At 72.0% G+C, this 56,699-nt stretch carries 50 protein-coding genes and 4 pseudogenes (1 of these 54 running past the window's edge); 34 read left to right on the plus strand and 20 right to left on the minus strand.

The genetic code is table 11. From position 1 onward, the window contains the following. Positions 1-78: 78 nt before the first annotated feature. The gene (locus tag HG542_RS25310) at positions 79-297 is read left to right on the plus strand and encodes a hypothetical protein (protein ID WP_171085274.1); all 219 of its coding nucleotides are present in this window, start codon (positions 79-81) and stop codon (positions 295-297) included. A 50-nt stretch (positions 298-347) separates the two neighbouring features. Here the strand turns inward: HG542_RS25310 and HG542_RS25315 are convergent, their stop codons facing one another. Continuing rightward, a complete protein-coding gene (locus tag HG542_RS25315; RefSeq protein ID WP_171085275.1) occupies positions 348-515 on the minus strand; it encodes a hypothetical protein in 168 nt (55 codons plus the stop codon). Between the two features lie 205 nt (positions 516-720). Between HG542_RS25315 and HG542_RS25320 the strand changes: the two are divergent. Then, positions 721-1,934: pseudogene (locus tag HG542_RS25320) on the plus strand (globin domain-containing protein). Positions 1,935-1,948: 14 nt separating this feature from the next. Here HG542_RS25320 and HG542_RS25325 read toward each other — a convergent pair. Then, entirely contained in the window at positions 1,949-2,656 is a 708-nt protein-coding gene (locus HG542_RS25325) for a B3/B4 domain-containing protein (RefSeq protein ID WP_171085277.1), read from the minus strand. 323 nt (positions 2,657-2,979) lie between these two features. On the opposite strand from HG542_RS25325, the gene HG542_RS25330 reads away from it, so the two are divergent. After that, positions 2,980-3,552: a helix-turn-helix domain-containing protein gene (locus tag HG542_RS25330; RefSeq protein ID WP_171085279.1), complete on the plus strand. Its 573-nt coding sequence runs from the start codon at positions 2,980-2,982 to the stop codon at positions 3,550-3,552. Positions 3,553-3,559: 7 nt separating this feature from the next. On the opposite strand, the gene HG542_RS25335 is transcribed toward HG542_RS25330, so the two are convergent. After that, the gene (locus HG542_RS25335; RefSeq protein ID WP_171085281.1) at positions 3,560-5,611 is read right to left on the minus strand and encodes an alpha/beta hydrolase; all 2,052 of its coding nucleotides are present in this window, start codon (positions 5,609-5,611) and stop codon (positions 3,560-3,562) included. Positions 5,612-5,873: 262 nt separating this feature from the next. On the opposite strand from HG542_RS25335, the pseudogene HG542_RS25340 reads away from it, so the two are divergent. After that, a pseudogene (locus HG542_RS25340) lies at positions 5,874-6,128 on the plus strand (mycothiol transferase); the annotation flags it as partial. A 48-nt stretch (positions 6,129-6,176) separates the two neighbouring features. Here the strand turns inward: HG542_RS25340 and HG542_RS25345 are convergent. The 3 genes from HG542_RS25345 to HG542_RS25355 all read right to left on the minus strand — a co-directional run bounded on the left by HG542_RS25345 (position 6,177) and on the right by HG542_RS25355 (position 9,914). Further along, a complete protein-coding gene (locus tag HG542_RS25345; protein ID WP_171085283.1) occupies positions 6,177-8,102 on the minus strand; it encodes a PTS fructose transporter subunit IIABC in 1,926 nt (641 codons plus the stop codon). A gap of 61 nt (positions 8,103-8,163) precedes the next feature. Next, positions 8,164-9,153 carry a 1-phosphofructokinase gene (gene pfkB, locus HG542_RS25350; RefSeq protein WP_171085285.1) on the minus strand — a complete coding sequence of 330 codons (990 nt, stop codon included), beginning with the start codon at positions 9,151-9,153 and terminating at the stop codon, positions 8,164-8,166. Continuing rightward, positions 9,150-9,914: a DeoR/GlpR family DNA-binding transcription regulator gene (locus HG542_RS25355; RefSeq protein ID WP_171085377.1), complete on the minus strand. Its 765-nt coding sequence runs from the start codon at positions 9,912-9,914 to the stop codon at positions 9,150-9,152. The genes pfkB and HG542_RS25355 overlap by 4 nt, the downstream gene beginning before the upstream one ends. Positions 9,915-10,067: 153 nt before the next feature. On the opposite strand from HG542_RS25355, the gene HG542_RS25360 reads away from it, so the two are divergent. From HG542_RS25360 to HG542_RS25375, 4 genes are all read left to right on the plus strand, one after another. Then, a complete protein-coding gene (locus tag HG542_RS25360) occupies positions 10,068-10,598 on the plus strand; it encodes a GNAT family N-acetyltransferase (RefSeq protein ID WP_171085287.1) in 531 nt (176 codons plus the stop codon). Between the two features lie 97 nt (positions 10,599-10,695). Further along, positions 10,696-11,265 carry a DJ-1/PfpI family protein gene (locus HG542_RS25365; RefSeq protein WP_171085289.1) on the plus strand — a complete coding sequence of 190 codons (570 nt, stop codon included), beginning with the start codon at positions 10,696-10,698 and terminating at the stop codon, positions 11,263-11,265. Positions 11,266-11,633: 368 nt separating this feature from the next. After that, positions 11,634-12,281 (plus strand): class I SAM-dependent DNA methyltransferase, encoded by a 648-nt coding sequence (locus tag HG542_RS25370; RefSeq protein ID WP_171085291.1) that lies wholly within the window; start codon positions 11,634-11,636, stop codon positions 12,279-12,281. A gap of 100 nt (positions 12,282-12,381) precedes the next feature. Then, entirely contained in the window at positions 12,382-12,627 is a 246-nt protein-coding gene (locus HG542_RS25375) for a hypothetical protein (RefSeq protein WP_171085293.1), read from the plus strand. Positions 12,628-12,686: 59 nt separating this feature from the next. On the opposite strand, the gene HG542_RS25380 is transcribed toward HG542_RS25375, so the two are convergent. Beyond that, entirely contained in the window at positions 12,687-13,589 is a 903-nt protein-coding gene (locus tag HG542_RS25380; RefSeq protein ID WP_171085295.1) for an SGNH/GDSL hydrolase family protein, read from the minus strand. A 272-nt stretch (positions 13,590-13,861) separates the two neighbouring features. Between HG542_RS25380 and HG542_RS25385 the strand changes: the two genes are divergently transcribed. Then, positions 13,862-15,319 carry an NAD(P)/FAD-dependent oxidoreductase gene (locus HG542_RS25385; RefSeq protein WP_171085297.1) on the plus strand — a complete coding sequence of 486 codons (1,458 nt, stop codon included), beginning with the start codon at positions 13,862-13,864 and terminating at the stop codon, positions 15,317-15,319. Between the two features lie 33 nt (positions 15,320-15,352). Here HG542_RS25385 and HG542_RS25390 read toward each other — a convergent pair whose 3' ends face one another. Continuing rightward, positions 15,353-16,720: an MFS transporter gene (locus tag HG542_RS25390; protein WP_171085299.1), complete on the minus strand. Its 1,368-nt coding sequence runs from the start codon at positions 16,718-16,720 to the stop codon at positions 15,353-15,355. Then, a complete protein-coding gene (locus tag HG542_RS25395; protein WP_171085301.1) occupies positions 16,717-17,742 on the minus strand; it encodes a zinc-dependent alcohol dehydrogenase family protein in 1,026 nt (341 codons plus the stop codon). The genes HG542_RS25390 and HG542_RS25395 overlap by 4 nt, the downstream gene beginning before the upstream one ends. Before the next feature lie 227 nt (positions 17,743-17,969). Here HG542_RS25395 and HG542_RS25400 point away from each other — a divergent pair, with 227 nt between their 5' ends. From HG542_RS25400 to HG542_RS25410, 3 genes are all read left to right on the plus strand, one after another. Then, positions 17,970-18,968 (plus strand): LacI family DNA-binding transcriptional regulator, encoded by a 999-nt coding sequence (locus HG542_RS25400; RefSeq protein ID WP_171085304.1) that lies wholly within the window; start codon positions 17,970-17,972, stop codon positions 18,966-18,968. Positions 18,969-19,038: 70 nt separating this feature from the next. Continuing rightward, entirely contained in the window at positions 19,039-20,001 is a 963-nt protein-coding gene (locus HG542_RS25405; protein WP_171085306.1) for a carbohydrate kinase family protein, read from the plus strand. Between the two features lie 18 nt (positions 20,002-20,019). Further along, a complete protein-coding gene (locus HG542_RS25410; protein WP_171085308.1) occupies positions 20,020-20,334 on the plus strand; it encodes a hypothetical protein in 315 nt (104 codons plus the stop codon). Positions 20,335-20,371: 37 nt separating this feature from the next. Here the strand turns inward: HG542_RS25410 and HG542_RS25415 are convergent, their stop codons facing one another. Together HG542_RS25415 and HG542_RS25420 are read right to left on the minus strand one after the other, a co-directional pair. Further along, positions 20,372-20,959 carry a hypothetical protein gene (locus HG542_RS25415; RefSeq protein WP_255316186.1) on the minus strand — a complete coding sequence of 196 codons (588 nt, stop codon included), beginning with the start codon at positions 20,957-20,959 and terminating at the stop codon, positions 20,372-20,374. A gap of 101 nt (positions 20,960-21,060) precedes the next feature. Next, the gene (locus HG542_RS25420; RefSeq protein WP_171085312.1) at positions 21,061-21,537 is read right to left on the minus strand and encodes a nuclear transport factor 2 family protein; all 477 of its coding nucleotides are present in this window, start codon (positions 21,535-21,537) and stop codon (positions 21,061-21,063) included. 479 nt (positions 21,538-22,016) lie between these two features. Between HG542_RS25420 and HG542_RS35825 the strand changes: the two are divergent. The 7 genes and pseudogenes from HG542_RS35825 to HG542_RS25450 form a co-directional block, all read left to right on the plus strand. Continuing rightward, positions 22,017-22,157, plus strand: a pseudogene (locus tag HG542_RS35825) (cupin domain-containing protein); the annotation flags it as partial. Between the two features lie 9 nt (positions 22,158-22,166). Further along, positions 22,167-22,528 (plus strand): annotated as a pseudogene (locus HG542_RS35400) (hypothetical protein). Between the two features lie 397 nt (positions 22,529-22,925). After that, positions 22,926-26,435: a S8 family serine peptidase gene (locus HG542_RS25430; RefSeq protein ID WP_171085315.1), complete on the plus strand. Its 3,510-nt coding sequence runs from the start codon at positions 22,926-22,928 to the stop codon at positions 26,433-26,435. Positions 26,436-26,651: 216 nt separating this feature from the next. Beyond that, positions 26,652-27,317: a hypothetical protein gene (locus HG542_RS25435; RefSeq protein WP_171085317.1), complete on the plus strand. Its 666-nt coding sequence runs from the start codon at positions 26,652-26,654 to the stop codon at positions 27,315-27,317. A gap of 313 nt (positions 27,318-27,630) precedes the next feature. Next, positions 27,631-27,867: a hypothetical protein gene (locus HG542_RS25440; RefSeq protein ID WP_171085319.1), complete on the plus strand. Its 237-nt coding sequence runs from the start codon at positions 27,631-27,633 to the stop codon at positions 27,865-27,867. A gap of 108 nt (positions 27,868-27,975) precedes the next feature. After that, positions 27,976-29,076 carry a calcium:cation antiporter gene (locus HG542_RS25445; protein WP_171085321.1) on the plus strand — a complete coding sequence of 367 codons (1,101 nt, stop codon included), beginning with the start codon at positions 27,976-27,978 and terminating at the stop codon, positions 29,074-29,076. Between the two features lie 105 nt (positions 29,077-29,181). Then, a complete protein-coding gene (locus HG542_RS25450; protein WP_171085324.1) occupies positions 29,182-29,805 on the plus strand; it encodes a LysE family translocator in 624 nt (207 codons plus the stop codon). Positions 29,806-29,830: 25 nt separating this feature from the next. On the opposite strand, the gene HG542_RS25455 is transcribed toward HG542_RS25450, so the two are convergent. From HG542_RS25455 to HG542_RS25470, 4 genes are all read right to left on the minus strand, one after another. Beyond that, on the minus strand, positions 29,831-31,774 hold the full coding sequence (locus HG542_RS25455) for a glycoside hydrolase family 9 protein (RefSeq protein ID WP_171085326.1): 1,944 nt from the start codon (positions 31,772-31,774) through the stop codon (positions 29,831-29,833). Between the two features lie 57 nt (positions 31,775-31,831). Beyond that, positions 31,832-33,115: a sensor histidine kinase gene (locus HG542_RS25460; RefSeq protein ID WP_171085328.1), complete on the minus strand. Its 1,284-nt coding sequence runs from the start codon at positions 33,113-33,115 to the stop codon at positions 31,832-31,834. A 62-nt stretch (positions 33,116-33,177) separates the two neighbouring features. Further along, complete coding sequence (locus HG542_RS25465; protein ID WP_171085330.1) at positions 33,178-33,852, minus strand: winged helix-turn-helix domain-containing protein; 675 nt, start codon at positions 33,850-33,852, stop codon at positions 33,178-33,180. A 67-nt stretch (positions 33,853-33,919) separates the two neighbouring features. After that, positions 33,920-34,357, minus strand: coding sequence for a MarR family winged helix-turn-helix transcriptional regulator (locus HG542_RS25470; RefSeq protein WP_218039076.1), 438 nt, complete (start codon positions 34,355-34,357; stop codon positions 33,920-33,922). 114 nt (positions 34,358-34,471) lie between these two features. Between HG542_RS25470 and HG542_RS25475 the strand changes: the two genes are divergently transcribed. The 5 genes from HG542_RS25475 to HG542_RS25495 all read left to right on the plus strand — a co-directional run bounded on the left by HG542_RS25475 (position 34,472) and on the right by HG542_RS25495 (position 39,102). Further along, the gene (locus HG542_RS25475) at positions 34,472-35,470 is read left to right on the plus strand and encodes an esterase/lipase family protein (protein ID WP_171085331.1); all 999 of its coding nucleotides are present in this window, start codon (positions 34,472-34,474) and stop codon (positions 35,468-35,470) included. 143 nt (positions 35,471-35,613) lie between these two features. Then, a complete protein-coding gene (locus HG542_RS25480) occupies positions 35,614-37,182 on the plus strand; it encodes a right-handed parallel beta-helix repeat-containing protein (RefSeq protein ID WP_171085332.1) in 1,569 nt (522 codons plus the stop codon). Positions 37,183-37,396: 214 nt separating this feature from the next. Continuing rightward, on the plus strand, positions 37,397-37,831 hold the full coding sequence (locus HG542_RS25485) for a VOC family protein (RefSeq protein WP_171085333.1): 435 nt from the start codon (positions 37,397-37,399) through the stop codon (positions 37,829-37,831). Positions 37,832-37,965: 134 nt separating this feature from the next. Continuing rightward, positions 37,966-38,286, plus strand: a complete 321-nt coding sequence (locus HG542_RS25490; protein ID WP_229922815.1) for a GatB/YqeY domain-containing protein — start codon at positions 37,966-37,968, stop codon at positions 38,284-38,286. 51 nt (positions 38,287-38,337) lie between these two features. Then, positions 38,338-39,102, plus strand: a complete 765-nt coding sequence (locus HG542_RS25495) for a DUF4344 domain-containing metallopeptidase (protein ID WP_171085338.1) — start codon at positions 38,338-38,340, stop codon at positions 39,100-39,102. A gap of 5 nt (positions 39,103-39,107) precedes the next feature. Here HG542_RS25495 and HG542_RS25500 read toward each other — a convergent pair whose 3' ends face one another. Further along, complete coding sequence (locus tag HG542_RS25500; protein WP_227727623.1) at positions 39,108-40,091, minus strand: NAD-dependent epimerase/dehydratase family protein; 984 nt, start codon at positions 40,089-40,091, stop codon at positions 39,108-39,110. A 72-nt stretch (positions 40,092-40,163) separates the two neighbouring features. Then, positions 40,164-41,150, minus strand: a complete 987-nt coding sequence (locus HG542_RS25505; RefSeq protein WP_171085341.1) for an SDR family NAD(P)-dependent oxidoreductase — start codon at positions 41,148-41,150, stop codon at positions 40,164-40,166. Positions 41,151-41,205: 55 nt separating this feature from the next. On the opposite strand from HG542_RS25505, the gene HG542_RS25510 reads away from it, so the two are divergent. The 4 genes from HG542_RS25510 (at position 41,206) to HG542_RS25525 (ending at position 44,495) form a co-directional block, all read left to right on the plus strand. Then, on the plus strand, positions 41,206-41,652 hold the full coding sequence (locus HG542_RS25510) for a MerR family transcriptional regulator (RefSeq protein ID WP_171085343.1): 447 nt from the start codon (positions 41,206-41,208) through the stop codon (positions 41,650-41,652). A gap of 198 nt (positions 41,653-41,850) precedes the next feature. Further along, positions 41,851-42,741, plus strand: coding sequence for an RNA polymerase sigma factor SigJ (sigJ, locus tag HG542_RS25515; RefSeq protein ID WP_171085345.1), 891 nt, complete (start codon positions 41,851-41,853; stop codon positions 42,739-42,741). 70 nt (positions 42,742-42,811) lie between these two features. After that, entirely contained in the window at positions 42,812-43,270 is a 459-nt protein-coding gene (locus HG542_RS25520; RefSeq protein ID WP_171085347.1) for a carboxymuconolactone decarboxylase family protein, read from the plus strand. 145 nt (positions 43,271-43,415) lie between these two features. Further along, positions 43,416-44,495, plus strand: coding sequence for a questin oxidase family protein (locus HG542_RS25525; RefSeq protein ID WP_171085349.1), 1,080 nt, complete (start codon positions 43,416-43,418; stop codon positions 44,493-44,495). Between the two features lie 22 nt (positions 44,496-44,517). Here the strand turns inward: HG542_RS25525 and HG542_RS25530 are convergent, their stop codons facing one another. The 3 genes from HG542_RS25530 to HG542_RS25540 form a co-directional block, all read right to left on the minus strand. Continuing rightward, entirely contained in the window at positions 44,518-45,018 is a 501-nt protein-coding gene (locus HG542_RS25530) for an FBP domain-containing protein (protein WP_171085351.1), read from the minus strand. Between the two features lie 79 nt (positions 45,019-45,097). Next, positions 45,098-45,376: a DUF1540 domain-containing protein gene (locus tag HG542_RS25535; RefSeq protein WP_171085379.1), complete on the minus strand. Its 279-nt coding sequence runs from the start codon at positions 45,374-45,376 to the stop codon at positions 45,098-45,100. Positions 45,377-45,507: 131 nt separating this feature from the next. Further along, a complete protein-coding gene (locus HG542_RS25540; protein ID WP_171085353.1) occupies positions 45,508-46,047 on the minus strand; it encodes a GNAT family N-acetyltransferase in 540 nt (179 codons plus the stop codon). Positions 46,048-46,395: 348 nt separating this feature from the next. Here HG542_RS25540 and HG542_RS25545 point away from each other — a divergent pair, with 348 nt between their 5' ends. The 6 genes from HG542_RS25545 to HG542_RS25570 all read left to right on the plus strand — a co-directional run. Then, a complete protein-coding gene (locus tag HG542_RS25545) occupies positions 46,396-47,676 on the plus strand; it encodes an MFS transporter (protein WP_171085355.1) in 1,281 nt (426 codons plus the stop codon). Between the two features lie 57 nt (positions 47,677-47,733). Continuing rightward, positions 47,734-49,053, plus strand: a complete 1,320-nt coding sequence (locus HG542_RS25550) for a non-ribosomal peptide synthetase family protein (RefSeq protein WP_171085357.1) — start codon at positions 47,734-47,736, stop codon at positions 49,051-49,053. 123 nt (positions 49,054-49,176) lie between these two features. Continuing rightward, complete coding sequence (locus tag HG542_RS25555; RefSeq protein ID WP_171085359.1) at positions 49,177-52,320, plus strand: non-ribosomal peptide synthetase; 3,144 nt, start codon at positions 49,177-49,179, stop codon at positions 52,318-52,320. Further along, the gene (locus tag HG542_RS25560; RefSeq protein ID WP_171085361.1) at positions 52,320-54,173 is read left to right on the plus strand and encodes a non-ribosomal peptide synthetase; all 1,854 of its coding nucleotides are present in this window, start codon (positions 52,320-52,322) and stop codon (positions 54,171-54,173) included. The genes HG542_RS25555 and HG542_RS25560 overlap by 1 nt, the downstream gene beginning before the upstream one ends. Before the next feature lie 50 nt (positions 54,174-54,223). Next, positions 54,224-56,014 carry a non-ribosomal peptide synthetase gene (locus HG542_RS25565; protein ID WP_229922793.1) on the plus strand — a complete coding sequence of 597 codons (1,791 nt, stop codon included), beginning with the start codon at positions 54,224-54,226 and terminating at the stop codon, positions 56,012-56,014. Further along, positions 56,004-56,699 carry the 5' end (the start) of a condensation domain-containing protein gene (locus HG542_RS25570; RefSeq protein ID WP_171085365.1) on the plus strand. Its footprint extends 2,238 nt past the window's final position, so the window shows 696 of its 2,934 coding nt (coding positions 1-696); the start codon lies at positions 56,004-56,006; the stop codon falls past the right edge of the window. Before HG542_RS25565 ends, HG542_RS25570 begins: the two co-directional genes overlap by 11 nt.

Raw genomic sequence — 56,699 nt, forward strand, 5'->3', positions numbered from 1 at the left:
ATGACCCATGGATTCATGTTACCGGCCGGAGTGAACATATGAATCGATGTTCATGCGTTCCTGTGTGGTGAGGGCCTTATGACCTCCACCCTCACCCCCACCGGGCCGCCGGCCACGGCGCCCGGCACCGCCCGCGCCCCGGTGGCGCCCCGCCGCCGTGGTGCTGTTCCTGTGATCGTCGTCTTCGCCACCTCCGGCGCCCTGGAAACAGCCGACGCCGTCGTTGGCGGCCTCAACGGCCTGCGCCTGCTCGCCGATTCGGCCTGGCGGCGGGGTGATACGCGCAACGGCCGGTGACCCGCCGGCCGGCCGAATCACCGCCGGGCACGGCGACTTGCCGGTCTTCTCTACTTCTTCCCGCGCCGCTGCTTGCGGGGCGACTCCTCGTCGCGTTCCAGCGCCTCGGGATCACGCCACTCCGTCGACCGCGTCATGCGGCCCGTGCGGGCCTGGTGCTGTGTCGCCCGCTTCAGCTCGTCGTCCTTCTTGGGGCCGTGCTTGCTGCTGCGTTCCATGACTGCACCACTCCTTTCCTCCCTCCAGCGTAGGCGGCACTCGTCCGGAACGCGGCGGGAGACAGCGCGAGGCCGATTCCGGGACTGCCGGGCCCGGTGACAAGGACGTTCGGCCCTCCTTCCGGCACCCCCGCCGCTGAAGGATGGCTGCGTCACGCGCCGGCGTGGCACCTCATCGAGCACGACATCTCCCAGGAGTTCACGCATGCTTTCGGATGAATCGGCAGCGGTGATCGAAGCCACCCTGCCCGCGGTGGGCGAGGCCCTGGACGAGATCACCACCGCTTCTACGCCACGATGTTCGCCGAACGGCCAGAACTGCTCGACGGAATGTTCAACCGCGGCAACCAGGCCAGCGGCGCGCAGCGCCGGGCGCTGGCCGGGTCCATCGCAGCCTTCGCCGGGGCGCTGCTCGCCGACCGCGACGCACGGCCGGAGAACCTGCTGGGACGCATCGCGCACAAGCACGCCGCGGTCGGGGTGACCGACGACCAGTACACGATCGTCCACAAATACCTCTTCGGCGCCATCGCCGAGGTGCTGGGCGGGGCCGTGACACCCGAAGTGGCGGCGGCCTGGGACGAGGTGTACTGGCTGATGGCCGCGGCACTCATCGCCCGGGAAGCGCGGCTGTACCTCGAAGCGCAGGCGGAGCCCGGCCGCCCGTGGCGGCAGTGGACGGTGGTCGAGCGCCGCGAGGAGACGCCCGACGTCGTCTCCTTCCTGCTGCGCCCGGCCGACGGGCGCCCGGCACCCGCCGCCCGCGCCGGGCAGTACGTGAGCGTGCGGGTACGGATGCCCGACGGGGTGCGCCAACTGCGCCAGTACAGCCTCTCGTCGGCGCCCGGCACGGACGTGCGCCGCATCACCGTGAAGCGGGTGCACGGCGGCGACGCCCCGGAGGGCGAGGTGTCCAACCTGCTCCACCGCACCGTGCGCGAAGGCGACGAGCTGACGCTCTCGGCCCCGTTCGGCGACGTGGTGCTGGACGACGGCGACGCCCCTCTGATGCTGGTCTCCGCCGGGATCGGCTGCACGCCCATGGTCGGCATGCTGGCGCGCCTGGCCGCAACGGGCTCCACGCGCCCGGTGCACGTCCTGCACGCGGACCGCTCCCCCGCCGACCATGCGCTGCGGGCCGAGACGCACGACCTGGTGGAACGGCTGCCGGACGCACGGCTCGTGGAATGGTACGAATCCTCCGCCGACGGCGGCGGGCCCGGGGCACGCAGCGGGCAGATGCTCCTCGAAGGCATCGACGGACCCGCCTTCCCCGCCGACGCCACCGTGTACTTGTGCGGGCCGCTGCCCTTCATGCGGGAAATCCGCGGGCAGTTGCTCCGGCTGGGCGTGCCGGCCCGGCACATCAGGTACGAGGTCTTCGGTCCCGATCTGTGGCTGGCCGACGCACAGAGCTGAACTCCCCGCGGATTTCAGACAGTTGTCTCGGGGTGTGCCGGGCCGAGGTAGTGGACAGCGCACTGCTGGGCGTGCGGGGCGAGGAGGCCGTGCAGTTCCTCCGCTGCGGTCTTGAGGATGTCCCCGTCGCGGGTGGCGTGGAGGGTCTCCAGGAGGAAGGCGACGTGGGTGGAGTCCTCGGTGACGCGGGTGCGGTGGGCGTCGCGGTGATTCCAGTGCCGGGTCAACACGTCCGTGGTGTCGGTGTAGATGATCTCGCCGGGGCCGGGGTTCTCGGTGGTGCCGGGTTCGCCGAGCGGGGTGAAGGTCTCGTCGCCGTGCGCGTACCGGATCTCCACGTCGCCGGAGACGCGGTCGAGGTCGAAGGCGCCGGCGGGCAGGCCGTGACGGACGGAGACGGCGTTGTACGAGTCGACGGCCGGGTTGATCCGCGGCAGGGCGCCCTTCTTCGCGAGACGGCGGCCGAGGGCGTCGACACTGGGCCGGATGCGGCGGGGGTTGGTGCCGAAGGAACGGTAGGCGGTGTGCCAGGCCTCGATGCGCGGGTCGTGCTCGTCGGCGGGCTGCCAGGCGCCGGCGGCGAGCTGCTGCTCCAGATCCTCCAGGGCATCGGCGGTGGCGGGCCAGGGCTCACGGCCGCGCAGACCGGTGGCGGTGACGACGGCGATGAGGGCATCGGGGAAGGCGTCGGCGACGGCGGGGGTGAGGCGGAAGGTGGTCATCGAGGGGTCCGTTCCGGGTTTGTGGTCGTTGGTGGGGCCTGGTCGCCGTCGGGCTGGCAACGGGCCGCCCGGGCGGCGCAACAGCTCGGCCTCGGCCTCGGGTTCGTCCGTGATGACGACTGCGTAGTGGCTGGTCGGAACGCCGTCCGCATGTCGGCGCATCCGTAGGCCGGGGAACTGCCCAGGGCCGGCAGCAGAGCGATCACGGAAACACCCCTTACCATCAGTAGAACGACTACACCGTACAACGCATCGACCGACAGCCGTCAACCGAACGACCGCACGGTGCAGTGCATTGGCCCACGCCATGAAGGGACGAACCGATGGCCGCAACCGAGGCGGCGCTGCGGACGCTCGCGCACAACGTCAGGGCGGCCCGCACCCGCGCCGGGCTGTCCCTGGACGAGCTCGGCCGGCGCGCCAAGGTCAGCAAGGGCGCCCTGGTCGGCCTGGAGAAGGCCCAGGGGAATCCGAACTTCGCCACCCTGGTCCGCCTCGCCGACACGCTCGGCGTCTCCGTCTCCGCCCTGCTGGAAGGCCGCTCCGAAGAACGCGTCCGGGTGGTGAGCGCCGATACCGTGATGCCGCTCTGGAAGGGGGAGAGCGGCAGTGAGGCCCGGCTCATGCTGACCACCGGCGGCCCTGCGGCCACCGAGGTCTGGCGCTGGACGCTGGAGCCCGGCGAGGAGTACCCGAGCCATCCCCACCAGGCCGGCGTGACCGAAACCGTCAGCGTGACCGCCGGGCAGATGGTGCTCGTGGTCGACGGCGCCGAATACCCGGTCGCGGCCGGGGAGACGGCCGCCTTCGACGGCGACACCGCCCACGCCTACCGCGGCGCGGGGACCGGGACCTGTCACCTGATCATGACCGTCCACCTGCCGCCCGGCACCTGACGCCCCATCAGGCGGGCGCAGGGAGAGTTCCCCGCAACGGGACACCCTCCGCCGTTCCGGTCACCGAGGCCGGCACGTCCGGGGCGAGCGTGTTCCAGGTGGTGTCGACGCTGCTGTCCCGGCCCGTATCAGGGGTGACGAGGAGATGCGCGGTGACCACGCCCCGGACCCGGTCCCACGTGGCGGTGCCGCTGACGGCGGCGTCGTCCGCCCAGCGCACCCCCGTGAAGCCGAAGCACGCCTGCGTATCACCGGTGACGGTCCAACTGCCGCCGCGCAGGCCCGTGTCATGACCCTCGCTCAGGTAGCCGCTGCGGACGATCGCGTCGCCCACCACCGCGACCCCGGAGGCCGCCGCCCGTAACGCATCGGCATCTGCCTGGTTGCCGGGCGCAGGCGTGGCCGGAACGGTGTCGGCGAGACGGGCGGGGTAAGCCGCGAGGACGGGGATGGCGGGGGTGTGCCGGGTGCAGGAGGTGTTCAGGCGTGACAAGGCGGTGGGGGCGCTGAGGAACTGGCGGTACAGGGACTGGCCGCACGCCTCCGGGCCCGGCCGGGTGCGGTCGGCCATGGCGGTGATGTGGGTGAGGTTGGGCACGGTCACGAACCGTGCGGAGGGCCCCAGTTGGGCCGCGACGTGCCGGCCGCCTGCGGCGGGGGTGAGCGAGTCGAGGTCGCCGCCGAGGACGAGGACGGGCAGCGTCGGCGGCACCCGGGGCGGCCGGGCGGTGACGGGGGTACGGGCGCGCTGCGGCACGGGCCAGTCGAGGCAGGCGTCATAGGTGTTGGTGTAGGCGTCTGCGGTCGTCCACTCGGCGGCCGTGAAGGGAGCGAAGGCGGCATCGGGCTCGGCGGCGATACGGCTCCGGAGCCGGCGGGCGCGTTCGCCGACCGGACCGGCCATGGAGAACAGCTGGGGGTAGTCGGTGCAGGCCGTCGCGAAGTACAGGGTGTCGGAGAAGGCGGGTGGCGGCGCGTTGGTGCCGTCGTACGCGATGGTCTGTTCGGCCAGACGGAGCAGCGGGACGGTGTCCCCGCGGCCGAGGAAGGCCTCGGCCGCGGCCTGCAGGCCGTGGTAGACGGCCGGGTCGGACCCGGCAGCGGTGACCAGGTCCACCAGGGTGGTCACGGTGACGGTGACGGTGACGGGCTGTCCGTCCAGGCCGGTGGTGGTGCCGGTGAGCGGCGTCGCCCGCAGACGGGCCGCGAGAGCGGACACCGTGCGCCAGGCGTCGGCGGATCCGTGTGCGGCGCAGGCCGGGGAACGGCGGCAGGCGAGGCCGAAGGCCTTGCGGGCGGTGGTGATGCTGCTGGTGTACCAGGGATCGAGGCCGAAGACTTCGTAGGTGGCGTCCAGGGTGAGCGAACGGAGCAGGGACGGGTGTCGGGTCGCGAAGACCTGGGCGAACCAGCTGCCGTAGGAGTCTCCGTACAAGTCGACGCTGTTCAGGCCCAGTTGGGGCAGCAGGTCGGCGAGATCCTGCGCGGCGTCGGCGGTTCCGAACGACTCCGAGGCATGGATCCAGCCGCCGTCGGGGCGCTGCCAGGTGTGGTCGAGACGGTCGCCGCAGGCGCCCACGGTGCGGGCGAAATCGGGGCCGGAGGGCCGGCCCTTGTAGTTCTCCAGCTCGGCACAGCGCAGGACTTCGGAGTGGCCGGTACCCCGCAGGTCGACCATGAGCAGGTTGCGGTGTGCCCGGAGCGGGCCCAGCAGCTCCAGATACGCGGTACGCGAGTACGTGGTCGCCCAGCCGGGGCCGCCGTCGACCACGACCGTGGTGCCCTCGGGCCGCCCGGTGGCCGGTACCCACTCGAAGCCGATCCCCAGAGCCGGGCTGCCGGGCGTACCGCGGTCCAGCGGGACCCGGGCCGAGCCGCACCAGCTCTCCGGCTGCCGGCCGCACGGGCCGAGCCGGAGGGTACCGAGCCGGAGCACGGGGCCCGGCGTGCACGCCCCGGCGGGCGCCGCGCCCACCGCGACGAGCATCACCAGCACCAGGACGGCGAGAGCACTGCGGCGGGCCGAAGGACCGGCGAACCGGCGGGACGTGACGGTCATGCCGCCCTCCTGGATGAGGCACCGACGCGGTGCGGCTCCGGCCCGGGCCGCCAACTCCTGCGGTGCGGTGGGCACTCAGCAGTTTTGTGCATGAACGCCGCCGTCGCCAGTGGAGCACCCCGGAACGCCGGACCCGGCTCCGCCCTGCCGGGTGCCGCCGACGCGGGCGCGTACGGGGTCCACCGCCTCCCACTGCTCCGGTCCCGGACTCGCCGGGGCCGCGGGGAAGAGCCCGTCCTGTTCCTTGATGATGTGCTCGCCAGCGCTGGACACGGTCGGCAAGGTGCCGTGGTGGCCCGATGGCAGGGACGAAGTGACGTTGCATCATGCCGTGGTGCGCGTGATCGCCGATACGCACCGGCACGCGGGGCATGCCGACATCGTCCGGGAGCTCATCGACGGTGCCGTCGGGATGGCCAAGGGCAACGGCAGCATGCCGTCGGGCGACCCGGTGTGGTGGGAGGACCACCGGAGCCGGCTGGAGCGTGCGGCCCGGGAAGCCGACCGGGACGCGTGACGCCGGCGCGGGCCCACCTGACCGGCGGGCCCCTCGCCCCGGGCGGCATCAGGCCGCAACGGTCGCCTTCGATGCCGCGGGCTGCCGGGCGGCAGGGCTCTTCTCGCGGAGGCTCTTGAGGAGGATCACCAGCGCTGCCGCGACAGCCGTACCGGCCGCGACAGCAAGCAGATAGAGCAGCGGCCGGCCGATCAGCGGGACCACGAAGATGCCGCCGTGCGGGGCACGCAGGCTGCAGCCGAAGGCCATCGACAGCGCGCCGGTGACCGCACCGCCCGCCATCGCGGAGGGGATGACCCGCAAGGGGTCGGCGGCTGCGAAGGGGATCGCGCCTTCGGTGATGAAGGAGGCACCGAGCACCCAGGCGGCCTTGCCGTTCTCCCGCTCGGTCGTGGTGAACAGCCGGCCGCGCACGGTGGTGGCCAGCGCCATCGCCAGCGGCGGGACCATGCCGGCCGCCATCACCGCGGCCATCACCTTCAGGCTGCCCTCGTTGGGGTGGGCGAGGCCGCCGACGGCGAATGCGTAGGCGACCTTGTTCAACGGGCCGCCGAGGTCGAAGCACATCATCAGGCCGAGGACGACGCCCAGGACGACCGCGTTGGCGCCGGAGAGGCCGGACAGCCAGTCGGTCAAGGCCTCTTGGAGCGTGGCGACCGGCTTGCCGACCACGAGGAACATCAGAAAGCCGACGACCGCCGAGGAGAGCAGCGGAATCACGACGACCGGCATGATGCCGCGCAGCACCGCGGGTATGCGGACCCGCTGGACCGCCCTCACCACCGCGCCCGCCAGCAGACCGGCGATCAGGCCGCCGAGAAAGCCCGCGTCGACGGTGAGCGCGATCGCGCCACCGACGAAGCCCGGGACCAGGCCGGGCCGGTCGGCCATGCCGTAGGCGATGAACCCGGCCAGGACCGGGACGAGGAAGCCGAACGCGACGCCGCCGACCTGGAAGAACAGGGCCGCCCAGCTCGTGGCTCCCGTCCAGGCGAAGTGCTCCGCGACGGACGGTGCCTTGTCGATCGTGTACCCGCCGATCGCAAAGGCGAGGGCGATGAGCAGGCCACCGGCGGCGACGAACGGCACCATGTAACTGACGCCGGTCATCAGCCACTTGCGCAGCCGGGTGCCGAAGCCGTCGGCCGCGTCGCTGCCCTTGTCCATCGGCGCGGTGACGGTGCGCGCCGGGGCGCTCACGTCGCCGCGCTCCGCCTTCTCCCGTACCTCGGCGATGAGTTCGGCGGGCCGGTTGATGCCCGCCTTCACACCGACGTCGACGGTCGGCTTGCCGGCGAACCGCTCCTTGTCCCGTATCTCGACGTCGTGCGCGAGGATCACGCCGTCCGCTTCCGCGACGAGTTGCGGGTCCAGCCGCTTGAATCCGGCCGAGCCCTGTGTCTCGACGTTCACCACGACGCCGGCGGCCCGGCCCGCCTTCTCCAGCGACTCGGCGGCCATGTAGGTGTGCGCGATGCCGGTGGGGCACGAGGTGACGGCGACGATCCGGAAGGGCGGCTCGGCAGAGGCCGGTTCGTCGCCGCGGATCAGGGCGGCGGCCTGCTCCGGCTCGGTCGCCGAGCGCAGTGCGCCGGTGAACGTCTCGTCCATCAGGTGACGGGCGAGCGACGAGAGGATCGTCAGGTGGTCCGCGTCGCCGCCCGTGGGGGCCGCGATGAGGAAGATCAGGTCGGCCGGGCCGTCCGGCGCCCCGAAGTCGACACCGGAGGTACTGCGCCCGAACGCCAGCGTCGGCTCGGTGACATGCGCACTGCGGCAGTGCGGGATGCCGATGCCGCCGTCCAGACCGGTCGGCATCTGTGCCTCGCGCGCGGCAACGTCCGCGAGGAAGCCCTCCAGGTCGGTGACGCGGCCGACCGCGGCCATGCGTTCGGCCAGCGACCGTGCGGCGGCTTCCTTCGTTTCTGCGGACAGGCCGAGGTCGACCAGTTCCGCGGTGATCAGCTCACTCATCGCGGGCTCCCTTGCGCGCGGTACCGCCGTGGGGCGGTGAGGGTGGGAAAGACGGATCCGGCTACGGGCGGCGCATGTCCTCCCGACTCCCGCTCGACAGCGCCCGGTTGACCGGCTCCGTCAGCGGACGGGCCAGGGGGACGTCGTCCGTCGTGGTGACCGCCGCCGGCACGAGGTCGGCCGGTGCCGGCATCAGGCTGCCCGGCAGCTGCACGGCGGCCGCACCATAGGCGACCGCAGCGGCCAGTGCCCGTACACCCGTGCCTCCGGCCACGAGGAAACCGGCGAGCGAGGCGTCGCCCGCACCGACGTTGCTGCGGACGGTGGCGACGGGGGCGCCGGCGAAGTGGGCGCCGGCTCCGTCGACCAGCAGCTGTCCGTCGGCACCCAGCGAGGCCAGTACGGCGCGGGCGCCCGCCGCGCGCAGCTCCTCGGCGGCCTTGACCGCGTCGCCCACGGTCGCGAGCGGGCGGCCGACGGCCTGCGCCAGTTCCTCGGCGTTCGGCTTGACGACATCCGGGCGTTCGCGCAGCGCGGCGGTCAGCGACGGGCCGGAGGTGTCCAGGGCGATACGGGCGCCCGCGCGGTGCGCCCGTGCGACGAGTTCGGCGTACCACTCGGGCGGCAGGCCGCGCGGCAGGCTGCCGCAGCAGGCGACCCAGTCGGCGCCCCCGGAGCGCGCGCCGACCGCCGCCAGCAACGCCTCCGCCTCGGCGGCGGTCAGCTCCGGCCCGGTCGCGTTGATCTTCGTGAGGGTGCCGTCGGGTTCGACGGCCGAGATGTTGGACCGTGTGTGGCCGGTCACCGGCACGCCCGCCACCTCGATGCCCTCGGCACCCAGCAGCCCGGCCAGCGCGGCACCCGCGGGGCCGCCCAGCGGCATCACCGCGAGGGTGCGGTGCCCGGCCGCGGCAACGGCCCGCGAGACGTTGACGCCCTTGCCGCCCGGATCGATCCGGTCCGCGGTGGCCCGGAGCACGGCCCCGCGGTCCAGCGCCGGGATCTCGTACGTCCGGTCCAGGCTCGGGTTCGGGGTGACGGTGAGGATCATGCGCGCACTACTTCCGTGCCCGCGCGCTCGATGGCGAGGGCGTCGTCGGGGCTCAGCCCGGTGTCGGTGATGAGCAGGTCCACGTCCGACAGTTCACCGAAGCGGGCGAAGTGCTGCTGCCCGGACTTGGCGGAGTCGGCGAGGAGGACGACCCGGCGGGCGGCGGCGATCAGCGCCCGCTTGACCGCGGCCTCCGCAAGGTCCGGGGTGGTCAGGCCGCCTTCCGGGGAGAAGCCGTTGGTGGCGAGGAACAGCACGTCGGCGTGGATCTCCCGGTAGGCGCGCAACGCCCAGTCGTCGACGGCGGCACGCGTACGGTGCCGGATCCGCCCGCCGACGAGGTGCAGGGTGAGCCCGGGGCGGTCGGCCAGGCAAGCGGCGACCGGCAGGCCGTGCGTGACGACGGTCAGCTCGGCCTCCAGCGGAATCCCGGCGGCGAGCCTGGCGCATGTCGTACCGGCGTCCAGGATCACGCTGCCGCCGTCGCCGGGCAGTTCGGCCAGCGCGACGCGGGCGATGCGCTGTTTCTCCTCGGCGGCGACGGCGTCCCGCTCGGCGAGGTCGGGTTCGAAGTCCAGCCGGCCGGCGGGGATGGCGCCGCCGTGCACCCTGCGCACGAGACCGGCACGGTCCAGGGCCTTCAGATCGCGCCGCACCGTTTCGGCGGTGACCTGGAACGTCTCCGCGAGGGACAGCACGTCCACGCGCCCGCTCCCACGGGCGAGCCGCAGGATCTCCTGCTGGCGCTCCGGTGCGTACATCAGCGTTTGCGTCCCATCCATGCCCGAGTCTGTGGTTTCACGGCCAAGGTACGCTCCGAACTCGGGGAAGTAAACAGAAACGGGCGTCGGACGGACCCAATCGGACAGGGGTCCGCCCCACGACCCCCTAAACCCATATGTCAGGATTCATCCATGAATCATGTCGACATCGTCCCCATGCAGCTGTCCCATCTGGAAGGCGTGCTGAACCTCGGCCACCGCGCGTACGACGTGAACGCGATGCCGTACACCTCGTGGTCGCTGTCCACGGTCGCCGCGCACTGGGACGCGCAACCGGAGGCGTGCTGGGTCGCCGTGGACGACGAGGGGCTGCTCGGTTTCGTCCTCGGATCCCTCTCCTACGACGAGCGCGAGGACTGGGGCTACCTCGAATGGATCGCCCTCGACGAACGGGCCCGCGGCAAGGGCATCGCGAGCACACTCGTCGAACGGTGCTGCACCGCACTCTTCACCGCCGGAGCCTCCCGCATCATCACCGACGTGGAAGCCGGCAACCAGGCGTCGGCATCCATGATGCGCCGCAACGGGTTCACCGAAGGCGTCACGGTGACCCTGTTCACCCGCCCCAACCCCAGCCACCCCGCTCCCCCGGCCGCCCACCCCCCGCGCGACCCCGCCCGCACCCGCCTCCGCCGCGCTGCCCGCACCACCAACACGCCCTGATCCGCCTGCAGTTCGTGGAGGCGTACTTGCGCCACCGCGCACCGGCCCAGTACACCTGCCGGGCAGCAGGCGCATCGCCGCAGCAAAGGAGCAGCACATGCCCAAGGTTCTGATCCTCACCGGCGATGCCGCCGAGGACCTGGAGGTCTTCTACCCTTACCAGCGCCTGCGGGAGGAAGGGTACGACGTCGACATCGCCGCCCCCGCCGTGAAGACACTGCAGTTCGTGGTCCACGACTTCACACCGGGCTTCGACACCTACACCGAGAAACCGGGCCGTACCTGGCCCGCCGATGTCGCGTTCGCCGACGTCGACCCCGCCGACTACGCGGCACTGGTCGTCCCCGGCGGCCGGGCCCCCGAATATCTGCGCCTGGACGCCGACGTGCTGCGCATCGTCCGGCACTTCTTCGACACCGGCAAACCCGTCGCCCACATCTGCCACGGCGCCCTCGTCCTCACCGCAGCAGGCGTGCTCCGGGGCCGCCGCACCACGGCCTACCCCGCCTGTGCCCCGGACGTACAACAGGCGGGCGGCACGTTCACGGACGCGGAAACCGTCGTCGACGGCAACCTCGTCTCCGCCCGCGCCTGGCCCGACCATCCCGCCTGGATGCGGGCCTTCGTGGAGCTGCTGCGAGCGAACGCGCCTGTCAAGCAGGCGTAGAGCTCTCTGGGGGCGGAAGTCCCATGCGGTTCGCCGGCGCCCCGAAGGGGCGCGGGGAACTGCGCGACCAGCCACGACGTCACCCGCAGGCGACGTACCGGACTTCCCGGCGGAGCACTCGGTGGCGGCCGAACTACTGGCGGCGAACTGCTCCTGCGTCGTAGCCCCCTCACATCGGCTTGCCGATCCGCTCGGCCCGGCGGACCAGTTCGCTGCCGAGCCTGGTGCGTTCGCAGCGGACCTCGTGGCCGTACCGGACCCCGGCGAGCACCTGAAGGAACTTCGCCACCGCAGTCCGACGGGCATCCTCCGGCTGCCCTGGGGTGGCTGGTTGAACGCAGGCACTCCCCTCCCGTTACGGTCTCCGGGTGACCGAACTCGACACCTTGCACGCCACCCGCGACGCCTACGACGCCATCGCCCCCGTCTACGCGCAGCAGTTCCGCGACACGCTGGGCGACCGTCCTTTGGAACGCGCCCTCCTGAGCGCCTTCGCGGAACTGGTACGGACGAACGGCAACGGCGGGGTCGCGGACCTCGGCTGCGGACCGGGGCACGTCACGGCTCACCTCCACGGGCTGGGCCTGAACGCCTTCGGCATCGACGCGTCCCCGGTGATGGTCGGCCTCGCCCGCGAGGCCAACCCGGGGCTGCGGTTCGAGGTCGGCTCGATGGCCGCGCTGGACATCGAGGACGGCACGCTCGGCGGGGTGCTCTCGCGGTGGTCCGTCATCCACACCCCGCCGCAGGACCTGCCCGCCGTCCTGGCCGAGATATCCCGGGTCCTGGCCCCCGGCGGGCACCTGCTGATCGAGTTCCCCGCCACCGACGGCCCCGACCACGAGACGCAGGCCTACGACCACACGGTGCTGACGGCCTACCGCTGGTCCCCCGACCGCCTCGCCGGGCTCCTGCGCGATCACGGACTGACGGAGTCGGCCCGCATCGTGATCGAGCCCGGGCCCACTGACCGGCGGCAGTTCCAGGAGGTCCAGCTTCTCGCGTACAAGGCGTAGGCCGGGGAGCCATTCGCCCGATCCGTCACGTTCGGCCGGGACCCGGCGCCGCCGTGCGTGCGCCCGGTCGCCTGAAGAGCCGTCACCTATAGTCGATCTCATGACCAAGGAGACCAACACCGAGGAGCCGAAGCGGAATCCGGCGATCACTGCGCTCTCGCTGCTGGGCCTGCTGGCGATGTGCGGACTGCTGACGTACATGGCCTGGTTCACGGAATGGGGGCGGTCGCCGGAACTCCTCGGAAAGTGGCTCACCGCGAAGTACGCCCTGAAGGCCGCCGTCTTCGCGCCCGTCGGGATCGTCGGCCTGGTCGCCTGGTTCCGCTCGCGGCGGAACCGGCCCTGAGCCGATGCCGCCGGTTTCGCGGTACGTGCCGTGACCGGCTCGGCTCAGGTCAGGTCGGCTCAGGTCAGCAGCGCCTTGGTGAGCGCAGCGACATAGGCCTGCCCGGTGGCGTTGGGGTGCAACGGGGCCGAGGGCGAGGTGGGGAGGAGACCCTCGGTCCATTTGGCTCCCGGCGGCCGGCACGCGTCGTGTCCCAGGACATTGCCCGGGTTGCTGAACAGCGCGTTGTGGCTGCCGGCGACGGCGCCCAGCATCGTGTGCATCCGCTGCCAGAGGCCGTGGACGTACGGGACGTCGCCCCGGGCGATCGGCACGAGCGGCCAGCACCCGGTGGTGGGCGGCAGCAGCGGAAGGTACCCGACGAGCACGACGGTCGCGTGCGGGGACCGCTGGTGGATGCCGTCGAGGACACCCGCCACCTTCGGGGCCACCGCATTGATCATCGCCGCCGCCCGGTCGGTTCCGCCGGCGGTGTAGTGCTGCCGACAGGGGTGGCCCATCGGGTTGGTGAAGCTGCCCTGGAGGCACGTGGCGAGGATCTCGGCGAGGGTGTCGTTGCCGGAGATGGTGACCGTGACCAGATCGGCGTCCGGGGTCAGCGCATCGAACTGCGGCGGGTTCTCCCCGAGCGGCTGCAGGCGCTGCGGGCTTGCCATGTCCGCAGTCTTCGCACCGGCACAGGAGGCGTCGACGAAGTGGGCCACTCCCAGCGATCTGGCGAGGTCGTTCGGGTAGTTGTCCGTGGCCCGGCCGCACCCGGCCGGTTCGCCGTGGATCTTCGTGGCGGTGCCGAACGACGCGAAGGAGTCGCCCAACGCGACGTAGCTGCCGTAGCCGCGTGCCCGGGCATCGGCAGAGGCGGGGGCGGGGGCAGCTGCGACGAGCCCGCCCACCACCACGATCGCCGAGGTCAGGGCGGCCAGCAGCCGACGCGTTCTGTGCCACAGGATGTGACGGGGCATGACTGTTCCCTCCCCGGAGCGGATTGGCGCATGGTCCGACGAATTCACTCCCCTCGATTCCGCGCACGCATACGCGGGACGACCGCGTACAGCGGGTGAATGTTTGACCTAAGGGGTCGTTGAATCGGGTGATGCCGCGGGGCGAACTCCAAGGCACCGCAAGGGGTTTCGAGCGAGTGCGCCCACCCCTCTGCGCAGCCGTGTCTCATTCGCAGCCCCGCAACCTTCCGCTCCACATGCCCGTCCTGTTGTCTTCCCGAATGGTCAAGACCGTGACAGCCGATGTGGTGATCGTGGGGAACGGCGTGCTGGGCCTGTCGGTCGCCGTCGAGACGGCACTGCGGGATCCTGCCCTGCGGATCGCCGTGGTCGGTCCGCAGGCACGCCCCGGTTCCGCCTCCGTGGCGGCGGGCGCCATGCTCAACTGCTTCGCCGAGGTCACACGGCGTACCGGTGAACATCCCGCATCCCGGGCGAAGTTCGCGCTGGCGCGCGAGGCGGCGCGGCTGTGGCCGGGCTGGCTGGACCGGCTCGCGGAGGCGGCGGGGGCCGGGGCGGTTCCGGTCCGGCATGCGCGGGGGACGCTGGTCGTGCTGGGCGCGCGCACCACGGCCGACGGGGCGGGCAGCATGCGCGCGATCCGCGCAGCGGCCGAGGAGCACGGCGAGCCGTTCGAGGACGTGGATCCCTACGACATCGGCTTCTTGGAGGCGGAGGCGGGCGAACAGCCGGTGGACGCCCTGTACTTGGCGGACGAAGGGGCGGTCGACGCCCGGCAGCTGCTCGCCGCTCTGGACGCCGCCGCGGCCGGGCGGGGCGTCATACGCATCGCGGACGAGGTGGCGTCGCTGGTGACGGACGAGGACGCGGTCACCGGAGTGCGCCTGTCCTCGGGGACGGCACTCCCCGCTGGAGCCGTCGTCCTCGCGGCCGGCGCGGCGACCGGTCGTCTGATCGGGCAACTGCCCCCGGGCTCGGTGCAACCGATGCTCAGCGGTGCGGGCGTGGCGCTGGAGACCGAACGCGTACGGGGCGAGGCCGTGCCGTACGTCGTGCGCACGCCCACCCTCGTCGGCGGCTGCGGACTGCACGCGGTGCCGCTCGGGGACGGAACCGAGTACGTGGGCGCGACCAACCACGTCTCCTTCGACGCGCCTGCCGGACCGCGGCTGGGCATCGTCCAGGCGCTGCTGTCCGGCTGCGTCGCGCAGCTCGACCGGAACATCGCCTTCTCGGCCGTGCGGCACTGGCATCACGGCATGCGGCCCGTCACGTGGGACACCTTCCCGCTCCTGGGCCACGGGCCGCTGCGGGGCCTGTACTTCGCGACGGGCACCTACCGGGACGGCTTCCACGGCTCCCCGGCGATCGCCCGCCACCTGGCCGGACTCCTGACCGGCGGCGCCGCTCCGGAGGACGAAAAGAACGATCTGTACGCGGTGTTCGCGCCCGGGCGGAAGCCCGTGGAGACGATGACGGCGGACGACGCGGTGGAGCGCTTCGCGGAGATGGCGGTCCACGTCGCCGTGGAACGCGGCATGCGGCTCCCGCACTTTCTCGACGCGGAACCGATCGCCGCGGCGTGCCGGCAGCTGGCGCACACGTGCATGGAGCTGCTGGGCGTCCCGGTCGCGCCGGCACCGGAGATCCTCCATGCCGTGTCCGAGGCCGGCGCGGAACGGATCCGTCAAGTGGCCGACTCCCTGCGTGCGTTGCGCCGCCGCGACTGACATCGGGAGTCGGCGCGCGACTGGCCTCGGAGGTCAGCCCGATGTCGGGACCCCGGTGCTGTTCCGTTCCGTCTCCGGCCCGTTGCCCGTCCCGTTCCCCGTCCCGGACTCCGCCGGCAGACCGTCCCCGGGCGACGTGACGCACAGGCACAGCACCGCGTTGAGCAGGAGCAGGGCCGCGTAGATCCACACCAGGCCCCGGAATCCGAACGAGCCGTAGGAGAGCGTCCCGATCAGCGGGCCGACCGCGACGCTCAGGCCCGCGCCCAGCGTGTACACGCCCATGACCTGGCCCCGGCGCCCGGGCGCCTGGGCGACCATCATGGCGGGCAGCGGGACGTACCCGGCAAGTCCGGCCCCGTAGACGGCGACCGCGACCGCTGCGACGGGGAAGTTGTGACCCGCGGCGGCGGGCAGGTAGGAGCAGAGCAGGCAGCCGACGGCGCCGAGGACGCCGCCGAAGAGGGCGCAGGTCTTGCGTCCGCTCCAGTTGTCGCCGAGGACGCCGAAGACGAGGAGGGCGCCCAGGTTGGCGGTCATCATGACGACCAGCAGGGTGTTCCACTCCCCGTCGCCGAAGCCGAGGTCCCGGACGAAGAACGGCATGAAGACCCACATGCCGAAAGACGGCGTGGTGTTGATGAGCCGGATGACCAGACTGATGCCGATCTTCGGCTTCTCCACCAAGAGGCGGAAGGTGCCCGCCAGTTCGGCGCGTGCGCCGCGTCCGGGTGCGAGCCCGCTGAATCCGGTGCGCTCCTTGAGCAGCAGCAGGACGACGAGGGAACCTGCCACGGTCACGGCGAGGGAGAACCACAGCGTCCGGTAGAAGCCGAGCGTGGGCGTGACGGCGGCGAAGAGGAAGGAGCCGATGATCGGGTAGCCGGCGCTGTAGCAGAACCAGAACCAGCCGACCGCCTTGCTCCGGTGGTGCGGGGAGGCGACCGCCATGATCCAGGACAGGAAGCCGTAGGCGAAGAGCGGATAGCCGAAGCCCCGCAGCCCGTACGTGACCATGACGAGCCAGTAGCTGCCGGACGGCACGGCGACGGCCAGCATGAGGACGTGGAAGACGGCCCAGACCGCGGCACCCGCCGCCATCACGCGCCGTGGGCCCCACCGGTCGGACAGCAGGCCCGCGCCGAGGAACGAGGCGATCGCGGCGGTGACGCCGTAGACGGTGATGATGGCGCCTGCGCCGGTCGCCGAGAAGCCGAGGTCGGTGCCGAAGTACTTGGAGAGGTAACTGGTTTCGACGCCGTCGCCGATCATGAAGAGCAGCACTCCGGCGTAGCCCCAGGCGAGGGGCCGGGGTATGCCGAGCCGGTTGCCCGGGGTCGCGGGGTTCACCGGGTGCACCGGGTTCACCGGGTGCGTTCCCCCGCTCGCGCCGACGCTCATGCCCCCGTCCCTCCCGCCGCCCTCGTACCGGCCGCCGGCGAGATGTGGATCTTGCGGCCGGTGCCCGCGCGGAAGACGCCCACGGCTTCCTCGAAGCCGTCGAGACCGTGGACATGGCTGACCAGCGGGTCGAGGTCGAGCCCGGCGACGAGCAGGTCGATGGCGGGCCGGAAGCTGTTGTGCACCGCCATCGAACCGATGATGTCGATCTCGCGGTTGTAGACGGCGAACGGCGAGAAGGAGGCGGTGCGTGCCGGGTCGGCGACGCCGAACTGGAGGAACGTGCCGCCTTTGCGGACGTGTCCGAGGCCGTCTTCGATCGCGGCGATCACGCCGGTCGCGTCGATCACGACCTCGAAGCCCTGCGGGCGGCCGAGTTCGCCGGCGGTGCCGGCCACGGCGTCGGCGGCGAAGGACCGGGCGAAGGGGAGGCGGTCGGCGTTGGGGTCCACCATCGAGACGGAGGCGGCACCGGCGCCGCGGACGACGGCGGCCATCATCAGGCCCATGGTGCCCGCGCCGTAGACCAGGTAGTGCTCGCCGGGGCGGCGGGGCAGCCGGTTGAGGCCGTGGACCGCGCAGGAGAGCGGCTCGACCAGACCGGCTGCCGCGTCGGACAGGTTCTCGGGCAGGACATAGGCGGAGTGGGCGGGGACCGCGACGAGTTCCGCGAAGCCGCCGTCGCGGGTGACCCCGACGGCGCTGTAGTTGTCGCAGAGGTTGCCGCGGCCGATGCGGCAGTAATGGCAGGCGCCGCAGGGCAGGTTGGGGTCGACGGCGACGCGCGTGCCGGGGCGGGGCCCGGTGACACCGGGGCCGAGGGCCGCGACGCGGCCGGTGAGCTCGTGACCGGGGACCAACGGGTATGCGGCGGAGGGGAGTTCGCCGCCGAGGATGTGCATGTCCGTCCCGCACAGCCCGCACGAGGACACTTCGACGATCAGTTCGCCGGGGCCCGGGGCGGGGTCGGGGACTTCGGTCACCTCGTACCGGCCGGGGGCGGTGACGAGTACGGCTCGCATGGGCAGGCTCCTCACTTCGTCGTGCGGTGGCGGGACCGTATCCGCGACGTAAGCGTTTGCGCAAGCGTTTACGTCGCTGGGTGGGTGAGGTAACGTCAAGCAGTCCGGACGACACGGACGATGGATGGACGACGGACGACCGACGGACGGACTTCCGGCGGACGGACTTCCGGCGGGCACCGGACGCCGGGCGCCGGGCGGACGACTCACGGGGAGGCGCGGGGAACATGGCGACGATGGCGGATGTGGCCCGGCGCGCGGGCGTCTCCGTGGCCACGGTCTCCCACGTCCTCAACGACACCCGCCCCGTGCGCCCCGCCACGCGCGACGCCGTCCGCGCCGCCATCGACGAACTCGGCTACACGCACAACACCTTGGCCCGCGCGCTGGTGACCTCCCGCACCCGGTCGATCGGCCTCGCGGTCTCCGCGATCAGCAACCCCTACTTCACCGAGATCTTCCAGGGCGTCGAGGCGAGCACCCTGCAGGCCGGGTACAGCCTGCTGATCGCCGACCCCCACGACGACCCCGGGCACGAGCTCAAGGCGGTCCGGCTGCTGCACGAACGCCGCGTCGACGGCCTGATCGTCGCCCCCTCCCCCGCGCCGGGACCGATGCTCGGCTACCTGACGCAGGCGAAGGTGCCGGCCGTCTTCCTCGACCGCCTCGTCGGCGACGCGCACGACCAGGTGTGCGCGGAGAACGAGGAGCCCATGGCCCGCCTCGTCACCCACCTCGCGGACCAGGGCCACACCCGCATCGCCCTGGTGGCGGGCACGCCCGGACTCAGCACCACCACCGAGCGCATCGCCGGCTACCGCACGGGCCTGGGCCGGGCCGGACTGCCGTACGTGCCCGAGCTGGTCGTGGAGGGCAACTCCCAGGCGCAGGGCGCCGAGCAGGCCACCCGGCGCCTGCTCGGGCTCGGCGCCCCGCCCACCGCCCTGGTGACCGCGAACAACGCCATGACGATCGGCGCGCTCCAGGCCCTGCGGGCCGCACGCCTGTCCGTCCCCGGCGACATGGCGCTCGCCTGCTTCGACGACTTCTCCTGGGCCGACCTCTTCGAACCGCGGCTCACCGCCGTCGCCCAGCCCAGCCGCGACATCGGTGCCGCCGCCGTACGGCTCCTGCTGGACCGGCTCGACGCGCCCGGCCGCGCGCCCCGCACCGTCCGCCTGCCCTGCACCTTCATGCACCGCAGCTCCTGCGGATGCGCGGACTGACCGCGCCCCGACCTCCGGCTCGCCGCACCGCCGCCCCGCCGCCCACCGTCCCGAAAGGCCCCACGTCAGCATGATCATCGTCGCCGGGGAAGCCCTCATCGACCTCGTTCCCGCGTCGCCCGCATCCCCGGAACAGGACGGTCCCGTCGACGACCTCCCCGCCCTGCTGCCCAAGCGCGGCGGCGGCCCCTACAACACCGCCGTCGCCCTGGCCCGTCTCGGCACCCCCACCGCGTTCTGCTCCCGGCTGTCCACCGACCACTTCGGCCAGGCCCTGCTGAACGGCCTGACGGCGGACGGCGTGGACGTCTCCCTGCTGCAGCGCGGCCCCGAACCCACCACCCTGGCCGTGGCACACATCGGTGACGGCGGCTCGGCCGCGTACTCCTTCCACGTCGAGGGCACCGCGGACCGTCTGTTCACCGCCCCGGACACCCTGCCCGACGCGGCCCGCGCCGTCTCGTTCGGCACCTGCTCCCTGGTCCTGGAACCGGGGGCGAGCGCGTACGAGGCCCTGATGCGCCGGGCTTCCGCCCGCGGCCTGTTCACGGCCCTCGACCCGAACATCCGTCCCGGCCTCATCGCCGACGCGGACGCCTACCGGGCCCGCTTCCGCTCATGGCTCCCGCACATCACCCTCCTCAAACTCTCGGAGGAGGACGCGGCCTGGCTCGCGGGCCCGGGAGCCGACCCGATGCGCGCGGCCCGGGAGTGGCTGGCGGCAGGGCCCTACGCCGTCGTCCTCACGCGCGGGGGCGCGGGGTTGGCGGTCCTCACGCGCGACGGCGGCGAACTGTCCGTGGCCGGCGAGCGGGTGGCGGTCGTGGACACGATCGGTGCGGGAGACACGGTCAACGCTGCGCTGCTGCACCGGCTCGACAGTCATGGCGCCCTCACGGCGCGCCCCGACGTCGACGCCGGCCAGTGGCGCGACGTCCTGACCTTCGCGGCCCGCGCGGCGGCGCTCACATGCTCCCGGGCCGGGGCGCAGCCGCCGTACGCGGGCGAGCTCGCGGTGTCTTCTGCGGGTTGAGGGGCGGAAGGGACGAGCATGGCATTGCCCGGGAAGGGTTCACGGCGCATCGTCGTCGACGGCGTCACGTACCGGTGGGCGGTCCGTGGGCGGCCGACCTACGACCAGGGGTTGTGCTGGTCACCGCTGACATTTGCGGTCGAACACGCTGATTCCCCGGGCACCACGCTCGTCGTCCGGACCGGCCGGCCCCACCCCGGCAACTGGATGGGGCAGCCGACCGAGCCCGTTCTTCCCTCCGCCGTCGCCGACGCGATTCGCACCGCCCGGAGGGAAGGCTGGACACCCGAAGCCCCCGGGAGCCCGTTTCTGCTCGACCGGGCACGGGCGTGAGGAACCCATTCGCCGGCGCGGCTCCTGCCTCGGCAAGTTATTCGCTGAGCCCCACAACGCCCCACCCTCGTCGGGCGGCTTCGGTGAGGACTTCTCCCCACTGCGTCAGCAGACCCGTGAACTCGTCGAAGTCGCCGACCCACCCGTCGGATACCGCGGCGTGCTCGGCAAAAGGCCCTCGCATCCGGTCGAGGCGAGGCCGTATCCGGCCCCAGGCTGCGGCCAGTTCCCGCACGTTCTCCGATGGGCGCGCGAGCAGCACACCGTAGTCGTCCTCGCCGAAGAATCCCGTGTCGGTGTGCTCCGCTTCGCCGTCCAGCCCGCACCAGATCAACTCGCGCAGAAATGTATCCATTTCAGTCCGCATGCCCGGATCGACGTGGTCGCGGACGGCTTCCCATCGCTGCCCGGCCCAGAAGTGCGCTTTGAACGATCCGCAGGTGTGCAGGAACTCGTACACGGCGAAGAATGCGCCGTGGGGACCCTGCGGCCACACCCAACCGCTCTCGACGACCGGCGTATCGTGATCCCACAGCCCTGTCTCGTCGGCGTACCAGGCGTCCCTCAGCCGCGGCACCCGCTCGCGCGGCGGGACCTCGCCCAGCCACGAGCAGTCGGCGACCATCACGGTTATGTCCAGCCCCATGGCAGTGAGGCTACCGACACCACATCTGCATCTGCATCCGCCTCTGCGGCAGAGCCGGTTGGTTGTTCACACCGCTCCGCTCAAGGCCGGCCGGAGCCGGCCAGGCGTTCCGTCGGCCCGCCGAACGGCAGGACGAGAGTCCGCGTCGCCAGGAGCCAGGAGCCGTCGATCCGGCGAAACGTGTCCTCGTAGTGACCGATGTTCGCGGGCAACCGGGGCGGAATCAGCGCTCCGTCGGTATGGCCGTCGACCCGGTAGGTCGCGAAGTAGGTGGTCGCCTCCGCAGTGTCCGGTGAGTCGACGGTGACCAGGATGTTCGTGCACATCCGGCGGGACAGGCGATCCGCCGGCCGCGAGCCGAAATATGCGCGCAAGGCTTCCCGGCCTTCGACCCGGCGGCCGTCATACGGCCATTCCCAGACTCCGTCGGGAGTGAAGAGCTCGCACACCGTGCCCGGCTCACCGAGGTCGAGCCGACGCACGAACTCCAGGATCAAACGCTCGCAGGCACGTTCCGCGAGAAGACGCTCCATGGGGTCGAGACCGTGAGTAGTCATCCCCACTGCCTATCATCCGCGCCTGCACACCCACGACTTCTTTTCAACCCGGTCACGACAGTGCACGCATGACAGACCTTCGGCCCGATGCGGGCGTGGCAGCCCCGTCGAATACCGGTCATGTTCGCCCCGTCCGGCCCGCCGTCGATATGCCCTTGCAGGAGCGCACAGGCGCCACCTTGGGCGCGCACGACACTGCGGACACCGTTCGCATGGTCGGGTCGACGGAGCCCCCCTCCCGGGCCGCGGCGGCGAGGTTTTACCGAACGGTCGACCACCGGCATGCCGCCGTGTCATAACGTCACTGCATTCCTTGATCACAACTGCGGGCGTCCCCGGCGACTCATTCGGCCAGGCAGCCCGCCAGGAGGCATGCCGTGAACGCCGTCGGCATACCGAGCACAGCCGCCGAACTGCCCTGCGCCTGGAGCTCGCTCCTGCTCGGGCAGGTCGGTCGCACCGGAGTGAAGGTGCTGCGGATGGACGGACGCTCCTTGGAATCGGAATCCCATGACACAGCGGAAGCGTTGCTGGTCGTGGACGGGCAACTGCAGCTGCTGGCCGACGGCATCGAGATCGAAGTGCGCGCGGGAGAAATACACATAGTCGAGGCGGGGGTTGAGCATGCCCTGTGCCCCGGCAGCAGAGGTAGTGAAGATGATCAACATTGGGTGTTGAAGCTGTCAGCCCGTGATTTGGTGCATGCGGACCTGGCGTCGTGCGGGTGGGCAGGGTCCGACCACCACCTGGCCGGCGTCGCCCAGCAGTTGGAGCGTGTCCGGACCGGCGAGGTCGACTACCTTGCGGTCTGCCCTGCAACGGACATCCCTGTGGCGAAAGGCGGTGTCGACTACGGGCACGTGCGCTGTACGAAAGGCTGGGCTATGTCGCGTACGGCCGTCAGGCGGACTCGTGGGACGAGCAAGCCCCTGATGGGTCGTTGCGCCGCCACGAGACGATGTGCACGTTGATGCGGAAGGAACTCACGTAGGCCCAGCCACCTTCGTGGGTTCTCTCAGCGGACGCGGCATCCCAGGTCATGGTGTCGTCGGATCCGGATCATCGGCCCCGACGGCCGCGGCGAACTGCGCGCCATACCCCTCCCGTCCAGCCGGACAAGGCCGCCCGCCGCCGGTGGGACGTCTCCGAGGAGCTCACCGGCATCCGGTGAACCCGGCATCGTGCGGCGCGAGTTCGTATCGCAGTTGCTCGTGTGAACGGCCGGTCGGGGCACGTTCGCGCGGCGACCCCCTTGTCGGGACATCGGCGATGCGCTGAAATGCGTGAGCTTGTCGGGACGAGTGTTCCAGAAGCATGCACGCGTCCGACACCCGGACGCGTGGGCTCTGGCATGCCTCCTGATGTCTCATCCAGATGAAAGGATGTCGATGTTCAGCTGGCGGAAACCGCAGCTGGCAGGCGTCACCCTGGCCGCCGCGTCCATGGTCCTGACCTTCGGGACCACCGCGAACGGCGCCCAGTTGACGTCTGCCCCGAACGCCAAGGCGCTCTCGGGCGACGAAGCGCCTCAACCTGTGATCGTCGTCCTCAAGGACCAGCTCTCCAAGGCCCCGGCCGATGCGGGGCACTTGACCGCACGCAAGCAGGAGGCCGCCTCGGCACAGGCCCCGCTGCTGGCGAAGGTCAAGGCCGGCGGCGGCACGCACGTCAAGAGCTTCGTGGTCGGCAACGCCTTCTCCGCGACGGTCGGTCCGGCACTGCGCGCGGCGCTGGCGGCCGACCCCGCAGTCGCCTCGGTCGTCCCGGACGGGATGGTGAAGGTGACCCCGCCGAGCGCCACCGCACCGGGTGCCCCGGGCGCACCAGCCGCACCGGGCGGTGCCAAGGGGCCGAAGGCCGTTTCCCCCAAGGCCAAAGGCAACGCCAAAAGCGACGGCAACGCCAACGGTACGAATCCGTACGCGATATGCCCCAGCGACCCGGCCAAGCCGCTGCTGGAGCCCGAGGCGCTGTACTCGACGCACGTCGAGAGCACCCCCGGCAACCCCGGCGCCCACGAGATCGCCACCGGCAAGGGCGTCAAGGTCGCCTACATCGCGGACGGCCTGGACCCGGACAACCCGGACTTCATACGCCCCGACGGCTCGCACGCGATCGTTGATCACCAGGACTTCACGGGCGACGGCTGGGACGCACCGAGCGGTGGGGCGGAAGCCTTCGGCGACGCCTCCGCGATGGTCGCGCAGGGCCGGGAGAGCTACGACCTGTCGAAGTTCGTCAACCCCACCCACCCGCTGCCCGCGGGGTGCACCATCCGCATCAAGGGCTTCGCGCCCGACGCCTCACTGGTGGCGCTCAAGGCCGGCGGCCTCACCACGCTCCCCAACTCGGCGATTCTGCAGTCCATCGACTACGCCGTCTCGGTCGCCCACGTCGATGTGCTCAACGAGTCGTTCGGCAGCAACGTCACCCCGGACAGCGGTGCGCACGACACCATCACGCTGTTCAACGACCAGGCGGTCGCGGCCGGTGTGACGGTGACCGTCTCCAGCGGTGACGCCGGCATCAACGGCACGATCGGGACTCCGGCCACCGACCCGCAGGTGATCGCCACGGGCGCGTCGACGGACAACCAGAGCTATCTGCAAACCGGTTACGCGGCCTCGCAGTTCTCGAACGGCACCTGGGCGAACAACCGGATCTCCGCGCTGTCCTCCGGAGGCTTCACCCAGGCCGGCCGCACCGTGGACCTGGTCGCGCCCGGTGAGGCGGACTGGGCGCTGTGCTCGCCCAAGCTCAGTGTGTTCACCGAGTGCACCAACTACAACGGCACCGGCAGCTCCGTCCAGCCGTTCGGCGGCACCAGCCAGTCGGCCCCGCTGACCGCCGGGGCGGCGGCCCTGGTGATCCAGGCGTACCGGGACGGCCACCACGGCGAATCACCCGCTCCCGCGCTGGTCAAGAAGTTCCTCACCGGTACCGCCCAGGACCTCGGCCTGCCGGCCCAGGAGCAGGGTGCCGGTCTGCTGAACGTCCGCGCCGCGGTGGAGGCCGCCCGCGGCTACCACAGCTCCTCGGGTGCCGGGCAGAGCAACACCCTCGCCGTCACCACCGGCCAGCTGGACATCACCGGCACGCCGGGCTCCGGCCACACCGCCGAGGTCACCGTGGTCAACACCGGCCGCACCACCCAGACGGTGACCGGTGCCACCCGTACGTTCGCGCCGCTGGCGAACTCCCGGCAGACCGTGCCGCTGAACTCCTCCACCGACCCGAAGTTCGCCTATGCGACCAACGGTTCGCCCTGGGTGCACCACGAGGTGAAGTTCACCGTTCCGCAGGGCGCCGACCGGCTCGCCGCGTCGATCGCCTGGCAGGGCAAGCCGCAGAAGTCCGGGGCCGGCACCGTGACCCCGGTGGTCCGGATGACGCTGCTGGACCCGTCGGGCAGGCTGGAGACCAACACCCGCCCGCAAGGCGGCCCGGTCTCGGCCAACTTCGGCATCGTGGACGTACCGCACCCGGTCGCGGGCGAGTGGACGGCGGTCCTCTACACCCCCGAGGGCACCAACGGCTTCACCGGCCCGGTGCTGCTGGACACCGCCACCGAGCGCGCGGTACCGGACGGTCCCGTCAGCCCGAAGGTGACCAAGGTGGCGCCCGGGCACAGCGCCACGCTGCGCGTGCACCTCACCACCCCCGAGACCGGTGGCGACAGCGCCGAGTCGGTCACCGTGGCCGGGTCGAACGGCCGCACCACCAGCGTGCCGGTGATCCTGCGCAGCCTGGTCCCGCTCTCCGGCACGGGCGGCAGCTTCACCGGCACGATCACCGGCGGCAACGCCCGTGACGTCTCGCCCGCGCAGTCCTTCACCTACGCCTTCGACGTGACCGGCGGCCACCGGGACATCCGCGCCGGTGTGACGCTCAGCGACCCGAACGTGCTGGTGCAGGGCGCGCTGATCAGCCCCGACGGCACGCCGATCGACATCGAGAGCAATGCGCTGTTCAACGCCTCCGGTGCCCCCACGGGCACCACGAAGGGCGTGTCGGCCACCGCGATCCATCCGGTGCCCGGGCGCTGGCGGTTCGTGCTGAACGTCCTCAACCCGGTCAGCGGCGCCGAGCAGGCCCAGCCGTTCCACGGCACCGTCGGGCTCGACCAGGACCGGGCGACCGTCACCGGCCTGCCCCACAGCGCCGCCACCAGGCTGGCGGCCGACAAGCCCGTCACGCTCCAGGTGACGTACGCCAACAACACCGCGGCCACCCAGATGATCCACGCCGACGGCCGTCTCACCGACAAGATGGTGGACGTCCCGCTGGTGCCGCAGGGCACGTCGGCCACCGTCGCGCTGCCGCTGCACCCGAGCTCGGTCACCCCGGGCTTCCTGGTGCCGCCGGGCACCGACCGGCTGACCGCGGTCGCGGCCTCTTCGACGCCCGCGCAGCTGGAATTGAGCGGCACCGCCGGTTCGCCGGACGTCTTCGGTGATCTGAAGGAGGCGCAGGACGGTTCCGCCGTCTCGGTCGCCAAGGACTTCGGCAGCGCACGGCAGCCGGTGGTCCCGGGCTTCTGGAGCACCTACGTGCAGCAGATCGGCCCGTTCCCGGCCGCAGGCGCTCCCGCCGGCACGTCGACCATCACCGCCGACGCCCACACCCTGGCGTTCGACCCGTCGCTGACCTCCAGCACCAACGACCCGTTCGCGGCCGCGGTGACCACCTCGGCCCCGGCCCTCGCCCCGGTCACCGTCCAGCCGGGCGCCACCGGCTCGCTCCAGGTCACCATCACCCCGCACGGCGACAAGGGCAGCACCGTGCACGGCGTGCTGTACCTGGTGACCGCGCCGGGGGCGGTGACCACCGCCAACAACCAGATCGGCACGACCGGTTCGGTGCTGGCGGCGATCCCGTACAGCTACACGATCGGCTGACGCCCGCCGTTCCGAACCGGCCGAGGCCGCCCGGGATCGGGGCGGCCTCGGCTGATGCAGCGTCCGTCAGCCGCCGCCTTGGGCCGCCGCCCTGGCCGTGCGCACCGCGCGTCGTGCCTCGCGTGCCGGCCAGTCTCGGGGGAGGGCTGTTCCGGCAAGCCGGTCACCCCGTATTTGGTGTGCTTTACAACGGATCGTGACGTACGGTCCTGTCCCGTGAAGCACAGCATGAGGATCCACCGCGTACGGCTCGGCGCGGAGGAGTACCGCGTCCTCCGCCCCGACCGGCCCGCGCGCGGCGGCTACTTGCACGACCGCTGGTCGGCCGAGATGTATGCCGACCGCGAGGCGTCACGACAACTCGTCGCCGCATGGGGCCTCGCAGCCCGCTCACCGCGGTCGCTGGTGTATGTACCGATGCGGGGGAACCCCGCCCCGCAGGGCGTGACCCAGGAGGCAGCACCGCTGGACCTCGTCCTGGTGCACCACCGCTTGCAGTTCCCGGTATCCCGCTGGAAGGCCGTACGAGCCCGGCTCGGCACCGGACAGCCGCACACGGTGAAACTCCCGGAATCCGTTTTCAAGGACGGGCCCGCGCGTCGCTGCCCCTTTCACGGGACGGACGCCACGCGCCGCGACCATCTCCTCTTCGACCGGGCCGCCGACACACTCTTCGTCATCGGCAGCACCACGGCCTTCCGCGCGACGGCGGCCACGCTCCACGCCCTCGTGGCCGAGGAGACCGCCTTGCTGCGCGACGACGAAAACCACCACTTCTGCGTCGAATTGAGCTCGGGCCCCTGGCAGCGGCGCCGCACGCGCGGACGCGTGTCCGCGGGCCTGCACATCGAGTACCGCGCGGAGCGGGCTGCGGCTGCCTGATGTTCAGCTGTGCCGGCGCGTGCAGGCGGTGGTGTGGTGCTGCCGTCGACCCTGTAGGGGGCGTTCGCGGAGTCATGCGGCCGTCCCGGCCGGGCCAGTTGACGAAGCAGTGCCGCCAGTGCCGCCCCGGCTCCATCGCGGGAGACCGTCCAGGGCCAGGAGCCGCCGAGCGACACGTGCATCCCGCTCACCGGGGGCGCGGTGAAGTTCTCCGACGACACCACCGACACCGCCTTCCTCCACGCGAGCGGATCATGCAGCGGGCAATGGGGCGAACTCGTCGGCACCGGCGGCTCATGGGACGCGCTCACGGGTGCCCAGGCCCTGGCCGTCCGGTTCCGGCGTCGCCCGCGAAACCCGGCCCGGAGCCACCGCCGCGACCGCCCACAAGTGGTGGACCTGGCCCGATCTGAAGGTCGGTGACTGCCACCAGACCGGCGGCCGGCTCCGCCTCTACGCCGACGGCAAGCTCACCTTCAGCTCCGGCGGCCGCACCCTGTTCACGACCGGCACCTTCGAGCCCAGCTCTACTCCGCCACCGTCAATGTGACCCAGTGGGCCTCGTGCTGAGCTGAGCCGCCCGGACCGGGTCGCCCTCCGGGCAGGCGGCTGCCCGGAGGAGCGGCCCTTCGCAAGGGCGATATGCGACGCTTGCTGCATGAATGCTCAGTTCCGCTCATTTGTCATGCAGTGGCCGGTCTACGTGCCGGTGGTGGCGGCCGTCGACCTGGCATTGACCTGGGGGCAGTCGTTGTCGGCGGGGCTGGTGGTGCTGGTGGGGTGCGGGCTGGCGGGAGCCGTGCTGTCCGCCGTGCACCACGCCGAAGTGATCGCACACCGGGTCGGCGAACCGTTCGGGTCCCTCGTCCTGGCGCTCGCGGTGACCGTCATCGAGGTCGCCCTGATCGTGACACTCATGGCCGACGGCGGCGACAAGAGCAGCACCCTGGCCCGTGACACCGTCTTCGCCGCCGTGATGATCACCTGCAACGGCATCGTCGGACTGTGCCTGCTGGTGGGCTCGCTGCGCCGGCGCGTCGCCGTCTTCAACCCCGAGGGCACGGGAGCCGCCTTCGGGGCGGTGGCGACGCTGGCGGGTCTGAGCCTGGTCCTGCCGACGTTCACCACCACCACCCCGGGGCCGCGCTTCTCCCCTCCCCAGCTCGTCTTCGCCGCGCTGGCCGCGCTGGTCGTGTACGGGCTGTTCGTGGCGACGCAGACCGTGCGGCACCGCGACTACTTCCTGCCGGTGACCACCGAGGGCGAGGTCATCGACACCGACGACCATGCCGAACCGCCCTCGGCACGGGCCGCCCTCGGGAGTCTGGGCCTGCTCTTCGTCGCACTGGTCGCCGTGGTCGGCCTGGCCAAGGTCGTCTCGCCCACGATCGAGTCGGCGGTGTCGGCGGCGGGGCTGCCCGCCTCGATCGTCGGCGTCGTCATCGCGCTGATGGTCCTGCTGCCCGAGTCGATCGCCGCCGTCCGGGCCGCACGCGGCGACCGCGTACAGACCAGCCTCAACCTGGCGCTGGGCTCGGCCATGGCGAGCATCGGACTGACCATTCCGGCCGTCGCCGTGGCCTCGGTCTGGCTCGACGGCCCGCTCCTCCTCGGACTGGGCGCAACGCACATGGTCCTGCTGACCCTCACGGTCGTCGTCGGCACCCTGACCGTGATCCCGGGCCGGGCCACGCCGCTGCAGGGCGGCGTACATCTCTCGCTCCTCGGGGCCTACATCGTGCTCGCCGTCAGTCCGTGAAGCACGGCCGGCCCGGACCCGGGCTCTGCTTTCAGCGTTGCTTCATCCCACGTTGAAGAATCGCGCGCTGGTGCTGAACGACCGGAGCAGCCGATGCTGCTTGGCATGATCAGCACGCAGGCACTGACGGGCATCGCACTCGTGGCGTTCGGGATGGTGCTGTCCCCCGGACCCAACATGTTCTACCTCGTGTCGAGATCGGTGACCCAGGGGCGACGGGCAGGTCTGATATCGCTTCTCGGCGTCGCCACCGGGTTCCTCTGCTACCTGCTGGCCGCAACTGCCGGTCTCGCCACGCTCATCACCGTCGTGCCCGCCCTCTACACCACCCTCAAACTGGCCGGGGCCGCGTACCTGGCCTGGCTGGCGTGGTGCGCCCTCAAGCCGGGCGGCACGTCCGTCTTCGCCCCGCAGCCACTGCCGCCCGACCCGCCCCGCAAGCTGTTCACCATGGGGCTGGTCACCAACCTCCTCAACCCCAAGATCGCGGTCCTGTACGTCTCGATACTCCCGCAGTTCGTCGACCCGGGACGGGGTTCCGTGCCGGCGCAGAGCCTGGAACTGGGGCTGGTCCAGATCGCGATCGCCGTCACCGTCAACGGGCTGATCGCCCTCACCGCCGGAACCATCGCCGGTTTCCTGCAGGAACGCCCGGCCTGGCTGCGCACCCAGCGCACCGTCATGGGCCTGGTGCTCGCGGGAGTTGCGCTGCGCGTCGCCACCGCGTGAGCGCACCGGGCCTGCCCCCGCCGGTTCAGCTCGCGGTCAGGGCGAAGGCCAGCAGGGCCACCGACGTGAAATCCAGCGCGGGTTCGGCCGTCTGCCAGGCGTCCATCCGGTCGCGGTAGCCGGCGCCCCTGCCGTCGAAGTCACGCCAGGAGGCGCCGCCCGGAGGGTTCGCCACGCACTTCCTCATCGTGGGGAAGGTGTTCAGGCTGTCCGGATCGTCCAGGTCCTTCGCGGAGTTGGGGCCGTTGACCACGGCCCCGCGCAGGATGGCACCCGTGCCGTCGAGGCTTCCCGCGAGGTTCGCGACCTGGTGCGAGGGACAGTGCGGGAAGGTCTCGCCCGCACCCACCATGAAGGACGTTCCCCAGGGGTTGGCCCCCAGTGCCCAGCCGCGCTGCCGGGCCGCGAAGGCGTCGTAGCGGTGGTCGCCGGTGGCCTTCGCATAGAGCCTGGCGGTGGCGACGAGCCCGAAGGTGTGGGGCACGGCGTCGGCCTCGCTGTAGACCGCGCCCGCCGTGAAGGGGTCCTTCGCCGCGCGTGCCATGCCCTCGTCGAGCTGGCGGCGCAGGTCCGCGCGCAGTGCGTCGGGGGAAATGCCGGGTGTGCCGGAGCCGTTGAGGGCGGTGAGCAGGTCGGTGTGGGCCAGGGCGCTGACGTCCGCGACGCCCAGGGTGCCCTTGTCGTCGGAGTCCAGGTAGGCCTTGGCCCAGCCGGCGGCCTGCCGGCGCCACGCGTCGGCGCGGTCGTCGCCGAGGGCCTGTGCCGCCAGGGCGAGTTCGGTGGCGCCGAACTCCATGTCGTCCTGCCAGACTTCCTCGGGGTAGAAGGCGTGCGGGAACACGGTGACCAGGGTGCCGGAGGGCGCGGTGTCGGCGTGCTCGTAGACGGCTGCGGCCTTCGCCAGCCAGGTTCTGGCGGCGCCGGGGTCGTCGTGCGCCGTCTGCTGTGCGGCGAGGGCGAAGACGGCTGCCATTCTTCCGGCGAGGTTGGGGCTGATGGGGGCGCCGGGCTCGGCGGCGCGGAAGACGGGGCGGTCCTTGATGGTGCGGTCCGGGTGGCCGGGCGGGACGTCGAGCGCGTCGTCGGCCTCGGGCAGGCGCCAGACGTCGTGGTCGGTACGGACGGTGTCGTTCCCGGCCCCGATGCCGACCTGCGCGTAGAGCGTGCCCGTGCTGCCGTCCCACATCCTGTCCAGCCAGGCCAGCCCGTGCCGGGTCTCGGCGGACAGCCCCGCCGCCCCGGGCATCGAACGCCGGGCCAGGAGGAGTTCGGCGACGGAGTAGGAGGTGGTGTGGGTGAACTTCAGGAAGTCCCCGGCGTCGAAGAAGCCTCCCGAGACGTCGACTTGGCCACCGACGGGGGTGAGCCGTTCGTCGAGGAGCTTCTTGCCCGACCGGTCGTAGTGCGGGGCGGCGTGGACCGTGGCCCGGCGGTCGGCCAGGTGGGACGGCTTGCGGGAGAGGATGTCCGCGGGCACGTCGGCGCCGTCGCGCTGCGCCCGGAAGAACCGGACGTTGTCCTGGACCAGCGGGGTCATCAGGTCGCGGGCGGCGGCGATCGTGAAGGCGGGCGAGCTTCCGGATGCCGTGCCGGTCAGCTCGATGCGGTAGGTGCCGGGGGTGTCGACGGCCGAGAGGTCCACGGTGCGCACGCTGGTGTAGGTGCGGTTCCAGCGCCCGGTCCGCGGGCCGAGGGGGCCGGTGCGGACGGTGCGGCCGTGTGCGTCGACGAGCTTGAACCCGGCACCGTCCAGGTCCTGTTCGGGACCCATGACGAAGGCCTGTTTGGCCTCGTCCACGGCGTAGCCGGCCTGGTCGACGCGGACGACCGCGGGCGGCCCGTCCGCCGCGGGCGCCGAGCCGCGGGCGGGCAGTGCGTACGTCACGGCGCCTGCTGCGACGGCGGCGGCCACGGCGAGGACGACCGTGCGCGGGCGGGGGCGTGAACGGGGACGGGAGCGTGCAGTCATGCGCTCACCTTGGCGAACGCTTCATGAGATGAAGATGAGGCGGGAGGACGACCGTGGTCATCCGGCGCGCTTCTCCTCGTGCGGCGGCAGCCGCAGTTCGGCGAGCAGGCCGCCGCCGGGGGCGTCCGAGAGGCGGGCGGTGCCGCCGTGCAGCTGTGCGACCCAGCGGACGATGGCCAGGCCCGTACCCGTACCGGATCCGCCGCCGTCGCCGCTGACGCCGCGGTGGAAGACCTTGTCCCGGTCCTGGAGCGGCACGCCCGGGCCGTGGTCGCGGACGGCGACCAGGCCTCGGGCGACGGTCACCTCGACGCGGGGCTCCGTGCCGCCGTGCCGCAGAGCGTTCTCGACGAGGTTGCGCACGGCCTGGGCCAGCAGCTCCGGGTCGCCGCGTACGACCGCCGGTTCGGTGTGGACGGTGACTCCTGTGCGGTCGGGCAGTTCGTCGACGGTCAGCTCGACGACCTGGTCCAGCCGCAGCGGTGTGAGCTCGGCCTCCTGGATGCCGGCCTCCACCCGTGCCCGGGCCAGCAGCCCCGTCACGAGCCGGCTCAGCCGGTCGACGAGGCCGAGTGCCGTGCCCAGCGCGGCCGGTGCGCGGTCCGGGGCCGTGGTGCCCTGCTCCACCACCAGGCGCAGTGTGGCCAGCGGGGTCCGCAGTTCGTGGGCGGCCTCGGCGAGGAACTGCTCCTGCCGGTCCAGCCCTTGCAGGGCGGGCCGCATCGCGCGCCGGGACAGCAGGTGCCCGGCCGTCGCCGCGACGGCGACCAGGGCGGCGCAGCCGAGCGCGAGTCGTTGGACGAGCGCGTGGTGGGCGTGCTCCTGCCGGGCGGGGTCCAGGCCGACGAGGACGGCGGCGTCGATGCGTTGGTCCCAGACCGGGGAGACCGCCCAGCGCAGACGCCGGCCGTCGTCGGCCTGTGCGGTGAAACGGATGACGGTTTCCTGGTCCGTCAGCAGCCGCTGCCAGATCCTGCCGAGGTCGGCCCGGTCGGGCAAGGCCGCCCTGTCCCCGGCTGCGACGCGGGCGTCGGGGGCCCCTCCTGTGCCCCGGCGGAGAATGGTGACCGACTCGACGCCTTCGGTGAGTTCGTCCTCGCGCAGCGGTTCGAGGTGTACGGTTCCGGCTTCGGACCAGACCGCGCGGGACAGGCCGATCGCGCGGACACCGGCCTCGTGGTCCAGGGCGGCGTTGCGGGAGTCGGCGTCGAGCCGGACGGCGAACGTCGCGAGGGCCACCAGGCACAGGGCGGTGGTCGCGGCGAACAGCAGCGTGGTCACCCAGCGGCTGCGGTGCAGTTGTGTCGCGGCGCGGGACGCCTTGCGCGGTATCAGTGGCATCGGCGGTATCAGCGGTATTCGGGGTCGCGATGGTCTTGGTGGTCTCGGTGGCCTCGATGGCATCAGCCGTCCGCCTCCGGGGCCGCGAGGCGGTAACCGGCGCCGCGTACGGTCTCGATCAGCCGGGGCTCGCCGAGGCGGCGGCGCAGCTGGCCGATGAGGACGTCCACGACGTTGGACATCGGCTCGCTCGACTCGTCCCAGCAGCGCTCGATCAGCTCGGTGCGGGTCACCACTTCGCCGACGCGCAGCATCAGCACCTCCAGGACGGCGAACTCCTTGGCGGTGAGGCTCAGCAGCGTTCCGGCCCGGCGTACTCGGCGCCGCGGGAGGTCGAGTTCCAGGTCCGAGGTCCGCAGCAGCGGCGGGCGGCTGGGCTGGCCTCGTCGGCACAAGGTCCGTACGCGGGCGGCCAGTTCGGCGAAGGCAAAGGGTTTGACGAGGTAGTCGTCGGCACCGTGCTCGAAGCCCGCGACCCGGTCGTCGATCGAGTCCAGGGCCGTGAGCAGCAGGACGGGCAGCGTGGAGCCGCGGGCGCGCAGGGCGCCGAGGAGCGCGAGGGCGTCGCCGTCGGGCACCATGCGGTCGGCGACCACGCAGTCGTAGGTGTTGACGGCGAGTTTGAGGTCGGCGTCGGCGAGGGTGGGGGCGAGGTCCGCGGCGAAGCCGGCGTCCCGCAGGCCGGTGGTGAGGACGGGGCCCAGCTCGGGGTCGTCCTCGATGATCAGGACGCGCATGAGGGGAACCCCTGGGACCGGGCGGGCTGCCAAGGGGACGGGCCGGCGGGGCCGGGTGGGGATGTGCTCATACGGACGCCTTGGTCAGGGCCTGGAGGACGGCGTGGAAACCGGCCACTTCGGCGGCGGAGAGCCTGCCCAGGGCGCGGTGCTCCAGGTCGGCCAGGGTCTGCTGGACGGTGTCGGCGGCCAGCCGGCCGTCGGGCGTCAACTCGATCAGCACGGAGCGCCGGTCCCCGGCACGGGTGCCGCGGGTGATGTGGCCGCGCCGCTCCAGACGGTCCAGCACGCCGGTCAGGGTGGTGGGCCGGGTGCCGACGGCGGCACCGAGCTCGGAGACGGTACGGCCGCGCCCGTCGGCGAGGTTGGCGAGGGCGTTGATCTCGGAGGCGGTCAGATCGAGATCGACGAGCTCGGCGGCGATCAGCTGAAGCGTGGCATGCGTCGCACGCTGCAGCGCGAGCAGCGCGGACCGCTGCTCCGACGGAACGGGTTCGGATTTCACGGTTTCGGATAGTACGGTTTCGTAGCCCCCGTCCAGGCGCTGCGGCATCACTCACAAGACGTTGCTCTCCTACAAGTAGACCTGCACTGCGGCCACTTGTGTTAAGTCACTCTCATGCGTCCCAGAGGGAAGTGGCGCAGGCCACACAGGTTCGTCCCGTCGGCCCTGATCATGGCGACGGCCGCGATGCTGGCCTTCACCTCGACGACAGCGGCATCGGCATCCGCATCGGCATCCGCATCGCCCGAGACGGGTCCCGTACAGAACAACTGGACGACGGCCTTCTTGTATTCGGTGGCTCATCCCCAGGCGGTTCCGGCCGGTGTCAACGAGCCCGGCTGCCGCCCCGGCAAGACCCGCCCGAGGCCGGTCGTGCTGGTGAACGGCACGCTGGAGAACTCGTACGCGAACTGGTCACGGCTTGCACCGCAACTGCACAAGGACGGTTACTGCGTCTTCGGTTTCGACTACGGCGGCACGGACGGCAGCCCCTTCCAGCAGCTCGGGCCGATGCGCACCTCGGGCCTCCAACTCTCCGCCTTCGTCGACAAGGTGCTCGCGACGACCGGCGCCTCGCGAGTGGACCTGGTCGGCCACTCCCAGGGAGGGCTGCTCCCCCTCTACTACATCAACCGTCTGGGCGGCGAGACCAAGGTGGGCCGCATGGTCGGCATCGAGCCCGCCAGCCGGGGCGTGCACCTGTACGGCCTGCTCCCTCTGGTCGCCAGGATCCCCGGGATGCCGAACGTCGTGCGACTGGACTGCGCGGCGTGCGTGGACTTCACCGCCGGCTCGTCCTTCATGCGCGAGACCGCGGAAGGCGGCTACACCCGGCCCGCCGTGGAGTACACCACCATCATCTCCCGCACCGACGGATTGATCTCCACGTCCGAGGCCCGGCTCCCGGCCGCGCCCGGTGTCACCAACGTCGTGACACAGGACGTGTGCTCGCTCGACTTCACCGACCACGTGAACGCCGTCTACGACGACATCACCCTGCGCATCGTCCGCAACGCCCTCGACCCGGCCCACGCGGTGAAACCCGGTTGTCACGCCGTGCCGCCGCTTCTGCCGCCGCAGAGTCAGGAGCTCCCTCGGTCAGGGCCGCAGTGATGGGGCCGTCCGCCGCGAGTACGGCTCGAGATCTCCTCCAGCCATGCCGTTCACCATGCCGACGACCCCGGGCGTGTGCCGTGGAGCAAAGCCTTGCACCCGCCCGGCGGCCACTCGATGAACCGAGGCAAAGGCGGGGAGAGATGATCGGAGCACATTTACGGAAAGGGGCCCTGACGGCGGCAGCCGTCCTGGCGCTGGGCTGTGCCGGTGCGGTGCAGCAGGCCGGCGCCGATTCGCCCCCGAACTCCTACTACCTGGACTGCGCGCACGGCGATGACGGGAGCTCGGGCAAGGACCCCGGACACGCCTGGAAGACCCTCGACAAGGCCAGTTCGGTCACCTTCCGGCCCGGGGACCGCCTTGTGCTGCGCCGCGGTACCCAGTGCGGTGGCACCCTCGCGCCGAAGGGCTCGGGCGCGCCGGGGCGGCCGATCACGGTCGGTGCGTACGGAACCGGGGCGAAGCCCGAAATCGCTGCTTCCGGCGCGCAGGCGGCGGTGCTGTTGCGCGACGTCCAGGGCTGGGAACTCCGCGACCTGGATCTTTCCAATCATGGTGGGCCGCCCGGGCCGCAGGACCTCCGGTTCGGGATCTACGTGGTGCTCACGGACTTCGGCACCGGCAGCCACTATGTGGTGGAGAACGTCGACGTGCACGATGTGAACGGATGCGAGTGCCAGAACCCGCACCAGAAGGACCCCAGCGGAGGCATCGTCTTCAAGGCGGCCGGGACACGGCAGCCGACGGGATTCGATGACGTCGTGGTCCAGCACAACGCCCTCACCAGGGTCGACCGCCAGGCCATTGGCACGTCCTCCGACTGGGAACGCCGTGCGGAGTACCCCGACGGGCGGGGGGCCGGCTATGTCCCGATGACCCGGGTGAGGGTGCTCGACAATCGCCTGACCGATATCGGGGGCGATGGCATCGGCATCTACAACGCCAAGAACGCCCGGGTGGAACGCAATGTCGTGCGGGACTACTCGATGCGCACGACCCAGTACAGCGCGGGGCTCTTCGCGTACAACTCGGACGGCACAGTGTTCCGCTTCAACGATGTGTCGAGCGTGCCGGGTTCCCTGCCGGCCCAGGCCTTCTTTTTCGAGACCGCAAATGTCGGCACGGTCTTCGAGTACAACTTCAGCCACGGCAACAGCGGCGGGGCGTTGGCCGAGTGCAACGACCCGGGAGCCACCTCCAAGGGCAATGTGTTCCGGTACAACATCAGCCAGGACGACAAGGGTTCGGGCACCTTCCCCTGGGGCGACCGGATCTCCGTGATCAATTTGTTCTGCGGTCCCGTCGACGGGACGCACGTGTACGGGAACACCTTCTACACCCCGGACGCGGAGAACGTGATCTCGCAGTCGGGTGACCCCGTACTGCGCTTCACGGACAATGTGTTCGTGGGCCGCGCGGCCGGATCGGCCATCAACGACACGCGCGGACACTACGACCACAACCTCTACTACGGCGTGCAGTCCCCGCCCACCGGTGACTCCCACGCGGTGACCGCTGATCCCCGGCTGCTGGCGCCCGGCACCGCGACCTCACCCGAGGCTGCCGGCGGTTTGCGCCTGCGAGCGGGGTCACCCGCCCTCGACGCCGGGACATCCGTGGCGGACAACGGTGGGCGAGACTACTTCGGCAACCCGATACCTCCGCACACGCCGAACATCGGCGCTTACACGGGCCCCGGCGTGCGATGAAGCACCGCGTACCGGTCACCGGGGCCAACCGGGGTACCGCTGGACCTCGTCCATAGCACCCTGACGGAAGGCCCAGGCCTTCTCCGCGCGACAGCGGCCGGCCGGGTCGCCGATGCGGCGACGCCGGCCGGCGGCTGCTCCGGTACGTCCGAGCTGCCGCCGATGCGGCAGGCGACAATCGACGGCGAACAGCACACGCCACTATGGTGATCCGATGGCATCGATCAAGCGGGTCCAAGTCACCTTCGACTGTGCAGAACCTGAACGCGTCGCTCGTTTCTGGTGCGAGGTGTTGGGGTACGTCGTACCGCCACCGCCCGAAGGGTTTGCTGCCTGGGACGATTACGATCGCTCGCTCCCGCCCGAGCGACAGGGTGCGGCGTTCGCCTGCATCGACCCCTCGGGTGTGGGCCCGCGACTTTTCTTCCAGCGCGTTCCCGAGGGCAAGGTCGTCAAGAATCGGGTGCATCTTGATGTGCGGGTCGGCACCGGGCTCGTGGGGAAAGAGCGCCTCGCCGCACTCGAGGCCGAATGCACACGACTGGTCGCGCTCGGCGCGGTACGCGTGCAACTGCTGCCCGCCGACGAGGAAAACGAGTCGTGCATCGTGATGCAGGACATCGAGGGCAACGAGTTCTGTCTCGACTGAGGGCCGCGAAGACGCCCGCCCCGAAGCAGATGCCAGGGGCGCGCAGGGTATTCCGTTGTCGATCCGGGACCCACCACCTTACGATCGACAACATGTCTTTACGTGTTCGTATGCGTCAAGCGCTGCCGGAAGCCATGCGCGCCCGTGACAAGGTCACCGTGAGGGTTCTGCGTTCGGCCCTTGCCGCGCTGGACAATGCCGAGGCGGTGCCCGTGGCCGAATCGGAGCTGCGTGGTTCGGCCTTGGAACACTCGCCGATCGGCGCCGGGGCCACCGAGGCGGTGCGGTGTGAACTGAGCGAGGGCCGTGTCGCGGAAATCGTGCGGGCCGAGGCCGAGGAACGGCTGGACGCTGCAGCGGAATTGACGGCTGCCGTGCACGCCGATCGGGCCACCGAGCTTCGCGCAGAGGCCGCCGTGCTGTTCCGGTTCCTGGACAGCGCCGGCACCGTATGACGCGCCGGAGCGGATTTTGCGGGAGGAATGCCGTCGGGCAAAAATTTCCCCATGCATCCCCGCGCCCGCGTTCTCGCCGTCACAGCCCTCTGCGCGCTCCTCGCCACGGGCTGCGGTGGTGCATCCGCCGAGCCTGAAGGCGGCGTGTCCGTCTCGTACAAGGCCCCCGCACCCGGCGGCAGCGCGGCGGACGAGCGGGGGTTTCTGCGGACGCGCGCGCTGCCGGAAAGAGTGGCCGCGGACCTCAACGGCGCCCTGCGGTTGCCCGAGCGGATCCGGATCGTCAACCGTAGCTGCACGGGCGACGACGACTACCCCGAGTACGACCCGGACACCCGCCGGATCGTCCTGTGCTACGAGTACGTCGGCCGCGTGCGCTCCGCCTTCCAAGAGGCAGGCGCTTCCGACCCCGACGCGCGCACAGCAGGCGTCGTCACCGAGTCGCTCTACCACGAGGCCGCCCACGCGCTCGTCGACACACTGGAGTTGGACATCGACGGGTCGGAGGAGGACGCCGCCGACCGGTTCGCGGCCTACCGGATGATCCCGCAAGGTGCCGAGGGCCGGGCGGGGCTGCTCGCCGCCGCCGACAACTATGCGTGGGAGGCGCGGGAGGACACCGACTCCTCGGACGAGGACGAGACCGAGGACGAGGACGGGCACGCTCCGGATGCGGTGCGTGCCGCCAACTACCGCTGCTACCTGCACGGTTCCGCGGCGCCGGCGCCGGTAGGAGAACGGGCCAGGCAGTGCGAGGACGAGTACCGCACTCTGCAGCACGACTGGGACGAACTCCTCGCACCCCACACCGCCTGACCGTTTCAGCACAGCGCCAGCGCCCTCGCCTCCGCCTCCTCCGTGAGGCCGATGCCCGGACGCCCCACGCCCCCGGAGGGCACCGTCTGCTGCCACGCCCACGTGTCTTTCACCGTGTCCGTGGCCGGGCGGCAGCGCAGGCCCGTCGCCAGGGCCCGGGAGACGTCCGCGCAGTGCATGGCCGTGTGGCCCTCGCTGCCCGGCGCGCACCAGATGGGCAGGTCGGTCCAGCCGGAGAGACCGGCCTTCTCGATCACCTCGGGGCCGGTCCACACCAGTTCCGCGTCCGAGCCGGTCACCCGGACGCAGGCGTCCAGCAGTTCGCCGATCGTGGTGTGCCCCGGCGGGCTCACGAGGTTGAACGGGCCGTGGAGTTCCGCTTCCACGGCGCCGAGGATCCATGCGGCCATGTCGCGGACGTCGATGTACTGCAGCGGGGTCGACCGTGGGCCCGGCGCCAGGACGCGGCCGCCGCGGGCGATCCTGGACAGCCACCACGGCAGGCGGCCTATGTTCTCCCAGGGGCCCAGGATCAGGCCTGCGCGGACCTGGAGGCTGTGCTCGTCACCGAACTCGCGGAGCACGGCGAGTTCCGCGCCGCGCTTGTCGGTCCCGTAGTCGACCGACTCGGCGTCCGGGTCGCCGTCCACCACCGGGCCGTCCTCGTCCAGACCCGCCGGCATGGGCCAGGTGTGCACCGAGCGGGTGGAGATGTAGACGTGGCGGCCGACACGGCCGGACAGCAGCCGGGCCGCATCGCGTACGACACGCGGGGCGGCCGTCCAGGTGTCGACGACCGCGTCCCATGTGCCGGTGGCCAGCGGTGCGAGCCCGTCCGGTGCGGTGCGGTCGCCGTTGAGGACGTGCACGCCGGGCGGCGCGGGGTGTCGGCCCCGGTGGAAGACGGTCACGTCCCAGCCCCGGTCCCGCGCGGTCTCCGCCACCGCGCGGCCTGCGAAGTCGGTGCCTCCGAGCAGCAACAGTTTCACCGTTTTCCCCATTCTGTCCGTGGCTACGGCGTGCCGTAGCGTCTGCGCATGTGCGAACAACTCCTCGGGAGGTCAGGACAGTTCCCGCCGCCCGGGAACGGGCATGGCGCCGGTCGCCGCGACGGACAGGTCCCAGAGCCGTGCGGCCGCGCCGGGGTCGATGGCGTACGCGCGGACGCCGCCGTCGTCCATGGGACGGCCGGGGCCGGCAACGCGCGCCACCTCGCAGTCCTCGAGGTAGAGCCCGCCACGGCCGTCGAGGAGCGGGGACGTGGCTGCCCACAGACCGGTGGCGGCGCCCTGCGCAGGTGTTTTGAACCCGTCTCCGATCACCTTGCCGTGCTCGTCCACCCATCCGCGCTCGATCTGCTCCTGGAGCGTCATCTCCCGCTGCAGACCGGTGATGATCTTGCCGGGGTGGAGGGCGAAGGCACGAACACCGTCGTCGCGCCCGAGGGTGTCGAGATGCACGGCGAACAGGGCGTTGGCGGTCTTGGCCTGGCCGTAGGCCAGCCACTTGTCGTAGCCGGTGCGGAAGTGCGGGTCGTGCCAGCGGATGTCGGTCAGGGTGTGTCCGGCGGAGCTGTTGACGACGACGCGCGCGCCGTCGGCGGCGGCCAGGAGCGGGTAGAGCTCGCAGGCGAGGGTGAAGTGCCCGAGGTGGCAGGCGGCCAACTGGCCTTCCCAGCCGGGTCCGACGCGCCGCTCCGGGGTGGCCATGACGCCCGCGACGGCCATCAGGAGATCGAGCCGGCCGAGGGAGTCGCCGATCTGCGCGGCCGCGGCGCGCACGCTGCCGAGGTCGGTCAGATCCATGGGGACGATCTCGCAGCCTTCCACGTCCTCGAGCGCGGTGCGGGCGACGTCGGGCCGACGTGCCGGGACGACGACGTGGGCCCCGGCGGCTGCCAGGCTGCGGGTGGTTTCCAGGCCGAGTCCGGAGTATCCCCCGGTCACGACGGCGGTCTTGCCGGAGAGGTCGATGCCGGCCATGACGTCCGCGGCGGTGCTCGCGGCGGAGAACGGGGAGCCGAGCGGCTGCTGTTGAGTGGTGGTCATGCCGCTGACGCTACGATCTGGAGTGAGGTCTAGATCAAGTCGTAGGCTGGGCCGCATGATCACTTCCGAGACACGTGCCGAGACGCGCTCCGAGACCCGTGAGGAACCTCTGAGCATCGGCGAGGTCGCCGCGCGGACCGGGCTCAGTGTGCACGCACTGCGCTTCTACGAGCGCGAAGGCCTGCTGGTCGGACCGGTCCGGCGCAGTACGGGCGGGCGGCGGCGCTACGCCGCATGCGATGTCGAATGGCTGCTGATCTGCGTCAAGCTGCGGGAATCCGGTATGCCGCTGGCCGAACTCAAACGGTTCGCCGAGCTGGTGCGACAGGGGCCGGGCAACGAGGCGGAGCGTCTGCAACTCCTGGACGCCCACCGCCGGCGCGTCGATGCGCAGATCACGGCGCTGGAGGAGTGCCGTTCCGTCATCACCTGGAAGGTCGACGTCTACGCCGAGCATCTGGCCCGCGGCGAGGCCGCGGGACTCTGGGACCCGACAGCGTGAAAACAGGAACAGGCCCAGGGGCTGTCTGTTGCTCGGCGTCCGGTCGTGCAGCCGGGCCGCGCCGCTGCTCGAGCCGGTTGCTGCACCGTTCTGCGGGATGACCGCACGGGTGCGGGACCGTGCCCGTCGGTGGCGCGGAGATGGTTCGGGTTCGGATGGTTACGCTGGATCGGCGAGCTGGAGGAGGTTGCGATCTGTATGGGTGACGGGCACGGGTCCATGTGGTCCGAGCAGGAGGACTTGCTCGGAGCCGGATGGGAGAGGCACCGGCCCGCGGTCTTCGGTGCGGCGTACCGGCTGCTGGGGAGTGTGGCCGATGCCGAGGACGTGACCCAGGATGTATGGTTGCGGGCCGCCGGAGCGGATCTGCGGGACATCGGTGACCTGCGGGCTTGGCTGGTGACGGTGGCCGCGCGGCGGTCGTACGACATTCTCAGGAGTGCCCGTGTCCGTCGGGAGAGCTATGTCGGGCCGTGGCTGCCGGAGCCGCTGCTGACGGGTCCGGACGCGTCGCAGCCGGTACTCGTCGATGAGTCCGTCAGCTCGGCGATGCTGCTGATCATGGAGGAGCTGAGCCCGCCGGAACGGGTGGCTTTCGTCCTGCACGATGTCTTCGGCCTTGAGTTCGGCAAGATCGCCGAAGTGCTGGACGTCTCCGTGCCGGGCGCCCGGCAGCTCGCTTCGCGGGCGAGACGGCGGGTGGCCAAGGCGAAGCAGTCCGTGCCGCAGGCGTCGAAGGCGGAGCGCGAACGTGTCCTCGAGGTTTTCCGCGCCGCGTACGAGGCCGGGGACCTGGCCGGCCTGGTCGGGCTCCTGCACCCGGACGCGGTCTTCGTCACCGATGGTGGCGGCAATGTGTCCGCGGCGCGCAAGCTCATCCACGGCGGTGAGCGCATCGCCGAGGTCATGGTGCGCGTGGGGCGCCGGTGGCATCCGGACCGTATCGACTTCGCCGAGGTCGGCGGCGAGCTCGCCCTGGTGTTCCACCGAGAAGGCCGGGTCCACTCCGTGGACACGGTCCAGATCACAGACGGTCTGATCACCGCGTACCGCCGGGTCGTCAATCCCGACAAACTCGTGCACGTCTGAGCTGTCACACCCGCCGGGGCTATTTCGTCTCCCTGATGAGACAGCAAACGAGCGACGAATCGAAGGAACAATGAACGACCCCCAGCGCGTCAACATCGCCAAGCAGCACCCGGCCGCCTACAAGGCCCTCACCGCCCTGTCGTCGGAGGTGCAGGAGGCCGCTGCCGCAGTGGGCCTCGACCCGCTTCTGGTCGAGCTGTTGAAGATCCGCGCCTCCCAGATCAACGGCTGCGCGTTCTGCTTGCGCATGCACACCCGCGATGCCCTCCAGATGGGCGAGAACCCCGACCGGATCGCCGTACTGCCCGGATGGGAAGAGACCGGCTACTTCTCCGAGACCGAACGCGCCGCCCTCCGCCTCACCGAGGCCGTCACACGCGTGTCGGACGGACACGTCAGCGACAAGGACTACAGCGCCGCCGCGGCCGTACTCACCGAAGGCCAGATCTCGGGCATCGTCTGGCTGGCCATCCTGATGAACGCATTCAACCGCCTCGCGATCACCAGCCGGTACCCGGTCGAGAGCTGACCCCACCCCCCGCAACAGCCTCTCCCGTTGCGCCGCCCGAGGCGACCCTCCGGGGACCAGCACTCGTGCCGGACCTGGTCCCGGTCGCACGATGTACGTCCAACGACCGTTACCCGGACCGGGCTTGCGCGCCTAGCGTGCCCCCATGACGGAATCAAGGGAATCAGAGGCGACTGCACCAGCGGACGGCACACTCGACGAGGCCCTGGACCGGCTTCACCGCACCGGACCCGAGCATCTCGGGTGGCTCTCCAATCACGCCCCCATGGCCGTCGAGGCACTCGCCCGGCACGGGCATGCGCCGGACGTCCACGGCTGGATCGACGGCTACCGGCACAAGCTCGAGGACATGCCGCCGCGCACCAACCTCTCGATCGGCGAGGTGAATTGGCGTGAAGCACTGGGCGATCCGCGGCATCTCGCCGACTGGATCGCCTACTTCACGGATCAGCTGGGCGAGCGCCCCTGGCAGGATGTGCTGGCGACATGGTGGCCCCGGCTGCTGCCCGGCATTCTGGCAGGTGCCACGCACCCTGCGATCCGCGTCGGTCACGCCGTGCGGACCCTCCTCACGGACGGGGCCGGGGCATCGCGCACCGTCGAGCTGGGGCACGCGCTCGGCTACTGGGCGGCCCGGCACCTGCCGTTGGACCCGCCCGCCGTCCCCTCCGGCACCGTCCCTGCCGCCGAGGCGCTGGCGGGCGTGCCGCCCCTGCCCCGCCAGGAGGGCGGGATCCTGGACCGGGTCGGCCGGCTCTCCGCCACGCCGGGCTGGCCCGCGGCGGCGGGCGCCCTGCGGGCGCCGTCCGGTCCCGACGACGCCCGGGACCTGCTGGCGGAGCTGGTGCGGGAGGCGACCTGCCGGTACGCGGACCACGCCCACGGCAATCCGGTCATGCTCGTGCACGCCGCCACCGCGCCCGGCGCCGTCCTGCGCACGCTGCCCGCGCTCCCCCGCGATCTGTGGGTGGCCAGCTGTGCGGCGGCGTGGCAGGCGAGTGCTGTGGTCACGGCCGCGTACGCACCCGCCTCGCCGCTCGCCTCCTCCACCGCCGCGCCGCCCACCCCCGAGGAGGCGTTCGAGCGGGCGGCGGCGCACGGCGACGAGCATGTGATCAAGTTCGCGGACACCGCGCTGGACGTCGTCGCCGCCGATCCCGGCCGGGCGGCCGAGGCGCTGGCCGCCGTGGGCCGCGCCTGCGAGCTGATCGGCAGGGAAGGCTGAGCCCCGCGGTCGCGGCCTGCGGTCAGCCCTGCAGGATCTTGTCCAGGAATTCGTCGAGGTTGCCCTGCATACGGGCAAGCCGTTCCTCGACCGACAGGGACTCCTTGTAGCGGTGCACCAGCGCCGACTGCTTCTTTCCTCGCACATACAGCGGGCAGGCCAGATCCGCGCACATATAGGCGCCGACCGTATTGCCGTCACGGCCGGAGGCGCCGACTTTGCGGGCGGCCAGGAGGGAGACGCCCGAGCCGGGGTGGCCGGTCAGGCAGAACGAGCACATGGTCGTCTTGGTGAAACTGCGCGGGCCGCCCTGCGGCACCCGCAGCGTGATGCCCACGGTCTGCTCGCCGCGCTGCGTCACCAGGTATCCGCGGTCGGGGGCTCCCGGGTCGCGCCAGCCCAGGAAGTCGAGGTCGCCCCAGGGGAGTTCGGAGAGTTCCCGCGGGAGGTTGATCCTGCGTGCTTCGCCCTTCGAGCAGTTGATGAAGGAGGCGCGTATGGCGTTTTCGCCGAGTGGTTCCATGAGGCGGAAAACTAACAGCCGGACTGCCGGCTGTCGTCCGAGTTTTTCCCGGCTCACCCCGGGAAAGCGCAGGCCGGCGTCACCGCGCGGTGTATGTCAGGCAGTCGGCCGTGGCCCACACCGAGCCCACCGTGATGCCGGGGGCCTGGCATTCGAGATCGACGTTGTGCCGGCAGCCGACGACCTTGCAGGCGCCGACGCGGCCGGTGGACGCGGCGTCGCCGCCCCTCCCCGGGTAGCTGAAGTAGGTGTCGCAGACGGCGTGCGTGGCATCGCCGACGGTGATGGCCAGGGCGTGGCAGGCGCCTTCCTGGTTGTACGCGCATTCCCCGACCTGGCAGACCGTCACCGCCGGCATGTCCACAGTGCTCTCCTCCGCAACCGTCCCAGCAATCCGTCTCCACGTCCCCGGGTCTCTTCCTCGGGTTCCGGACGGTGACACCCGGAAGCTCGCTTGTTCACCCGTAAGCCGCGCCACCGGAAGCCGCGTCAGCCGAGCGGTTTCTCGAACCAGGCGACGTCCCAGAACGTGCCGAATTTGCGGCCGACCTGGTGGTGGACGCCGGCCGGGCGGAATCCGAAGCGTTCGTGCAGCTTGACGGAGGCTTCGTTGGGCTGGGTGATGCCGGCGTAGGCGCGATGGACGTCCTCGCCCGCCAGGGCCTCGAAGAGTGCGCTGTAGAGCTTGCCGCCGAGGCCGCGGCCGGTGTGCCCGGGGGCCAGGTAGATGCTGGTCTCCACCGACGTCTCGTAGGCCTGTTTGGGGCGCAGGGGGCTGCTGGAGACGTATCCGAGCACGCGGCCCGCCTCCTCGGCGACGAGCAGCCTGTGGCGGCCGGTGCCGGGGTGGGCTTCCAGCCAGGCGCGGCGCTGCTCGGCTGCGACGGGTTCGATGTCGAAGGTGACCGGGGTGTGGGTCACGTAGTGGTTGTAGATGTCCGTGAGCTCGGTCAGGTCCGCGGATGCCGCCGGGCGGATCCGTATACCAGTGGCTCTGGTACCGGTGCCGGTGCGGGTGCTGTGGTGCATGCGTACGCCCTCCTCGGCGCGGACGCTAGCCGGGAACTGTTACGCGAATATTTCGGACATGGCCGGCGCGTCAACATGCCGGCCGGGCAGATCCGGCGCAGAGGGTGTCAGCTGACGGTTTTCGGACAAACGCCCACCCATGGGGTGCGCCGGAACATCGCCGCCCACCGAGGCCGCCACCCCCGACCGGAAGCCTTCCCGTGGCGTGGCGCAGCATCTTCCGTTCATCCGCACCCAACCCGCCCCATGTGAAAGATTTAGCGTTCAAGGTGCAAATGAGAGGAAGAAACGACTCAAAGTGTTCTTTGTGTTTTGACTCCTGATCGGGCCCCGATCAGGGTCTCGTCCATGTCCCCCTTACCCCGGGTCGCCGCAGGCGGCCTGTTCCGCATGCGCGAGTTCCGGTTCCTGCTCGCGGGTGCCGCTGCCGGCCAGGCGGGTGCCCAGGTCACCCTGGTCGCGCTGCCGCTCGTGGCCGTCCTCGAACTCGACGCGCCCGCCTTCCAGGTCGGGCTGCTCACCGCCGCCGAGACCGCCGCGTTCCTCCTCGTCGGGCTGCCGGCGGGGGCGTGGATCGACCGCATGCGCAAACTGCCGCTGCTCGTCCGCGCCGACACCGTCCGAGCCCTGGCCATGGCCAGTGTTCCCCTGGCGGGTGCCGCCGGTGTGCTGACCATGGCCCAGCTGTACGCCGTCGCACTGGTCACCGGCGTGGCGACCGTCTTCTTCGACGTGGCCCACCAGAGCTACCTGCCGCAGCTGCTGCCCCGGGATCGGCTGGTCGCGGGCAACGGGGCGCTGGAAGCGGTGCGTTCGACGTCCCAGGTGGCCGGGCCCGGGATCGGCGGCGGGCTGGTGCAGCTCGTCGGTGCCCACCTGGCCATCGCGGCGAACGCCCTCGGCTACGCCGTCTCCGCGCTGTTCCTCCTGGGCATCCGCCGCCCCGAGAGCACGCCGCAGCCGGCACCCGGTGCGTCGCTGCGCGCAGACATCGCGGAGGGCCTGCGCTTCGTGCTCGGCCAGCCGCTGCTGCGGGTCATCGCCGTCACGACCGCCCTGGGCAACTTCTTCACCGCGGTGCTGATGGCCACGCAGACCGTCTTCCTGGTGCGGGTCGCCGGTCTCGAACCGGCCGCGCTCGGGCTGATGTTGTCGGTCTCCGCCGTGGGCGGCCTCGCCGGTGCGCTGTGCGCGGGCAGACTGGCCGGCCGGTTCGGGCAGGCCCGCCTCATCTGGCTGTCGGCACTGGTCACCGGACCGTTCGCACTGCTGTGGCCGCTGTCGGGGAAGGGCACCACCGCGCTGTTCGCGCTCGCCTCGGGCGTCGTCTTCTTCGGCTCGGTCGTCTACAACGTCGCCCAGGTGAGCTTCCGTCAGGCGCTGTGCCCGCCACGGCTGCTCGGCCGCATGAACGCCACGCTGCGCTTCCTGATGTGGGGCACCCTGCCGCTCGGCGCCCTGACCGGCGGCGCCATCGCAGGGGCGTACGGAGCCCGTGCCGCCCTGTGGCTGTGCGCGGCGGGATTCCTCCTCGTGCCCCTGCCCCTGCTGCTGTCGCCGCTGCGCCGGATGCGCGACCTGCCCTCGACCGTGCACGAGGACCGTGGCGAGACCGTCGCCACCGGCTGACACAGCCGCCTTGCCCGTGCTTCACGATCACGCTTCACGATCACGAGAGAAGACCCCGTGTCCCCCAGCATCACGAGCCAGTATCTGGCCCGTTACCGACGCCTCGGCACAGGCGACCAGCCGACGGACCTGCTTCCGCTCACCGGTGCCCAGCGCCGTTTCGTCCTGGCGCGCTCCCTCGACGCCGCGGGCCGTCCGGACGTGGTCCCGATGTTCTTCGCCTTCCCCCGCGGCACCGTCGACACGGCACGGCTCCGTGCGGCCGCATGCCACCTCGCCGCCCTCCACCCCGCGTTACGCGCCCGCCCCGGCGTCGTCCGCGGCACCCCCGTCCTCCGCCCGGCCGCGCCGGACGTGCCGCTGGAGCTCCTCGGCTGCGGCCCCGGCGAAGACGTGCACACGGTACTGCGCCGGGCACTGGCCGCATGGGCGGCCGAAGGCCCGCCCATGCGGCTCTACTTGGCGCAGGGCGGCCCGGCCGCCGGGGAGGAGGTGCTCGCGGTGGTACTCGACCACGCCGTCTGTGACGGCCAGTCACTCGCCCGCATCGTCGAGGAGCTGGGCACCGCCTACCGCGACGGCCGCGGCCCCGCGGATGTGCCGACCTCCGCCGCAACCGCGGAACTTGCCGCCTACCGAGAGACGGTGCTGCTCCAGCTCGATGCCGAACACCGGGCAGCGGCGCCCGATGCGCTGGCCTACTGGGGTGAACGCCTGCGCGCCGCGGGCGAATCGGCCCCGCTCCCCCGGCCCGGGGCCGTCGCCGCGGGCGCGCTGCCGACCGGGGCGGCCGAGGCGCTCCTCCCCTGCCCCGACGGCGGGGCCCCGTTCCCCTCGCTCCTCGACGCCTGCCGTGCCGCGGCCGGGGCCCTGTTCGGGGCCGGGGCCGTCTCCCCCCTCGGCTACCCGTGGGGCGGGCGCCCGGCGGGCGCGCCGCCCGTGCTCGGCTGCTTCCTCAACACCGTGGTGTTCCCGGCCGCGACCGGCGCGGTCCCGTTCCCGCCAGAGGCGACGTCCGAGGTGACGCCCGACGCGACGGCCGAGGCCTGGTGGGACGATCTCGACCGCGCCGACACCCCGTTCGACGAAGTGGTGCACGCCGCCCGGTCGGCCGGGGCGCCCTGGTCCGGCCGCCTCGACGGGATGCTGACCGTGGACGACGTCCGGCGCCGCCCCCCGCTGTGCCTGGGCGGGGTGGAGGGGCGCGAGGTGCACGTCGACGGGCGCCGGATACCGGCCCCTTTCGCGTTCTCGGTCACCCAGGGGCCCGAGCTCCGCCTCCGCATGGCGTGGGACCGTGCGGTTCTCGACGACCGCACCGCCGAGGAGGCGTTCGCCGCCTTCCGGGGAGCGCTGAGCTCCCCCGTCCCGGCCTGACCCGGCCACCTCCGCCGGCCGGCAGCGCGATCCGCTGCCCCCGCCGGCACCACCACCGGGCGGTGCGCCACCGTGCCGCACCCCGCGCCCGGAACCCCGACCCGACAACCCCAGGGATCGCCCATGCTCCCCCTCTCCTCCTCGCAGGAGATCGTCTGGCTGCACGAACAAGTGCAACCGGGCAGCCGCGCCTACAACTTCACCGCCGCACTCGACCTGTGGGGCACCCTCGACACCGAGGCCCTGCGCCACGGACTCCGCACCGTGCTCGGCCGCCACCCCGGCCTGCGGCTCGAACTCGTGCCTGCCGAGGGGGCGTTGCCCGCGCAGCGCGTCGCCGACGACTGCGCGCCCCGTCTGCGCACCGTGGACCTGTCCGGGGAAGCGGACCCGGAGGCCGCGTTCGAGACGCTGCTGCGCGCCGAGGCCGAAGCCCCGCTCGACACCTTCCAGGCGCCGCTGCTGCGCTGGACCCTGGTCCGGCTGTCCGAGCGGCAGCACCGGCTCGTGCACGTGGAACACCATCTGATCCACGACGGGCACTCGTTCGCGATCCTGCTGGGCGACGTCTTCGGCGCCTACCGCGCCCACGTCCGCGGCGAGACGTTCGCCCCCGCACCCGCCTCCTCCTATGCCGACCACGTGCGCGCCCAGGCCGACGGCGTGCGGGCCGACGAGCGGCGGGCGAGCCTGCAGTACTGGACCGGGGAACTGCGCGACGCCTCGTACGACATGCCGCTGCCCGGTCTGACCCGGCCCGGTGCACAGCGCCGGCACCGGGGCGCGCAGCTGCGCCAGTCCATCGGCGCGGACCTCGCCGAACGGCTGCGCGCCCACGCCCGGGAGCGCGGGCTGACGCCGTTCGCCGCACTGCTGGGGCTCTTCGCCGAACTGCTGCGACGCCACAGCGGCCGCGCGGACCTGGTGGTCGGCACCGCGGTCGGCAACCGGCCGCGCGGCTTCGAGGACGCCGTCGGCATGTTCGTCAACACCGTTCCGCTGCGGCTGCGGCTGGATCCCGGGGCCCCGGCCGAGGACGCGATGGACGAGGTGACCGACACGCTCATCCGCGCCCTGCCGCACCAGGAGATACCGGTGCAGGAGCTGACCCGCGCACTCGCCCTGCACACGTCGGGGGCCGACAACCCGCTGTTCGGCGTGATGTTCAGCGCACACGACGCCGTGCTGCCCGACATGGAGGTGCCGGGCCTGGACATCTCCCTGTTCGAGGGGTTCAACACCGGCACCACCCGCTTCGACCTCGACGTGGTGCTCATCCCGGACGACCGCCGCGGGGTCGGCCCCCGGTACGGGGTCCCGGGCATGCTGCTGGTCTGGGACTACGACGCCGACCTGTTCGGGGCGGACGTCGCCGAGCTGCTCGCCGCACGGTTCCTGGACCTGCTGCGGGCCTACCTGGACGCCCCCGCCACCGCTCTCGCCGACCTGGCCCCGCCGCCGGCGCCGGCCCTGCCCGTCGCACCCGCGCAGTCCGCCGCCGCGGACCGCGATCCGCTCGACCCCGTCGCCGCCCACGACCCGGCCCGGCCCGCGCTGCTCGTCGGCGAACACCGCATCGGCTACGGCGCGTTGAACGAACGGGTCTCCTCCCTCGCCGAGCGGATGCTGGCGGCCGGGGTGCAGGCGGGCCGGCCGGTCGCGGCGGTGCTGCCCCGCGGCGTGGACACGGTGGTGACGTTGCTGGCCTGTCTCCGGACCGGCGCCGTGTACTGCCCGCTGTCCCCGTCCGACCCGCCCGCGCGGCTGGAGCTGCTGCTCGACCGGCTGGACCCGGCGCTGGTGCTCACCTCCGCGGCAGCGGCCGCGTCCGTTCCCCCGCACCTGCCCGCGGCCACGGTCGACGCCCCCACGCTGCCACCGGCCCGGCCGGGCGCCGCGGTCCCGGGTGCGTACGTCGTCCACACCTCCGGGTCGACCGGCATACCCAAGCCGGTCGCAGTCGGCCGGACGGCCCTGGAGAACCATCTGACCGGCACGGCCGAACGGTTCGGGCTGACGGCCGACGACCGGGTGCTGCTCTTCGCCCAGCCGTCCTTCGACGTGGCACTCGAAGAGGTGCTGCCGTCGCTGTACGCGGGCGCCTGCCTGGTCGTGCCGGAGTGGGAGGTGCCCACCGGCGCCGAACTGGCCGGGCTGCTGGCCTCCGCGCAGGTCTCGGTTGCCAACCTGCCCACCAGCTACTTCCTCGCCACCCGGCAGGAGCTGCAAGCACCGCTGCGCGAGCGGACCTGGACGCCGCGGCTGCTGGTGCTCGGCGGCGAACGCATCCCGGCGGACGCCTTGCGCGGCTTCCTCGCGGACATCGACGCCACGGTGCTCAACGCCTATGGCGTGACGGAGGCGGCCGTCACCACCACGGTGCACGAGATCACCCGGGACGCCCTCGCGGACGGCACGGAGATCCCGCTCGGCACCGAGCTGCCCGGCGAGCGCGTCCACGTCCTGGACGCACACCTGCGGCCGCTGCCGGACGGCGCCGTCGGCGAACTGGCCATTGCCGGGGCCGGGTTGGCCGAGGGCTACGCCGGCAACCCCGAGGCCACCGCGGCCCGCTTCGTCCGCATCGACGCGCTCGGCGGCGAGCGGGTCTATCTCACCGGCGACTTGGGCTACCGCGGCCGGGACGGGCTGCTGCGCTTCCTGGGCCGCCGCGACAACCAGATCAAGCTGCGCGGCCACCGCATCGAGCTGGAGGAGGTGGAGGCCGCGGCGTCCGCGGTGCTCGGCGGCCGGTCCTGCGCCGTCGTCCTCGACCAGGACACGCCGGGCGGTCCCCGGCTGGTCGGCTTCGTCGACGGCGGCACGGACGGCGGACGGCCCTGGGACGAGCAGGCGTTGCACGCCGAGCTGAGCAGCCGGCTGCCCGGCGCCCTGGTGCCCGGCCGCTGGGTGCAGCTGGCGGAGATGCCCGCCCTGGCCGGCGGCAAGCCCGACCGGGCGGCGCTGGTACGCATGGCCGCGGGCCTGGAGCGGACGGCCCCGGCGGCGGCGGAGAGCACCCCTGTCGCCGATCCCGCGGTGGCCCTGCTCGCCGAGGGCTGGCGCGAGGTGCTCGGACACGGCCGCTTCGACGAGGCCTCGCACTTCTTCCACGTCGGCGGGCACTCGCTGCTCGCCGCGCAGCTGGCGGCCTGGCTCGAGCCGCGCCTGGGCGGCCGGCCGCCGCTGCGCACCCTCTTCCGTCATCCCGTGCTGGCCGACCAGGCCCGCGCGCTGGCCGCCACGACCGCATCGAAGGAGTCCTGATGACCGACCTGACGACCGATCAGCAGGGCCTCGTCCCGAGCGTGGCCCACGGCACCCCCCTCCCACGCACCGCCGTCACGTCAGGCGTGCTGTCCCTCTTCGAGGAGTGGGTGCGGCGCTCGCCCGAGGCCCCCGCGGTCGTCGACGGGCCGCACTGCTGGAGCTACCGGCAGCTGTCGGAGGCGGCCGACGAGACCGCGCGGGTGCTGGGCGCGCGCGTGCGGCCCGGCGACCTCGTCGGCGTGTGTCTGGACCGGTCGGCCGCACTGGTGGTGGCCGCCGTCGCCCTCGCCCGGATCGGCGCGGTCTACCTGCCGCTGGGCCCCCGCCCCGGAGAGCGCCGCCTCGGGACCGTGACCGAGGACATCGGCGTCGGCTGCCTGATCGGCGACCCGGACGTCCTGCCGGAGCGTCATCGCACGGCCGAGCAGCTCGCCCTGCCGCTCCCGCGCGAGGGCGTGAACGCGCCGGCCACCGCCGTCGCGGCCTTCGCGCCGCCGGCGCCGGGGGCACGTCCCGCACCGCCCGACGCGCTGTATTCCGTACTGACTTCGGGATCCACCGGCAGGCCCAAGGCGGTCGCCGTCGCGGAGCCCGCACTGGCGGCGCTGCTGGACTGGTTCCGCCACGAGACCGCGCTGGCCCCCGGCGACCGGCAGTCCCTGCTGATCGGTGTCGCGTTCGACCCGCACGTGCTGGAGCTGTGGGCCGGGCTGACCTCCGGGGCGGCCCTGGTGCCCGCGCCGGACTCCGTGCGCTGGGACCCCGCCCTGCTCACCGACTGGTGGCGCGAGGCCGGTGTCACGGTGGCCGTCACGGCCACACCGATGGTCGAACCGCTCCTCGACCGCCCCTGGCCGACGGACATGAAGCTGCGTCACATGTTCGTCGGCGGCGACCGGATGCGCCGCCGCCCGGGACCCGACGTCACCGCGACCGTGCACAACGCCTACGGTCCGGCCGAGGCCACCGTCATCAGCACCGCCCACGCCATGCGGGCCTCCGACGACGACGTGAGCAGCGATGCGGCCCCGCCGATCGGGCGGCCCGTGCCGGGGGCCACCGTCGTCGTCACCGACGAGACCGGCCGTGTCCTGCCCCGCGGCGAACAGGGCGAGCTGCACATCGGCGGCACGGGACTGGCCCTCGGCTACCTGGACCCGGAGCTGACCGCTCGGCGGTTCACCGACCACCCCGGCCTCGGGCGCCTCTACCGCACCGGCGACCGGGTGCGGATGCTCGCCGACGGCCGACTGGAGTTCCTCGGCCGTCTCGACGACCAGGTGAAGATCAGCGGCCTGCGCATCGAACCCGCCGAGGTGGAGGCCGCGTTCGAGCAGGACCCCGCCGTGCGCAGCGCGGTCGTCACCGCTCCCCGTTCGGCGGACGGGCGGGCGCGGCTGGTGGCCCACGTCCTCCCTGCCGCCGGCGCGGCACCCGCCGCGGACCGGCTCCTGGCCGCGGTGCGGGCGTGGCTGCCCGAGCAGGCGGTTCCCTCGGCCGTGCGGATCGTGGACGCCTTCCCGCTGGACGCCAACGGCAAGGTGGACCGGGCCGTGCTGCTCAAGCGGGAAGAGGCCCCCGCCGAAGCGCCCGCGACGGTCGCGGACGAGGGCGGGTCCGGGAACGAGCGGCTGATCCTGCGCACGGTCCGCGATCTGCTGGGCCGTTCCGACATCACGCTCGGCGACAACCTCACCGACGCCGGGGGCACGTCCCTCGTCCTGGCCCGGCTGCTGGCCGCCGTCGAGCAGGAGACCGGCGTGCGCCTGCGCGCACCGGAGGTGCTGCGCCAGCCCGACCTGCGGGCGGTGGCGGCGGTGCTCGACAAGCGCCGCGGGTGCGTCAAATGACCTCTCTCGCATTGCAGTTCATCAGTGATGATTCTTCCAAGGACTCCCCTGTGACCGATCTGCCCGCCCTCGTGGCGTATCACGCTGCGCGGACCCCGGACGCCCTGGCCGTGGCCGACGGCGACCAGGCGCTCACCTACGCTCAACTCGATCGGGCTGCGCGGGCGTTGGCCGCCCACCTGACCGGCCGCGGTGTACGGTCCGGCGATTGTGTCGCGCTGCTGATGCCGCGTTCGGCGCGGACCGTCGTCGCGCAGCTCGCGCTGTGGCGGGCGGGTGCGGCGTGCGTACCGCTCGACCCGGCGCATCCGCGCGCCCGCACCGAGGCCGTACTGCTGGGCTCGGGTGCCGTGTCGACCGTGGGCGACGGCAAGCTGCTCGACGCCGCGGACGGGCTGGGGCCGTGTCTGGCCCTGCCCGAGGAGCCGCTGCCCGACGAGCCGCTGCCCGATGTGACCCGCGCGTCCGCCGCCGGCCCGGGTCCGGAGGCGACGGCGTTCGTCCTGTTCACCTCCGGGTCCACCGGGCACCCCAAGGGCGTGGCCCTCACGCATGGCGCCGTCGCGGAGCTGGTCACCGATCCGGCCTACGTCACGATCACGCCGCGCGACCGGACGCTGCTGCACTCCCCCGCCACGTTCGACGCCTCCACGTTCGAGGTGTGGGCGGCACTCGCCAACGGTGCCGCCGTGATGGTGTGCACCGTCGCGCAACCCTCGCTGGAGGACCTGGCCCGCCAGGTGGAGCAGCACGGCGTCACCGTCGGCTTCTTCACCACGGCGCTCTTCCACCAGCTCGCCGCGCGCCGCTCCCGGGTCTTCTCGCTCCTGCGCACCGTGGTGGTGGGCGGTGAGGCGCTGGCATCCCATCATGCCCGGGCAGTGCTGCGGGAGTTCCCGTGGCTGGAGCTGGTCAACGGCTACGGGCCGACGGAGGCGACGACCTTCGCCACCGCCCACCGGGTCACCGACGCGGACTGCGACGGTCCGGTGCCGATCGGCCGGCCCGTGGCCGGCGCGACGGCCCACGTCCTGGACGCGGACGGGCGGACCGTCGCGGACGGCGAGCGCGGCGAGCTGTGGATCGGCGGCAGCCGGCTGGCCGTCGGCTACACGGGCCAACCGGCCCTGACCGCCGAGCGGTTCGTCGACCACCCCTCCCTCGGGCGCCTCTACCGCACCGGCGACGTGGTGTCGGCGCGCCCGGACGGGGTGCTGGAGTTCCACGGGCGCACGGACGACCAGGTGAAGGTGCGCGGTTTCCGGATCGAGCCCGGCGAGGTCGAGCACGTGCTGCGCGGCCTGCCGGAGGTGGAGGAGGCCGCGGTGACGGTGCGCCGCCCGTCCCCCGACGACGCTCGGCTGGCCGCCTTCGTGGTCGCCGCGCCCGGCGCCGTGCCCCGGTCCGGGGTCCTGCGCGAGCGGCTCGCCGGGCTGCTGCCCGCACATCTCGTGCCGGACGAACTGACCGTCGTCGAGCGGCTGCCGCTCACCACCTCGGGCAAGGTGGACCGTCGTGCGCTCGCCGGACGCACGACGGCCGGCACCCCTGCCGCACCGGTAGTGATGACCCCGCTCCAGCAGGCGGTGGCCGACATCTGGAGCCGTTCCCTGGGCTGCGAGGTCCCGGGGCCCGACGCCGATTTCCTGGCCCTCGGCGGCCACTCCCTCCTCGCGCTCGCCGTCACGGACGACCTGCGCGAGGACCTCGGCGTCGAGCTGTCCCTCGCCGAGTTCTTCACCGCCCCCACGGTGGCCGCACACGCCGCGCTGGTCGAACGCGCGCTGCTGGCCGCCCACAGCGACCTGGGCCCTGCGCCGGAGGACACCGATGCACACTGACACCACGGCAGCCCTGCAGGAGGAACTGCTGCGCCGCGCCCGCGCCGCCGCCCGCACGCCCAACAGCCCAACAACTTCGGGGCCTTGTGCCGACGGCCCCGCCCCGCTGTCCCGGGCCCAGCGCCGACTGTGGCTGACCGAACAGCTCGGGCCGGGAGGCGGCGCGCAGTACAACGTGCCGTTCGCCACCCGGCTGCGCGGGCCGCTCGACATGGACGCCCTGGGCACGGCGCTGACCGACCTGGTGCGCCGCCACGAAATTCTGCGCACCCGCTACGACCGGCGCGACGGCGAGCCGTACCAGGAGCCGCTTCCCGCACCGGCCCCGGTCGCGGTCCGGCTGGTCGACGCGGACGGCGACGGCCGCGAGCTGCTGGACGCGGAGGCCGGGCGCCCGTTCGACCTCGCTGCGGGCACCGTCCCGCGCGCCCTGGTGCTGCGGCACGGTCCGCAGGACCACACCGTCCTGCTGACGTTCCATCACATCTCCGTCGACGGGCCCTCCTTGGACACCGTCGCGGAGGAACTGGCCGGTCTCTACTCCGCCGCCAGGGACGGCATCCCGTACCGGGAGCCGCAACCACCGCAGTACGCGGACTTCGCCCGCAGGGAGTGCGCGCAGACCGACGGTCTCGCCGAGGGCCTCGACCACCGGGCCCGCCGACTGTCCGGGGCCGCGCCGCTC

It is taken from the genome of Streptomyces morookaense (genome assembly GCF_013030945.1).
GTDB lineage: Bacteria > Actinomycetota > Actinomycetes > Streptomycetales > Streptomycetaceae > Streptomyces > Streptomyces morookaensis.

Bases quoted from the DNA above. Each gene is read 5' to 3' on its own strand.
- HG542_RS25310 (WP_171085274.1), top strand. From the start codon at position 79: ATGACCTCCACCCTCACCCCCACCGGGCCGCCGGCCACGGCGCCCGGC.
- HG542_RS25315 (WP_171085275.1), bottom strand. From the start codon at position 515: ATGGAACGCAGCAGCAAGCACGGCCCCAAGAAGGACGACGAGCTGAAG.
- HG542_RS25325 (WP_171085277.1), bottom strand. From the start codon at position 2,656: ATGACCACCTTCCGCCTCACCCCCGCCGTCGCCGACGCCTTCCCCGAT.
- HG542_RS25330 (WP_171085279.1), top strand. From the start codon at position 2,980: ATGGCCGCAACCGAGGCGGCGCTGCGGACGCTCGCGCACAACGTCAGG.
- HG542_RS25335 (WP_171085281.1), bottom strand. From the start codon at position 5,611: ATGACCGTCACGTCCCGCCGGTTCGCCGGTCCTTCGGCCCGCCGCAGT.
- HG542_RS25345 (WP_171085283.1), bottom strand. From the start codon at position 8,102: ATGAGTGAGCTGATCACCGCGGAACTGGTCGACCTCGGCCTGTCCGCA.
- pfkB (WP_171085285.1), bottom strand. From the start codon at position 9,153: ATGATCCTCACCGTCACCCCGAACCCGAGCCTGGACCGGACGTACGAG.
- HG542_RS25355 (WP_171085377.1), bottom strand. From the start codon at position 9,914: ATGTACGCACCGGAGCGCCAGCAGGAGATCCTGCGGCTCGCCCGTGGG.
- HG542_RS25360 (WP_171085287.1), top strand. From the start codon at position 10,068: ATGAATCATGTCGACATCGTCCCCATGCAGCTGTCCCATCTGGAAGGC.
- HG542_RS25365 (WP_171085289.1), top strand. From the start codon at position 10,696: ATGCCCAAGGTTCTGATCCTCACCGGCGATGCCGCCGAGGACCTGGAG.
- HG542_RS25375 (WP_171085293.1), top strand. From the start codon at position 12,382: ATGACCAAGGAGACCAACACCGAGGAGCCGAAGCGGAATCCGGCGATC.
- HG542_RS25380 (WP_171085295.1), bottom strand. From the start codon at position 13,589: ATGCCCCGTCACATCCTGTGGCACAGAACGCGTCGGCTGCTGGCCGCC.
- HG542_RS25390 (WP_171085299.1), bottom strand. From the start codon at position 16,720: ATGAGCGTCGGCGCGAGCGGGGGAACGCACCCGGTGAACCCGGTGCAC.
- HG542_RS25395 (WP_171085301.1), bottom strand. From the start codon at position 17,742: ATGCGAGCCGTACTCGTCACCGCCCCCGGCCGGTACGAGGTGACCGAA.
- HG542_RS25400 (WP_171085304.1), top strand. From the start codon at position 17,970: ATGGCGACGATGGCGGATGTGGCCCGGCGCGCGGGCGTCTCCGTGGCC.
- HG542_RS25405 (WP_171085306.1), top strand. From the start codon at position 19,039: ATGATCATCGTCGCCGGGGAAGCCCTCATCGACCTCGTTCCCGCGTCG.
- HG542_RS25410 (WP_171085308.1), top strand. From the start codon at position 20,020: ATGGCATTGCCCGGGAAGGGTTCACGGCGCATCGTCGTCGACGGCGTC.
- HG542_RS25415 (WP_255316186.1), bottom strand. From the start codon at position 20,959: ATGGTCGCCGACTGCTCGTGGCTGGGCGAGGTCCCGCCGCGCGAGCGG.
- HG542_RS25420 (WP_171085312.1), bottom strand. From the start codon at position 21,537: ATGACTACTCACGGTCTCGACCCCATGGAGCGTCTTCTCGCGGAACGT.
- HG542_RS25430 (WP_171085315.1), top strand. From the start codon at position 22,926: ATGTTCAGCTGGCGGAAACCGCAGCTGGCAGGCGTCACCCTGGCCGCC.
- HG542_RS25445 (WP_171085321.1), top strand. From the start codon at position 27,976: ATGAATGCTCAGTTCCGCTCATTTGTCATGCAGTGGCCGGTCTACGTG.
- HG542_RS25450 (WP_171085324.1), top strand. From the start codon at position 29,182: ATGATCAGCACGCAGGCACTGACGGGCATCGCACTCGTGGCGTTCGGG.
- HG542_RS25455 (WP_171085326.1), bottom strand. From the start codon at position 31,774: ATGACTGCACGCTCCCGTCCCCGTTCACGCCCCCGCCCGCGCACGGTC.
- HG542_RS25460 (WP_171085328.1), bottom strand. From the start codon at position 33,115: ATGCCACTGATACCGCGCAAGGCGTCCCGCGCCGCGACACAACTGCAC.
- HG542_RS25465 (WP_171085330.1), bottom strand. From the start codon at position 33,852: ATGCGCGTCCTGATCATCGAGGACGACCCCGAGCTGGGCCCCGTCCTC.
- HG542_RS25475 (WP_171085331.1), top strand. From the start codon at position 34,472: ATGCGTCCCAGAGGGAAGTGGCGCAGGCCACACAGGTTCGTCCCGTCG.
- HG542_RS25480 (WP_171085332.1), top strand. From the start codon at position 35,614: ATGATCGGAGCACATTTACGGAAAGGGGCCCTGACGGCGGCAGCCGTC.
- HG542_RS25485 (WP_171085333.1), top strand. From the start codon at position 37,397: ATGGCATCGATCAAGCGGGTCCAAGTCACCTTCGACTGTGCAGAACCT.
- HG542_RS25490 (WP_229922815.1), top strand. From the start codon at position 37,966: ATGCGCGCCCGTGACAAGGTCACCGTGAGGGTTCTGCGTTCGGCCCTT.
- HG542_RS25495 (WP_171085338.1), top strand. From the start codon at position 38,338: ATGCATCCCCGCGCCCGCGTTCTCGCCGTCACAGCCCTCTGCGCGCTC.
- HG542_RS25505 (WP_171085341.1), bottom strand. From the start codon at position 41,150: ATGACCACCACTCAACAGCAGCCGCTCGGCTCCCCGTTCTCCGCCGCG.
- HG542_RS25510 (WP_171085343.1), top strand. From the start codon at position 41,206: ATGATCACTTCCGAGACACGTGCCGAGACGCGCTCCGAGACCCGTGAG.
- sigJ (WP_171085345.1), top strand. From the start codon at position 41,851: ATGGGTGACGGGCACGGGTCCATGTGGTCCGAGCAGGAGGACTTGCTC.
- HG542_RS25520 (WP_171085347.1), top strand. From the start codon at position 42,812: ATGAACGACCCCCAGCGCGTCAACATCGCCAAGCAGCACCCGGCCGCC.
- HG542_RS25525 (WP_171085349.1), top strand. From the start codon at position 43,416: ATGACGGAATCAAGGGAATCAGAGGCGACTGCACCAGCGGACGGCACA.
- HG542_RS25530 (WP_171085351.1), bottom strand. From the start codon at position 45,018: ATGGAACCACTCGGCGAAAACGCCATACGCGCCTCCTTCATCAACTGC.
- HG542_RS25535 (WP_171085379.1), bottom strand. From the start codon at position 45,376: ATGCCGGCGGTGACGGTCTGCCAGGTCGGGGAATGCGCGTACAACCAG.
- HG542_RS25540 (WP_171085353.1), bottom strand. From the start codon at position 46,047: ATGCACCACAGCACCCGCACCGGCACCGGTACCAGAGCCACTGGTATA.
- HG542_RS25545 (WP_171085355.1), top strand. From the start codon at position 46,396: ATGTCCCCCTTACCCCGGGTCGCCGCAGGCGGCCTGTTCCGCATGCGC.
- HG542_RS25555 (WP_171085359.1), top strand. From the start codon at position 49,177: ATGCTCCCCCTCTCCTCCTCGCAGGAGATCGTCTGGCTGCACGAACAA.
- HG542_RS25560 (WP_171085361.1), top strand. From the start codon at position 52,320: ATGACCGACCTGACGACCGATCAGCAGGGCCTCGTCCCGAGCGTGGCC.